The organism is Streptomyces amritsarensis (genome assembly GCF_001953875.1).
In the GTDB taxonomy this organism is placed as follows: domain Bacteria; phylum Actinomycetota; class Actinomycetes; order Streptomycetales; family Streptomycetaceae; genus Streptomyces; species Streptomyces amritsarensis.
The window spans coordinates 56,111-111,092 of record NZ_MQUR01000011.1 but is presented as its reverse complement, the minus strand read 5'-3'; the positions used below and the strand labels follow the sequence as shown (position 1 = coordinate 111,092).

At 73.3% G+C, this 54,982-nt stretch carries 54 protein-coding genes and 3 tRNA genes (2 of these 57 cut by a window edge); 25 read left to right on the top strand and 32 right to left on the bottom strand.

The features are described from left to right. Positions 1-1,858 carry the 3' portion of a molybdopterin oxidoreductase family protein gene (locus AVW11_RS07850; RefSeq protein ID WP_076043596.1) on the top strand. Its footprint begins 236 nt before the window's first position, so only the last 1,858 of its 2,094 coding nucleotides appear in the window; its start codon lies off the left edge, out of view; the stop codon is at positions 1,856-1,858. A 51-nt stretch (positions 1,859-1,909) separates the two neighbouring features. On the opposite strand, the gene AVW11_RS07845 is transcribed toward AVW11_RS07850, so the two are convergent. Genes AVW11_RS07845 through AVW11_RS07835 form a run of 3 tightly spaced genes read right to left on the bottom strand, consistent with a single transcriptional unit; the run spans position 1,910 to position 4,182 of the window. Further along, positions 1,910-2,374: a hypothetical protein gene (locus tag AVW11_RS07845; RefSeq protein ID WP_240528145.1), complete on the bottom strand. Its 465-nt coding sequence runs from the start codon at positions 2,372-2,374 to the stop codon at positions 1,910-1,912. Positions 2,375-2,377: 3 nt separating this feature from the next. After that, the gene (locus tag AVW11_RS07840; protein ID WP_076043595.1) at positions 2,378-3,739 is read right to left on the bottom strand and encodes a hypothetical protein; all 1,362 of its coding nucleotides are present in this window, start codon (positions 3,737-3,739) and stop codon (positions 2,378-2,380) included. After that, a complete protein-coding gene (locus AVW11_RS07835; RefSeq protein ID WP_076043594.1) occupies positions 3,739-4,182 on the bottom strand; it encodes a hypothetical protein in 444 nt (147 codons plus the stop codon). Before AVW11_RS07835 ends, AVW11_RS07840 begins: the two co-directional genes overlap by 1 nt. Positions 4,183-4,432: 250 nt before the next feature. On the opposite strand from AVW11_RS07835, the gene AVW11_RS07830 reads away from it, so the two are divergent. After that, positions 4,433-5,485 (top strand): RNA polymerase sigma factor, encoded by a 1,053-nt coding sequence (locus AVW11_RS07830; RefSeq protein ID WP_030841083.1) that lies wholly within the window; start codon positions 4,433-4,435, stop codon positions 5,483-5,485. Between the two features lie 66 nt (positions 5,486-5,551). Here the strand turns inward: AVW11_RS07830 and AVW11_RS07825 are convergent, their stop codons facing one another. The 4 genes from AVW11_RS07825 to AVW11_RS07810 all read right to left on the bottom strand — a co-directional run bounded on the left by AVW11_RS07825 (position 5,552) and on the right by AVW11_RS07810 (position 11,190). Further along, the gene (locus AVW11_RS07825) at positions 5,552-7,474 is read right to left on the bottom strand and encodes an ABC transporter ATP-binding protein (protein WP_076043593.1); all 1,923 of its coding nucleotides are present in this window, start codon (positions 7,472-7,474) and stop codon (positions 5,552-5,554) included. Then, positions 7,471-9,204, bottom strand: a complete 1,734-nt coding sequence (locus tag AVW11_RS07820) for an ABC transporter ATP-binding protein (RefSeq protein WP_060178090.1) — start codon at positions 9,202-9,204, stop codon at positions 7,471-7,473. Before AVW11_RS07820 ends, AVW11_RS07825 begins: the two co-directional genes overlap by 4 nt. A 137-nt stretch (positions 9,205-9,341) precedes the next feature. Further along, on the bottom strand, positions 9,342-10,790 hold the full coding sequence (locus tag AVW11_RS07815) for an FGGY family carbohydrate kinase (RefSeq protein ID WP_060178091.1): 1,449 nt from the start codon (positions 10,788-10,790) through the stop codon (positions 9,342-9,344). Positions 10,791-10,884: 94 nt separating this feature from the next. Next, positions 10,885-11,190: a hypothetical protein gene (locus tag AVW11_RS07810; protein ID WP_030841096.1), complete on the bottom strand. Its 306-nt coding sequence runs from the start codon at positions 11,188-11,190 to the stop codon at positions 10,885-10,887. 145 nt (positions 11,191-11,335) lie between these two features. Between AVW11_RS07810 and AVW11_RS07805 the strand changes: the two genes are divergently transcribed. The 3 genes from AVW11_RS07805 to AVW11_RS07795 all read left to right on the top strand — a co-directional run bounded on the left by AVW11_RS07805 (position 11,336) and on the right by AVW11_RS07795 (position 11,748). Continuing rightward, positions 11,336-11,408 (top strand) — tRNA-Asn (locus AVW11_RS07805). Positions 11,409-11,413: 5 nt separating this feature from the next. Further along, a tRNA-Asn gene (locus tag AVW11_RS07800) sits at positions 11,414-11,486 on the top strand. Positions 11,487-11,674: 188 nt separating this feature from the next. Then, a tRNA-Ile gene (locus tag AVW11_RS07795) sits at positions 11,675-11,748 on the top strand. Between the two features lie 376 nt (positions 11,749-12,124). Here AVW11_RS07795 and AVW11_RS07790 read toward each other — a convergent pair. Beyond that, complete coding sequence (locus tag AVW11_RS07790) at positions 12,125-13,282, bottom strand: carboxylate-amine ligase (RefSeq protein WP_158076120.1); 1,158 nt, start codon at positions 13,280-13,282, stop codon at positions 12,125-12,127. 216 nt (positions 13,283-13,498) lie between these two features. On the opposite strand from AVW11_RS07790, the gene AVW11_RS07785 reads away from it, so the two are divergent. Continuing rightward, a complete protein-coding gene (locus tag AVW11_RS07785) occupies positions 13,499-14,758 on the top strand; it encodes an MFS transporter (protein WP_240528144.1) in 1,260 nt (419 codons plus the stop codon). A gap of 200 nt (positions 14,759-14,958) precedes the next feature. On the opposite strand, the gene AVW11_RS07780 is transcribed toward AVW11_RS07785, so the two are convergent. After that, a complete protein-coding gene (locus tag AVW11_RS07780; protein ID WP_076043592.1) occupies positions 14,959-15,321 on the bottom strand; it encodes a cupin domain-containing protein in 363 nt (120 codons plus the stop codon). Positions 15,322-15,369: 48 nt separating this feature from the next. Between AVW11_RS07780 and AVW11_RS07775 the strand changes: the two genes are divergently transcribed. Then, on the top strand, positions 15,370-16,224 hold the full coding sequence (locus tag AVW11_RS07775; protein WP_076043591.1) for an AraC family transcriptional regulator: 855 nt from the start codon (positions 15,370-15,372) through the stop codon (positions 16,222-16,224). 235 nt (positions 16,225-16,459) lie between these two features. On the opposite strand, the gene AVW11_RS07770 is transcribed toward AVW11_RS07775, so the two are convergent. From AVW11_RS07770 to AVW11_RS07760, 3 genes are all read right to left on the bottom strand, one after another. After that, positions 16,460-17,806 carry a carboxyl transferase domain-containing protein gene (locus tag AVW11_RS07770; RefSeq protein WP_076043590.1) on the bottom strand — a complete coding sequence of 449 codons (1,347 nt, stop codon included), beginning with the start codon at positions 17,804-17,806 and terminating at the stop codon, positions 16,460-16,462. A gap of 80 nt (positions 17,807-17,886) precedes the next feature. Further along, positions 17,887-18,669, bottom strand: a complete 783-nt coding sequence (locus AVW11_RS07765; RefSeq protein WP_060178096.1) for a sulfite exporter TauE/SafE family protein — start codon at positions 18,667-18,669, stop codon at positions 17,887-17,889. A 118-nt stretch (positions 18,670-18,787) separates the two neighbouring features. Beyond that, entirely contained in the window at positions 18,788-19,471 is a 684-nt protein-coding gene (locus tag AVW11_RS07760; protein ID WP_060178097.1) for a LysE family transporter, read from the bottom strand. Between the two features lie 70 nt (positions 19,472-19,541). On the opposite strand from AVW11_RS07760, the gene AVW11_RS07755 reads away from it, so the two are divergent. Further along, positions 19,542-19,982: an Lrp/AsnC family transcriptional regulator gene (locus AVW11_RS07755; protein WP_030841137.1), complete on the top strand. Its 441-nt coding sequence runs from the start codon at positions 19,542-19,544 to the stop codon at positions 19,980-19,982. A 60-nt stretch (positions 19,983-20,042) separates the two neighbouring features. On the opposite strand, the gene AVW11_RS07750 is transcribed toward AVW11_RS07755, so the two are convergent. Both AVW11_RS07750 and AVW11_RS07745 read right to left on the bottom strand, forming a co-directional pair. Next, positions 20,043-21,623: a sensor histidine kinase gene (locus AVW11_RS07750; protein ID WP_076043589.1), complete on the bottom strand. Its 1,581-nt coding sequence runs from the start codon at positions 21,621-21,623 to the stop codon at positions 20,043-20,045. Beyond that, the gene (locus AVW11_RS07745; RefSeq protein ID WP_030841144.1) at positions 21,620-22,657 is read right to left on the bottom strand and encodes a rod shape-determining protein; all 1,038 of its coding nucleotides are present in this window, start codon (positions 22,655-22,657) and stop codon (positions 21,620-21,622) included. Before AVW11_RS07745 ends, AVW11_RS07750 begins: the two co-directional genes overlap by 4 nt. 211 nt (positions 22,658-22,868) lie before the next feature. Here AVW11_RS07745 and AVW11_RS07740 point away from each other — a divergent pair, with 211 nt between their 5' ends. Further along, positions 22,869-23,582, top strand: a complete 714-nt coding sequence (locus AVW11_RS07740) for an esterase/lipase family protein (RefSeq protein ID WP_030841146.1) — start codon at positions 22,869-22,871, stop codon at positions 23,580-23,582. A 100-nt stretch (positions 23,583-23,682) separates the two neighbouring features. Beyond that, the gene (locus AVW11_RS07735; protein ID WP_076043588.1) at positions 23,683-24,114 is read left to right on the top strand and encodes a hypothetical protein; all 432 of its coding nucleotides are present in this window, start codon (positions 23,683-23,685) and stop codon (positions 24,112-24,114) included. Here the strand turns inward: AVW11_RS07735 and AVW11_RS07730 are convergent. Then, a complete protein-coding gene (locus AVW11_RS07730; protein ID WP_076043587.1) occupies positions 24,099-24,701 on the bottom strand; it encodes an RNA-binding protein in 603 nt (200 codons plus the stop codon). The genes AVW11_RS07735 and AVW11_RS07730 overlap by 16 nt on opposite strands. A 78-nt stretch (positions 24,702-24,779) precedes the next feature. On the opposite strand from AVW11_RS07730, the gene AVW11_RS07725 reads away from it, so the two are divergent. After that, a complete protein-coding gene (locus tag AVW11_RS07725; RefSeq protein ID WP_037832511.1) occupies positions 24,780-25,502 on the top strand; it encodes an SCO2400 family protein in 723 nt (240 codons plus the stop codon). A gap of 9 nt (positions 25,503-25,511) precedes the next feature. Here the strand turns inward: AVW11_RS07725 and AVW11_RS07720 are convergent, their stop codons facing one another. After that, complete coding sequence (locus AVW11_RS07720) at positions 25,512-25,934, bottom strand: MarR family winged helix-turn-helix transcriptional regulator (RefSeq protein ID WP_030841158.1); 423 nt, start codon at positions 25,932-25,934, stop codon at positions 25,512-25,514. A gap of 96 nt (positions 25,935-26,030) precedes the next feature. On the opposite strand from AVW11_RS07720, the gene AVW11_RS07715 reads away from it, so the two are divergent. The 3 genes from AVW11_RS07715 (at position 26,031) to AVW11_RS07705 (ending at position 28,407) form a co-directional block, all read left to right on the top strand. After that, entirely contained in the window at positions 26,031-27,053 is a 1,023-nt protein-coding gene (locus AVW11_RS07715; protein ID WP_076043586.1) for an NADP-dependent oxidoreductase, read from the top strand. A 65-nt stretch (positions 27,054-27,118) separates the two neighbouring features. Then, on the top strand, positions 27,119-27,541 hold the full coding sequence (locus tag AVW11_RS07710; RefSeq protein ID WP_076043585.1) for an organic hydroperoxide resistance protein: 423 nt from the start codon (positions 27,119-27,121) through the stop codon (positions 27,539-27,541). A gap of 65 nt (positions 27,542-27,606) precedes the next feature. After that, positions 27,607-28,407 (top strand): EI24 domain-containing protein, encoded by an 801-nt coding sequence (locus AVW11_RS07705; protein WP_030841168.1) that lies wholly within the window; start codon positions 27,607-27,609, stop codon positions 28,405-28,407. 27 nt (positions 28,408-28,434) lie between these two features. Here AVW11_RS07705 and AVW11_RS07700 read toward each other — a convergent pair whose 3' ends face one another. Beyond that, positions 28,435-29,325 carry an NAD(P)-dependent oxidoreductase gene (locus AVW11_RS07700; protein ID WP_076043584.1) on the bottom strand — a complete coding sequence of 297 codons (891 nt, stop codon included), beginning with the start codon at positions 29,323-29,325 and terminating at the stop codon, positions 28,435-28,437. 96 nt (positions 29,326-29,421) lie between these two features. Between AVW11_RS07700 and AVW11_RS07695 the strand changes: the two genes are divergently transcribed. The 3 genes from AVW11_RS07695 to AVW11_RS07685 all read left to right on the top strand — a co-directional run bounded on the left by AVW11_RS07695 (position 29,422) and on the right by AVW11_RS07685 (position 33,252). Further along, a complete protein-coding gene (locus AVW11_RS07695; RefSeq protein WP_030841174.1) occupies positions 29,422-29,757 on the top strand; it encodes a winged helix-turn-helix transcriptional regulator in 336 nt (111 codons plus the stop codon). Positions 29,758-29,959: 202 nt separating this feature from the next. Further along, entirely contained in the window at positions 29,960-31,654 is a 1,695-nt protein-coding gene (locus AVW11_RS07690; RefSeq protein WP_143568818.1) for a hypothetical protein, read from the top strand. Between the two features lie 14 nt (positions 31,655-31,668). Further along, positions 31,669-33,252 (top strand): DUF2142 domain-containing protein, encoded by a 1,584-nt coding sequence (locus tag AVW11_RS07685; protein WP_158076119.1) that lies wholly within the window; start codon positions 31,669-31,671, stop codon positions 33,250-33,252. A 46-nt stretch (positions 33,253-33,298) separates the two neighbouring features. On the opposite strand, the gene AVW11_RS07680 is transcribed toward AVW11_RS07685, so the two are convergent. Both AVW11_RS07680 and AVW11_RS07675 read right to left on the bottom strand, forming a co-directional pair. Continuing rightward, a complete protein-coding gene (locus AVW11_RS07680) occupies positions 33,299-34,015 on the bottom strand; it encodes a carbon-nitrogen hydrolase family protein (protein WP_076043581.1) in 717 nt (238 codons plus the stop codon). 4 nt (positions 34,016-34,019) lie between these two features. Continuing rightward, a complete protein-coding gene (locus AVW11_RS07675; protein ID WP_420713458.1) occupies positions 34,020-34,928 on the bottom strand; it encodes a LysR family transcriptional regulator in 909 nt (302 codons plus the stop codon). A gap of 49 nt (positions 34,929-34,977) precedes the next feature. Between AVW11_RS07675 and AVW11_RS07670 the strand changes: the two genes are divergently transcribed. Continuing rightward, a complete protein-coding gene (locus AVW11_RS07670; RefSeq protein ID WP_206281886.1) occupies positions 34,978-35,778 on the top strand; it encodes an NAD(P)-dependent oxidoreductase in 801 nt (266 codons plus the stop codon). 63 nt (positions 35,779-35,841) lie between these two features. After that, a complete protein-coding gene (locus AVW11_RS07665; RefSeq protein ID WP_060178107.1) occupies positions 35,842-36,165 on the top strand; it encodes a putative quinol monooxygenase in 324 nt (107 codons plus the stop codon). Here the strand turns inward: AVW11_RS07665 and AVW11_RS07660 are convergent, their stop codons facing one another. Beyond that, positions 36,166-36,744 carry a TetR/AcrR family transcriptional regulator gene (locus AVW11_RS07660; protein WP_030841195.1) on the bottom strand — a complete coding sequence of 193 codons (579 nt, stop codon included), beginning with the start codon at positions 36,742-36,744 and terminating at the stop codon, positions 36,166-36,168. A 242-nt stretch (positions 36,745-36,986) separates the two neighbouring features. On the opposite strand from AVW11_RS07660, the gene AVW11_RS07655 reads away from it, so the two are divergent. After that, positions 36,987-39,464, top strand: coding sequence for a beta-glucosidase family protein (locus AVW11_RS07655; protein ID WP_076043580.1), 2,478 nt, complete (start codon positions 36,987-36,989; stop codon positions 39,462-39,464). Positions 39,465-39,550: 86 nt separating this feature from the next. On the opposite strand, the gene AVW11_RS07650 is transcribed toward AVW11_RS07655, so the two are convergent. After that, positions 39,551-40,447 (bottom strand): SGNH/GDSL hydrolase family protein, encoded by an 897-nt coding sequence (locus AVW11_RS07650; protein ID WP_076043579.1) that lies wholly within the window; start codon positions 40,445-40,447, stop codon positions 39,551-39,553. A 249-nt stretch (positions 40,448-40,696) separates the two neighbouring features. Here AVW11_RS07650 and AVW11_RS07645 point away from each other — a divergent pair, with 249 nt between their 5' ends. After that, positions 40,697-41,191, top strand: a complete 495-nt coding sequence (locus AVW11_RS07645) for a DUF3145 domain-containing protein (RefSeq protein ID WP_030841205.1) — start codon at positions 40,697-40,699, stop codon at positions 41,189-41,191. A 78-nt stretch (positions 41,192-41,269) separates the two neighbouring features. Here the strand turns inward: AVW11_RS07645 and fabF are convergent, their stop codons facing one another. The 5 genes from fabF to AVW11_RS07620 form a co-directional block, all read right to left on the bottom strand. Next, positions 41,270-42,535, bottom strand: a complete 1,266-nt coding sequence (fabF, locus tag AVW11_RS07640; RefSeq protein WP_076043578.1) for a beta-ketoacyl-ACP synthase II — start codon at positions 42,533-42,535, stop codon at positions 41,270-41,272. Positions 42,536-42,614: 79 nt separating this feature from the next. Continuing rightward, complete coding sequence (locus AVW11_RS07635) at positions 42,615-42,863, bottom strand: acyl carrier protein (protein WP_030841212.1); 249 nt, start codon at positions 42,861-42,863, stop codon at positions 42,615-42,617. A 55-nt stretch (positions 42,864-42,918) separates the two neighbouring features. Next, on the bottom strand, positions 42,919-43,923 hold the full coding sequence (locus tag AVW11_RS07630; RefSeq protein ID WP_030841215.1) for a ketoacyl-ACP synthase III: 1,005 nt from the start codon (positions 43,921-43,923) through the stop codon (positions 42,919-42,921). Positions 43,924-43,942: 19 nt separating this feature from the next. Beyond that, a complete protein-coding gene (locus AVW11_RS07625; protein WP_060178110.1) occupies positions 43,943-44,860 on the bottom strand; it encodes an ACP S-malonyltransferase in 918 nt (305 codons plus the stop codon). A gap of 89 nt (positions 44,861-44,949) precedes the next feature. After that, positions 44,950-46,167, bottom strand: coding sequence for a PucR family transcriptional regulator (locus AVW11_RS07620; RefSeq protein ID WP_060178111.1), 1,218 nt, complete (start codon positions 46,165-46,167; stop codon positions 44,950-44,952). Positions 46,168-46,259: 92 nt separating this feature from the next. Between AVW11_RS07620 and AVW11_RS07615 the strand changes: the two genes are divergently transcribed. After that, on the top strand, positions 46,260-46,916 hold the full coding sequence (locus AVW11_RS07615; RefSeq protein ID WP_107423249.1) for a pirin family protein: 657 nt from the start codon (positions 46,260-46,262) through the stop codon (positions 46,914-46,916). Between the two features lie 98 nt (positions 46,917-47,014). On the opposite strand, the gene AVW11_RS07610 is transcribed toward AVW11_RS07615, so the two are convergent. Continuing rightward, positions 47,015-47,833, bottom strand: a complete 819-nt coding sequence (locus AVW11_RS07610; protein WP_076043608.1) for a serine hydrolase domain-containing protein — start codon at positions 47,831-47,833, stop codon at positions 47,015-47,017. Between the two features lie 78 nt (positions 47,834-47,911). Between AVW11_RS07610 and AVW11_RS07605 the strand changes: the two genes are divergently transcribed. Both AVW11_RS07605 and AVW11_RS07600 read left to right on the top strand, forming a co-directional pair. Beyond that, positions 47,912-48,334, top strand: a complete 423-nt coding sequence (locus AVW11_RS07605; RefSeq protein WP_030841230.1) for a MerR family transcriptional regulator — start codon at positions 47,912-47,914, stop codon at positions 48,332-48,334. After that, positions 48,331-49,353 (top strand): aldo/keto reductase, encoded by a 1,023-nt coding sequence (locus AVW11_RS07600; protein WP_076043577.1) that lies wholly within the window; start codon positions 48,331-48,333, stop codon positions 49,351-49,353. Before AVW11_RS07605 ends, AVW11_RS07600 begins: the two co-directional genes overlap by 4 nt. 22 nt (positions 49,354-49,375) lie before the next feature. Here the strand turns inward: AVW11_RS07600 and AVW11_RS07595 are convergent, their stop codons facing one another. From AVW11_RS07595 to AVW11_RS07585, 3 genes are all read right to left on the bottom strand, one after another. Then, the gene (locus AVW11_RS07595; RefSeq protein WP_051699577.1) at positions 49,376-50,227 is read right to left on the bottom strand and encodes a DUF4429 domain-containing protein; all 852 of its coding nucleotides are present in this window, start codon (positions 50,225-50,227) and stop codon (positions 49,376-49,378) included. Between the two features lie 66 nt (positions 50,228-50,293). Continuing rightward, a complete protein-coding gene (locus AVW11_RS07590; RefSeq protein ID WP_076043607.1) occupies positions 50,294-51,433 on the bottom strand; it encodes an alpha/beta hydrolase in 1,140 nt (379 codons plus the stop codon). 238 nt (positions 51,434-51,671) lie between these two features. Then, a complete protein-coding gene (locus AVW11_RS07585; protein WP_225884733.1) occupies positions 51,672-52,328 on the bottom strand; it encodes a TetR/AcrR family transcriptional regulator in 657 nt (218 codons plus the stop codon). A 393-nt stretch (positions 52,329-52,721) separates the two neighbouring features. Here AVW11_RS07585 and AVW11_RS07580 point away from each other — a divergent pair, with 393 nt between their 5' ends. Further along, complete coding sequence (locus AVW11_RS07580) at positions 52,722-53,117, top strand: peptidase inhibitor family I36 protein (protein ID WP_076043576.1); 396 nt, start codon at positions 52,722-52,724, stop codon at positions 53,115-53,117. On the opposite strand, the gene AVW11_RS07575 is transcribed toward AVW11_RS07580, so the two are convergent. Both AVW11_RS07575 and aceE read right to left on the bottom strand, forming a co-directional pair. Further along, entirely contained in the window at positions 53,098-53,901 is an 804-nt protein-coding gene (locus tag AVW11_RS07575; RefSeq protein ID WP_076043606.1) for a potassium channel family protein, read from the bottom strand. The genes AVW11_RS07580 and AVW11_RS07575 overlap by 20 nt on opposite strands. Before the next feature lie 75 nt (positions 53,902-53,976). Then, positions 53,977-54,982, bottom strand: partial view of a pyruvate dehydrogenase (acetyl-transferring), homodimeric type gene (aceE, locus tag AVW11_RS07570; protein WP_030841246.1) — the 3' end only. It continues 1,727 nt past the right edge of the window; the window shows 1,006 of its 2,733 coding nt (coding positions 1,728-2,733); the start codon falls outside the window, past its right edge; the stop codon is at positions 53,977-53,979.

Sequence of the window (54,982 nt, the reverse complement as noted above, 5' to 3'; positions counted from 1 at the left end):
ACCCGCCACCTGGGAGGAGGCCCTCGACACCGTCGCCGCGGGCCTCGCCCGCACGTCCCGCGCGCACGGACCGGACGCCGTCGGCGTCTTCGGCGGCGGCGGGCTCACCAACGAGAAGGCGTACGCGCTCGGCAAGTTCGCCCGCGTCGCCCTGCGCACCTCGCAGATCGACTACAACGGACGCTTCTGCATGTCCTCGGCCGCCGCCGCGCACCAGAAGGCCTTCGGGCTCGACCGGGGCCTGCCCTTCCCCCTGGAGGACATCCCCCGCACCGGCTGCGTGATCCTCGTCGGCTCGAACCTGGCCGAGACCATGCCGCCCGCCCTGCGCTTCCTCACCGAGCTCAAGGCCAACGGCGGCACCCTCATCGTCATCGACCCGCGCCGCACGCGCACCGCCGAACAGGCCGACCTGCACCTGGCGCCGCGCCCCGGCACCGACCTCGCCCTCGCCCTCGGCCTCCTGCACCTCGTGGTCGCCGACGGCCGCACCGACGAGGAGTTCATCGCCGCCCGCACCACCGGTTGGGAAGAGGCGCGGGCCGCCGCCATGGCCCACTGGCCCGAGCTGGTGGAACGCATCACCGGCGTCCCCGTCCCCGCCCTGCGCGCGGCGGTCGGCCTCTTCTGCGCCCCGGAATCCGCGATGGTGCTGACCGCCCGCGGCCCGGAGCAGCAGTCCAAGGGCACCGACACCGTCGGCGCCTGGATCAACCTGTGCCTGGCCACCGGCCGGGCCGGCCGCCCCCTCTCCGGCTACGGCTGCCTCACCGGCCAGGGCAACGGCCAGGGCGGCCGCGAGCACGGCCAGAAGGCCGACCAGCTTCCCGGCTACCGCAAGCTCACCGACCCGGCCGCGCGGGCCCACGTCGCCGGGGTCTGGGGCGTCGACCCCGACAGCCTCCCCGGACCCGGCCGCAGCGCCTACGAACTCCTCGACGCTCTCGGCGGCGACGTGAAGTCCCTCCTCCTGATGGGTTCCAACCCGGTCGTCTCGGCCCCCCGCGCCGCCCACATCGAGGACCGCATCCGCTCACTGGACTTCCTCGCCGTCGCCGACGTCGTGCTCTCCGAGACGGCCGCCCTCGCCGACGTCGTCCTTCCCGTCACCCAGTGGGCGGAGGAGACCGGCACCACCACCAACCTGGAGGGCCGTGTCCTGCTGCGGCGCCGCGCCCTGACCCCGCCCCCGGGCGTCCGCAGCGACCTGGACGTCCTGCACGGGCTCGCCGCCCGCCTCGGCGTCGAGAAGGGCTTCCCCACCGCCCCCGAGGAGGTCTTCGACGAACTGCGCCGCGCCTCCGCCGGCGGCCCGGCGGACTACTCGGGCATCACCTACGACCGCATCGAGGCCGAACAGGGCGTCTTCTGGCCCTGCCCCGAGGGCTCCACGGGCACCGAACGCCTCTTCCTGGACCGCTTCGCCACCGACGACGGCCGGGCCCGCTTCGTCCCCGTCGCCCACCGCGACGCCGCCGAGGTCCCCGACGCGGACTACCCGCTCCTGCTCACCACCGGCCGTGTGGTCGCCCAGTACCAGTCCGGCGCCCAGACCCGCCGGGTGGACGAGCTCAACGAGGCCGCCCCCGGCCCGTTCGTGGAACTCCACCCCCGCCTCGCCGCCCGTCTCGGCGCGGTCGACGGCAGCCCCCTGGTCGTCACCTCCCGCCGCGGCCGCGCCGTGGCCCCGGCCCGCATCACGGACGCCATCCGCGCGGACACGGTCTTCATGCCCTTCCACTGGCCGGGCGAGGGCCGCGCCAACACCCTGACCAACCCTGCCCTCGACCCCACCTCCCGCATGCCGGAGTTCAAGGTCTGCGCGGTCCGCGTCGAACCGGCCCAGGGTCCGGTCTGACCGGCGGGACGGGCCCGGGGGCGCCGCGGAGCAGCCCCCGGGACCGCCCGCCTACTTCGCCGGGAGCGGTTCCAGGACCACGCTGCCGGGCAGTGCCGCGGCCATGTCGTAGGCGTAGACCCCGGGCCGGACCCAGATGAACCAGTTGCCGGCGGCGACGATGGTGTGCCCGTACGCCCGGCGCCCCGCCTCGATGCTGTCGCCGATCTCGTCCCTGCTGTAACGGGCCGTGCTCAGCACGGAGACATGGTTGTAGACCGTGGTCCCGCGGTGCTGCACCTCGCAGACGGCGTCCGAGCCGAACTTGTTCTCGTTCCGCAGGGTCACCTTGCAGTCGAAGCCGCCCTTCCCCAGGGCGGTGACCACGTCGTCGACCGAGGCGTACTCGGGGCCGGTCGGCACGTTGCTCGGCATCGGCGTCAGCGGAGGGCGTCCTCGGTCCCGGTCGACGAGACCGCACGCGCTCAGGGTCAGCAGCATCCCCAGCAGCAGGGGGACGCACTTCGGTGTGCGCATGGGTCAGTTGCTCCTCGGCGGTGTGGGCGCCGGGCCCGGACTGGGGGAAGGGGTGCCGGGTTCGGCGGGGCCGGTGCCCGTTCCGGTGTGCGGCCCGCCGCCCTCATGGTAGATCGGGTCGACGGAGACGTGGTGTCCGGCCGGGGTCTGCGACTCCAGCTGCCGTACGGCGGTGGCCCGCTGCTCCTCGGTGAGCGCGTGCCAGGCCATGGCGTCGTCCAGGTGCGGCTCCAGCCTGTCCCAGTTCTCGCCCCGGGTCTTGATGTCGAAGGCCCGGTTGCCCGACTCGTCGCCGTACTGCTCGTTCAGCTCCCGCACCTCGGGGGTGTCCGCCGCATACAGGGTGAAGAGCTGCTTGTCGGTCCTCGCCCCGTAGGGCTCTTCCTGCATGCGTTGCAGATGGTAGGCGCTCATGCGGATGTTCTCGTCAGGGTTCTCCTCGATGTACTTGGTCAGCTGGGCGTCGTCGAGGTCCCCGAGGAAGGTGCCGTCCGGGAGCGTGAACGCCCTCCGGTTGTCCCCCATCACAGCGCGCGCGGTGTCCGGCTTCATGTGCGTGATGCCGAGGGACTTGTCCGGCTTGAGGGTCTGCTGCAGCGTCCAGTTGAAGATCCGTCCCGCCTGGGCCAGCGGACCGGTCAGGCCGGGGCTGAAGTTCTGGTACCACTGCTGTTCCTGCCACAGGATCGCCAGGAGCAGCTTGCGGCTGATGCCGGTCTCGGCCGCGGCCCGGTTCACCGCGGCGAACTGGGCCGGAGAGACGTTGATCGGGTGCAGTCCGTCCGTACCGCCCGCCAGGGCCAGGGCGACCGCCAGCGGGGACCCGGGCGTCAGGGCCTCCTTGGCCAGCTTCGGGTCGGAGACGGCGGTCAGCCCCTCGATCGTGCGCAGGGCGCGCGCCGTGTCCACGTCGGCCTGGCCGGCCTTGCGCAGGGCTTCGGTGATGACGCCCTGCGCGTGGTTGACCGGTTCGAGGTGCTCGGTACTGCCCTGCGGCACCATGACGGGCTTCGACAGCTGGACCCGGCCGCTGTCGTCGACCTTCAGCTCACGGGCGCGGGCGTAGTCCAGGGCGCTGTTCAGGTCCCGCTGTGCCCCCGTGATCGCCTCGGCCAGGTCGTCGTAGACCTTGGCCATCGCCCGCAGGGCCAACGCGGACGTCTCGTAGTCGTCGGCGTGCTTCACGAACCGTTCCGTGGCGGCGCGTCCGGCCTCGCCGACCCAGCACCGGTCGACCGTCCGGGCGACGTCCTGGCGCGCGTACGAGGCGAGGCCGTCGCACTGCTTCGCCACGGCCACCGCGTCGTCGGCTGCGCTGCGCCACTTCTGCGGATCGGCCTGCTTCAGCTCGGATACGGACACCATCAGGCGTCCTCCAGCACGCCGCCGGCCGCGCGCAGCCGGTCGGCTATCGCCTGGTCCTCGGCATTGACGGCGTTCGTGCCCGCGGTCAGGGCATCGGCCGCGTCGTCGACCAGGTCGGCGAGCTCCCGGAGCCGGCGCTGCCAGGCGGCCACGCAGTCGTTGCTGGCCGTCCCGGCCGCCCACCCGGCGTGGCTGCGGCCCACCGCTTCGGCGTCGTCGAGCGTGGCCTTGCCCCGGGCCTCGGCGTTCGCCGTACGGATCCCGGACGCCTTGGAGCGCACGGGGCCGTGGACGAGGGCGAGGTCGGGGTCCCCCGCGGCAGGAGCCGGGGTCGCGGAGGGGCTGGCTGAGGGAGTCGGTGACGGCGACGGCCCGGCGGAGGCCAGACGCAGGGCGGCGTCCCCCTTCGCCCGTGTCCATTCCGCTTCGAAATCGAACGTCATGTCCCCACCCTCGCACACCCCGATTCACTCTGAGGTGGCTGTTTTTGACAGGACATCAGCCGTATGCGCAGCAGTCCGGCAGCCGACCGGCTCGGACATGCGTCCGATCCGCATCGGGGTTCCCGGCCGGGGGTAACCATCGGTCACGCGCCGGACTCAGAAAGTGCTCGCACGCCCCTCGTGGCAGCGATGTGTCTTACCCCACACTGAATGCGGTGCCCCCGTCCTCGGAGCCCTGGAGGTCGCCCCCGTGCAGACCCGGACCCTGACCGTGAACGCGAGCGAGTCCTCGGAGGCCAAAGCCGTGGACGAAGAGCCCGAGGTACTGGAGCTGATCGAGCCGGTGCCTGTGCAGCGCAGCCGGGACAGCGACGGGAGCGGCGCCGGAGCGGGGCCCTCCGCCGACCTGTTCCGGCAGTACCTGCGCGAGATAGGCAGGATCCCGCTGCTCACCGCCGCCGAGGAGGTGGACCTGGCGCGGCGCGTCGAAGCCGGCCTGTTCGCCGAGGAGAAGCTCGGCACCACCCCCGACCTCGACTCCCAGCTCGCCGTCGACCTCGACCGGCTCGTCGTCATGGGACGCATGGCCAAACGCCGCCTCATCGAGTCGAATCTGCGGCTGGTCGTCTCCGTCGCGAAGCGGTACGTCGGCCGCGGGCTCACCATGCTCGACCTGGTCCAGGAGGGGAACCTCGGGCTGATCCGGGCCGTCGAGAAGTTCGACTACGCCCGCGGGTACAAGTTCTCCACCTACGCCACCTGGTGGATCCGGCAGGCGATGTCCCGGGCCCTCGCCGACCAGGCCCGGACCATCCGGGTGCCCGTCCACGTCGTCGAGCTCATCAACCGCGTCGTCCGCGTCCAGCGCCGCATGCTCCAGGAACGCGGCTACGAGCCCACCGCCGAAGAGGTCGCCGTCCACCTGGAGCTCACCCCCGAGCGGGTCCTGGAAGTGCTGCGCCTCGCCCAGGAGCCGGTCTCCCTGCACGCCCCCGTCGGCGAGGAGGACGACGTCGCGCTCGGCGACCTCATCGAGGACGGCGACGCCGCCTCCCCCGTGGAATCAGCCGCCTTCTTCCTGCTGCGCGAGCACCTCGAAGCGGTCCTGTCGACCCTCGGCGAACGCGAGCGCAAGGTCGTGCAGTTGCGGTACGGGCTCGCCGACGGACGGCCGCGCACCCTGGAGGAGATCGGCCGGATCTTCGGCGTGACGCGCGAGCGGATCCGCCAGATCGAGTCCAAGACCCTCAACAAGCTGCGCGACCACGCCTTCGCCGACCAGCTGCGCGGCTACCTCGACTGAAGCGGGAACCCGGCCGGAACGGGAAGGGGCGCCCCGAAGGACGCCCCCGCCCGCTCGCACCGCGCCTCAGTCGACCTCCGCGACCGCCTGGGCGAACTGCGCCGCGTACAGGCGGGCGTAGGCGCCGCCCGACGCCAGCAGCTCCTCGTGCGTGCCCTGCTCCACGATCGAGCCGCTCTCCATCACCAGGATCAGGTCGGCGTCGCGGATCGTGGAGAGCCGGTGCGCGATCACGAAGGACGTACGGCCGTGCGCGAGCCGCGCCATCGCCTTCTGGATCAGCACCTCGGTACGGGTGTCCACCGAGCTCGTCGCCTCGTCGAGGACCAGGATCACCGGATCCGACAGGAACGCCCGGGCGATGGTGATCAGCTGCTTCTCGCCCGCGCTGACGCCCGATCCCTCGTCGTCCAGCACGGTGTCGTAGCCGTCCGGCAGCGTCCGGATGAACCGGTCCGCGTGCGCGGCCCGCGCCGCCTCCTCGATCTCGGCCCGCGTGACGGGGCGCGAAGCGCCGTAGGCGATGTTCTCCGCGATGGTCCCGCCGAACAGCCAGGTGTCCTGGAGCACCATGCCGATGCCGCCGCGCAGCTCCTCGCGGGTCATCTTGGCGATGTCCACCCCGTCCAGGGCGATCTCCCCGCCCGTCACCTCGTAGAACCGCATCAGCAGGTTCACCAGGGTCGTCTTGCCGGCGCCCGTCGGGCCGACGATCGCGACCGTGTGGCCCGGGTCGACCGAGAGCGAGAGGTTCTCGATCAGCGGCCGGTCCGGCTCGTAGCGGAAGGCCACCTTGTCGAAGGTGACCTGGCCGCGCAGCTCCTGCGGGCGCTCCGGCACGTCGGCGTCACGCTCCTGCTCCGGGGCGTCCAGCAGCTCGTAGACCCGCTCCGCCGAGGCGACACCGGACTGCACGAGGTTGGCCATCGACGCGACCTGCGTCAGCGGCATCGAGAACTGCCGCGAGTACTGGATGAAGGCCTGCACGTCACCGATCGACAGGGTGCCGGACGCGACGCGCAGCCCGCCCACCACCGCGATCAGCACGTAGTTGATGTTCGAGATGAAGAACATCACCGGCTGCATGATGCCGCTGACCAGCTGCGCCTTGAACGAGGCCCGGTACAGCGCCTCGTTCTGCTCGGCGAAGAGCGCCGCGGACTCCTTCTGCCGGCCGAAGACCTTGACCAGGTTGTGCCCCGAGTACATCTCCTCGATGTGGGCGTTGAGCGCTCCGGTCGTCTTCCACTGCTCCACGAACTGCGGCTGCGACTTCTTGCCGATCTTCGCGGCGACGTAGACGGAGACCGGTACGGTCCCCACCGCGACCAGCGCCAGCAGCGGCGAGATCCAGAACATCATCGCGAGCACGCCGACGATGGTCAGCAGCGAATTCAGCAGCTGACCCATCGTCTGCTGGAGCGTCTGGCCGATGTTGTCGATGTCGTTGGTGGCCCGGCTCAGCACCTCGCCGCGCTTCTGCTGGTCGAAGTACGCCAGCGGCAGCCGCGACAGCTTCGCCTGGAGCTCCTCGCGCATCCGGTAGAGGGTGCCGTTCATGACGTGGTTCGACAGCCGGGTCGCGACCAGCATCAGCAGGCCCGCCAGGGTGAAGACCACCAGCGCCCAGATCGCCACGGCCCCGACCGCGCCGAAGTCGATGCCCCGGCCCGGGGTGAAGTCGGTGCCGGACAGCATGTCCGCCATGCCGTCCTCGCCGCGGGCGCGCATCCCGTCCAGCGCCTGCTGCTTGGTCACACCGGCCGGCATCTCCCGGCCGACGATCCCCGCGAAGACCAGGTCGGTCGCCTCGCCGAGGATCTTCGGTCCGACGACCGCGCAGGCGACGCTGCCGACGACGGCCAGGACCATGCCCCACAGCTTGGCCCGGTCCTGCGCGATCTGGGCCAGCAGCCGCCTGCCCGATCCCTTGAAGTCCAGGGACCGCTGGGCCGGCCCCATCATCATCCGTCCTCCGGGCCCGCTCATGCGGCCTCCGCCTCCGTCAGCTGGGAGAGCACGATCTCCCGGTAGGTCTCGTTGCCGGCCATCAGCTCGTGGTGGCGGCCCTCACCCACGACCTGCCCCTCGTCCAGGACGATGATCCGGTCGGCGTCGCGGATGGTCGCGACCCGCTGGGCGACGATGACCACGGTCGCGTCCTCGGTCTCGCGGGCGAGCGCCGCGCGCAGCGCCGCGTCCGTCGCGTAGTCCAGGGCCGAGAAGGAGTCGTCGAAGAGGTAGATCTCCGGGCGCTGCACGAGCGTGCGGGCGATGGCCAGGCGCTGGCGCTGGCCGCCGGAGACGTTCGTGCCGCCCTGCGTGACGGGCGCCTGAAGGCCGCCCTCCAGCGCCGAGACGAACTCCTTGGCCTGGGCCACCTCCAGGGCCTGCCACAGCTCTTCGTCGCTGGCGTCCGGGCGCCCGTAGCGCAGGTTCGAGGCGATGGTGCCGGAGAACAGGTAGGGCTTCTGCGGGACCATGCCGACCGTCTTCGCCAGCAGTTCGGGGTCGAGCCGGCGTACGTCCTCGCCGTCCACGAGCACCTCGCCGCCGGTCGCGTCGAACAGCCGGGGGACCAGGCCGAGCAGCGTGGACTTGCCGCTTCCGGTGGAGCCGATCACCGCCGTGGTCTCGCCGGGGCGGGCCACCAGGTCCACGCCGCGCAGGACCGGGGCCTCGGCGCCCGGGTAGCGGAAGTCGGCGCCGCGCAGCTCCAGGAGTCCGCTGCGGGCGAGTTCGCGCACCGGGTCGGCGGGCGGGACCACGCTGGACTCGGTGTCCAGCACCTCCTGGATGCGTTCGGCGCAGACCTCGGCGCGCGGCACCATCATGAACATGAAGGTGGCCATCATCACGGACATGACGATCTGCATGAGGTAGGCCAGGAACGCCGTCAGCTGGCCGATCTCCATGCCGCCGCTGTCGACCCGCATCGCGCCGAACCAGATGACGGCGACGCTGGAGATGTTCACGACGACGATCACGGTCGGGAACATGAGGGCCAGCAGCTTGCCCGCGGCCAGCGAGACGCCGGTGAGGTCCGCGTTGGCCTCGCGGAAGCGGTCCTTCTCGTAGTCATCGCGGACGAAGGCGCGGATCACGCGGTTGCCGGTGATCTGCTCGCGCAGCACCCGGTTCACGGTGTCCAGGCGCTCCTGCATCTGGCGGAACAGCGGCCGCGTCCTGAAGACGACGGCGCCGACCGAGATCCCGAGGACGGGGACCACGGCCAGCAGGACGCCCGACAGCTGCACGTCCAGCGAGAGCGCCATGGCGATGCCGCCGACGCACATGATCGGCGCCGACACCATCAGGGTGAAGGTCATCAGCACCAGCATCTGGACCTGCTGGACGTCGTTCGTCGTACGGGTGATCAGGGACGGGGCGCCGAACTGGCCGAGCTCCCGCGCGGAGAAGCTCTGGACCCGGTCGAAGACGGCGGCGCGGACGTCGCGACCCACGGCCGCGGCCGTGCGGGCACCGTAGTAGACGGCCCCGACGTTGCAGATGAGCTGGATGAGTGAGACGCCGAGCATCAGCGCGCCGAAGCGCAGGATGTATCCGGTGTCGCCGTTGACGACACCGTTGTCGATGATGTCGGCGTTGAGGGTGGGCAGGTAGAGGCTGGCGCTCGTCTGCAGCAGTTGCAGCAGGACCAGCGCCGCGACGGGTTTCCGGTACGGACCCAGGTGGGTCCGCAGAAGTCGTATGAGCACGCGCAGGCTCCGGTCGGCAATCGAGGGGGTTCGACCCATCTTCGGCCAATCGGCCCACGGATCCCCACCGGATTTCGCAAAGGCCGGTCAAAAGGACCAGCCCCGGCCGCGGGGGTCCTACGACCCCCGCCGCCTGCTCAGAACGCCCCAGGGTGGATCTGCTCCCGCGTCGCGATGTACTGCTGGCGCACGCCCTGCCACGCCGGGAAGTCCTCGCCCGGCTCGAAGACCAGCGCCGCGGGGGCCGGCCAGACCGGCGGGGTGTGCGGGGCCAGCGTGCCCTGCGCCGCACCGAGGGCCCAGGCCGCCTGGCGGGCCGCGCCCAGCGCCGCGTAGTCCGCCGGCGCCGGCACGACGATCTGCGTCCCGAACAGCCCGGGCGCCGCGGCCTGCACGGCGGGCAGCTCCGCGGCCGCGCCCAGCAGGAACACCCGGCGGATCTCGACCCCGCGCGAGCGCAGCACGTCCAGGGCGTCCACCAGGCCGCACAGCATGCCCTCGAACGCCGCCCGGGCCAGGTGCTCCGGCTTCATCGAGTCCCGGCGCAGCCCCGTGAGGGTGCCGGCGGAGTGCGGCAGGTTCGGCGTCCGCTCACCCTCCAGGTACGGCAGGAGTACCAGGCCGTGCGCGCCCGGCGTCGACTTCAGCGCCAGCTCGGACAGCCCCTCCAGATCGGTGCCGAGCAGCTCGGCGGTGCCGCGCAGGGCCCGTACGGCGTTCGAGGTGTTCACCACCGGCAGGTGCATGCCGGTGGCGTCGGCCAGGGAGGTGATCAGCCCGCCCGGCTCCGACAGCGCCTCGTGGTGCACCGCCATCACCGAACCGGAGGCGCCCAGCGACACCACCGCGTCGCCGGGGCCCAGCCCCAGGCCCAGGGCCGCGGCCATCGTCTCGCCCGTACCGGCCGAGATCAGCAGCCCCTCGGGCGTGGTCCCGGCCGCGTCGGCCGGGCCGAGTACCTCAGGCAGCAGCGCCCGGTGCCCGAGCGCCAGCTCGACCAGGTCGGGCCGCCAGGCTCCGGAGGCCGCCGACCAGTAGCCGGTTCCGGAGGCGCCGCCGCGGTCGGTGGTGCGGCGGGCCGGGCGGCCCAGCAGCTGCCAGACCAGCCAGTCGTGCGGGGACATCAGCACGGCCACCCGCCGGGCCGCCTCGGGCTCGGTGCGGGCCAGCCAGGCCAGCTTCGCCACGGGCTGCGCGGAGTGCGGGACCGAGCCCACCGCCTCGGCCCAGGCCTGCCGCCCGCCCAGGGCCTCCGTGAGGTCGGCGGCCGCGACCTGGCCGCGCTTGTCGTTGCCGACGAGCGCCGGGCGCACCAGCGCGCCCTGCGGGTCCAACGGCAGCAGGCCGTGCTGCTGCGCGGAGACGCCGATGGCCTGGACCCCCTCCAGGATCCCGCCGCCGGCGGCCTCGCCGAGGGACAGCAGCCAGGCCTGCGGATCGGTCTCGTGGGGGTTGGCGCCGTCGGGTTCGCCCACGGGCTGCGGATGGGGCGCGTACCCCTGGCGCAGCACGGCGCCGGTCTCGGCGTCACAGACGACGATGCGTGTGAAGGCGGAAGAGCTGTCCAGCCCGGCGACTATCCCCATGCGGAGAATTCTGCCGCACGCGGGGCCGGTAATGACCGTCCGGAGCCCCTGAAACCACACGGGTCCCAGGGGCTCCGGGTACGGCCGGTGCGCGTCAGGTGTTGCTGGTGCCCCACTCGTCGTCGCCGGCCTGGCCCCCGGTACGGCCGCGCAGTCCCCGCACCCGTTCCGCGAGCGAGTCGGGCACGGCGTCGCCGACCTTCTCGCTCACCGCGGCGAAGGCCTTCCCGGCGTACTCGCGCCCGGTGTGGCCCGCGGTCTCGGCGGCGTTGCGCACCGCCGGGTTCTGCGCGATCTGGCGGGCGGATTTCTTCAGCTGTTCGTAGCGCTCGCGCCCGGCCCGCGTTCCGAGCACGTACCCGAGGGCCAGTCCGACCACGAACGTGACCTTGTACCGCATGCCTGTCACCCTTCGTCGTGTGGTGCCCGGCCCGCTGTCGATACCGATTGGCGGAGCACCCCCCTGCTTGCGCTAATCTATGTCTCGCAACGGGCGCTCGCCCCCCGGCAAGGCCGGAGGTGGGCTGTTCGATGCACCGCAGCAATCCCCTGTAGCTCAATTGGCAGAGCAGCCGGCTGTTAACCGGCAGGTTACTGGTTCGAGTCCAGTCGGGGGAGCGCAGTCCCCTGTAGCTCAATTGGCAGAGCATTCGGCTGTTAACCGGAGGGTTGCTGGTTCGAGTCCAGCCGGGGGAGCACGGAAGAGGAGAGGGTCCTACGGGGCCCTCTTCTTTCTTTGTCGGCCTCCTCGGGAACCGGGCAGCCCTCGGCGCGGTCTCTCTGAACAGGCGAAGCCGATCATGCGAGGCATCCGAAGCAGGAGATCGTATGAGCGGCTATGCTGCGGCAGACGGCGCGCACAGATGTACGCGCCACGCCGAGAAGGGGCGGTAGCTCAGCCGGTTAGAGCAGCGGACTCATAATCCGTCGGCCGTGGGTTCGAGTCCCACCCGCCCCACCGCAAGCCGCAGGTGCAGAAACGATTGCACCTGCGGCTTCGGCGTTTCCGGGGCGGGCGCGCGGCCTCAGGCCCGGCCGGGCGGGGCGGCGGGGACCCGGCCGGGGCCCGCGCGGGATGGGGTCCCGCCCGGTGGGCGTCGGGTCCGCTCGGCCATGGACGAGGCGACGTCCCAGCCGCCCCCGCGCGGTCGGGGGCGTGGCCGGCGGCCGAGAAGGTGTTGGCGAGCAGCGGCGGCACGTCGGTGGCCACCGTGAGGAGATCCGCCGCTGCCGGAGTTCCGGCCCCTCCGCCGTTACGCCATGGAGCGGTCCGGATCCGCGTGCGGGGCGGATCCGGTTTCGGCGCGCCGGGGGCGCCGGGCCGCTGGACGCCGCTAGAAGTCCTCCGTTTCGTCCACGAGGTGGCGCAGTACGTCCGTCAGGTCCTGGCGGCGGGCGTAGGCCGCGCGCTGGCGGTGGGCGCCCGAGCCGTCGCGCAGGAGGCGGGCGAGGGTCTTGGCCGCGTGGTCCAGGTCGCCGGCTGCGGCCAGTTCCGGGGCGACCAGGTCCAGCAGGGCTTCCGCGAGGTCCGCCGCCGGGAGTTCGGTGCCCGTGTAGGGGTCGAGGCCGAAGCCCTCCAGGCCGTCGTGGGCCGCCCTCCAGCGCGCGAGGCGCAGTACGTCGTCCCGTAAGGCCGGCTCCGGGCGCCGCTCGTCGATCTCGCGCAGCGCCGTGGCCACCAGCGCGCGGGCCAGCTCGGCCTGGAGGACGGCCGAGTCGACGTCCGGGGACATGTCCGGCGCACGCAACTCCAGCGTCGGCCAGTGCCCGGACGGCCGGAGGTCCCAGTAGACCATCTTGGTGTCCAGGGCCGCCCCGGAGCCGAGCAGGGTCTGCACGGAGCGCCGGAAATGGGCCGTGGACGTGAAGTGCGGAGGCGGGCCCGCCGAGGGCCAGCCGGACCAGGCCATCGCCCGCCAGCTGCAGTGACCGGTGTCACGGCCGCCCCAGAACGGCGAGTTGGCGGCCAGCGCGATCAGCGTGGGCAGCCATGGTCTGATCCGGTTGGACACCGCCACCGCCGTGTCCACGTCGAGCGTGCCGACGTGGATGTGGCGGCCGCAGCTGACCAGGGTGTCGGTGAGCGCCCCGAAGCGGCGGTGCTGCTCGCGCTGGCGCGGCTCGTCATCCGTCAGGTGCAGCGGCCCCTCCACCGCGACGACCGGCGAGGGCGCGGCCAGCAGTCGGCAGCCGTGGGCGCGGGCCGCCCGACCGAGGGTGCGCCGCAGCTCGGCGAGCTCGGCGCGCAGCGAGGCCGCCGAGGCGGCGATCGGGGTGGATATCTCCACCTGGTAGCGGGTGCCCTCGGGGTGCATCTCGCCCGGCAGCCCGCCGGCCGTCGCGAGGACCAGCGGGGCGGCGGGGACCACCCGCAGAGTGCGGGCGTCGACGAGCAGGAACTCCTCCTCGACGCCGATGGTGAGGGGCACGGTGGGGCGCACCGTGTTCTGCGTCGTGCTGGTGCTCGTGGTGCTGTTGCCAGGTTCGATCACTACGCCTCCCTGGACATACAAGTCTTTTCATCATGAGCTGAACGAGAGGTGGGAAGCGCACGTCGATTCAGTCAAATGTCCGGTGATAGTGGCGAGTTAGCGGCAATAAGGCGCCTGCTCCGGGAGCGCGGAGCAGGATGGGGCGACTGTTGCCGGTGTGTGAAGAAGCCGGGCGGCGTCCTGGGGGCGCCGACGGACCGATGCTTATCATCCGATGTGACTCGTACGACTTCGCCAACCCGCCCCCGGCGGATATTCGCCGACCTCACACCGCTGCGCACGTCCCTGGACTACCAGCGGCTGTGGATCGGCGGGACCGTCTCCTGGGTCGGCCAGTCGATGACCGCCCTCGCCATCTCGCTCCAGGTGTACGACATCACCGGCTCCAGCTTCTCGGTCGGCCTCGTCGGGCTCTTCTCCCTCGTCCCCCTGATCGCCTTCGGCCTCTACGGCGGGGCCATCGCCGACACCGTGGACCGGCGCAAGCTCGGCCTCTACAGCTCCCTCGGCGCCGCCGGGCTGTCGATCGCGCTCGCCGCGGCCGCGCTCCTCGGCTTCCACCGCGTCTGGTTCCTGTACGCCGTCGTCGCGCTCCAGGCGGTGTGCGGGGCCCTCACCGGGCCGGCCCGGTCCGCGATGATCCCCAGGCTGCTGCCGGCCGAGCAACTGCCCGCCGCCAACGCCCTGAACTCCGTGACGATGACCTTCGGGACGATGGTCGGCCCCGCGCTGGGCGGACTGATCGTCAGCCTCGGCGGATACCAGGCGGCCTACCTGGTCGACGCCGTGACGTTCACCGCCGCGCTCTACGCGATGTGGCGGCTGCCGTCCATGAAGCCCGACCGGGCCGAGGGGGCGCGGGGGAGGGCCTCGGTCGTCGACGGGCTGCGGTTCCTCGGCACCCGGCCCAACATCCGCATGACCTTCTTCTCCGACATGGCCGCCATGGTGCTGGCGCACCCGCGGGCGCTGTTCCCGGCCGTCGCCGGGCTGTGGTTCGGCGGGGGCGCCGGCACGGTCGGCCTGCTGGTGGCGGCCACGGCGGCGGGGGCGCTGCTCGGCGGGTTGTTCTCCGGCTGGCAGGGGCGCGTCCAGCGGCACGGGCTGGCGATCCTGCTTGCTGTCGCCGCCTGGGGCCTGGCCATCGCCGTCTTCGGGCTCACGCGCAACCTCTGGCTCGGCATGTTCTTCCTGGCCCTCGCCGGAGCCGCGGACACCACCTCGATGGTGTTCCGCACCACCATGCTCCAGGCCGCCACCCCCGACGACATGCGCGGACGCCTCCAGGGCGTCTTCATCGTCGTCGTCGCGGGCGGGCCCCGGCTCGGGGACTTCCTCGCCGGAACCGCCGCCGACCTGACCTCCCCGGCCGTCGCCGTCACGGGCGGCGGGCTCGCCTGCGTCCTGGTGGTGGGCCTGCTCGCCCTGCGCTGGCGCGGCTTCGCCCGCTACGACGCCCGCAACCCCCAGGCGTAGTAGCCGCTGCGACCGCCGGGCCCGGCCGGGCGTTCCTCCGACCTGCGGTGCGGGTCCCGGCCGGCCCCGGGGGATGCGGTCGGCCGGCGCGTCCTGCTGGGGCGGTGGCCGTGCCCGGCCGTGCGGGCGCGGCGGTGTCCCGCGGTCCGGGTCCGGGTGAGCGGCCGGCACGTCCGCGGGCCCGGCGCGACCGGTACCGGTCAGGCGTCCACCGGTTCTCGGGTGCGGTCGCCGCCCGCGGTGCCGGTGTTGACGGTGCCGGACGGTTCGAACAGCAGGATGTGGGCCTCCTCGTCCGCCGCCGGGCAGTGTTCCGTCCCGCGCGGGACGACGTACATCTCGCCGGGGCCCAGGACCACGTCCCCGTCCCGCAGGCGGATCGTCAGGGTGCCGGCGACGACGAGGAAGAGCTCGTCGGTGTCCTCGTGCGTGTGCCACACGAACTCGCCCCGGACCTTGGCGGCCTTGACCTCGTAGTCGTTGACGCGGGCGATGCGGCGCGGCGCCCACAGCTCGGTGAAACCGGCCAGCTTCCCGGCGATGTCGATCTTCTGTGTCGTCATGCGGACAGCCTGGCGGCCGCCGCGCGGGCGGTCTTGTACGTTCCTGACATGGCCGCGATACGTCCGCGCAGCAACGCCGGCAACGCCGGCAACGCCGGCAAAGTCAGCACCGTCAGTGCCTGGCAGCCGCCGGTGCCGGGCATCGCCGAGGTCTTCCACGCCCGGTTCACCGAGCACGCCTACCCGGCCCACGTGCACGACACCTGGGCGCTGATGATCGTGGACGGCGGGCGGGTGGACTTCGCCCTCGACCGGGAACGGCACGGCGCCGGGGTCTCGGACGCGGTGGTCCTGCTGCCGCCCGGGGTGGTCCACGACGGGCGGACCGTGGCCGAGGCGGGCTTGCGCAAGCGCGTCCTGTACCTGGACACCTCGGTGCTGCCACAACGGCTCGCCGGGGCTGCCGTGGACGCGCCGCTGCTGGTCGATCCGGCGCTGCGTGAGCGCGTGCACGCGCTGCACCTCGCGCTCGGGGAGCGGGATCCGCTGGAGGCTCAGTCGCGGCTGGCCTTCGTACGGGAGCGGCTGCGCGGGCGGCTGGCCGGCCGGGGGCAGCCGCCGACGGGCGGGACGGCGCCGGGCGCGCGGCTGGCCGTACGGCTGCGCGAGCTGCTGGACGCGCGGGTGGTGGAGGGGATCACGCTGGAGGAGGCGGCGGCGCGGCTCGGCCACGCCCATCCCACCCACCTGATCCGGAGCTTCCGGAAGGCCTACGGGCTGCCGCCGCACGCGTACCTGACGGGGCGGAGGGTGGCGCTCGCGCGGGGGCTGCTGCTCGCCGGGGCGCGGCCGGCGCAGGCGGCGGCGGAGTCCGGCTTCTACGACCAGGCCCACCTGGCGCGGCACTTCGCCCGCCATGTCGGGACGAGTCCGGCCAGGTTCGCCCGATCCGGCGGGGCATGACAGGGGGTTGGCCGGTCCGTCGCCTTCGTGTCGCGAGACCTTCCCCTGTGGTGCGCACAGCCCTGTGGCAGTCCGGCTACCGCCCCGCGCCGCAGATTTCCGCCGCCGAGGGCCTGGCCCTCACCGGCGGGGACGGCCGCGGCCGGGTGCGGCTGCTGCTGATCGGCGCCGACCGCCGGCCGGCCCGGCAGGTGACGAGGCTCCACCGGATGGACGTACGGCTGCCGGCCCGCCGTCACCGGTTCGCGGGGCCGACGATGCCGCGGGCGACGCCCAGGGCCACCAGGTCCTGCGGGCGGATGCGGAGCTGGTCCGCCGTGGCGGGGGCGGCCGACTCGGGGCGCTTGAGGATGGCCGCGGCCAGCTCCGGGGCGATGACGGAGAAGTAGCTGTCCGGGGTGACCCAGGTGTTCCCCGGCGCCGCCAGCGCGAGGGCGCCGCCCGAACCGCCCTCGCCGATCAGCAGGGTGGTGACGGGGACGGTGGCCGCCGCCAGCGCCGCGAAGGTGTCGGCGATGGCCGCGCCCGCGCCGGCGTGCTCGGCGGCGGCGTCGTTGGCCGCACCCGGGGTGTCCACCAGGGTGAGGACGGGGATGCCGAGCCGGTCCGCGAGCCGGACCACGCGGGCCGCCGTGCGGTATCCCGCCGGGCGGGTGGCCGTCCCGCACTGGGCGGCGTAGGCCACGGCCCGGCCCTCCCGCAGCCCGAACCCGCACAGCATCCCCGGGTCGGTGCCGCCCGCCCGGTCCCCGGAGAGGTGCAGACGCAGCTCGAAGTACGCGTCCAGGTACGCCTCGGCGCGCGGCCGGCCGGGATCGCGGGCCTGCCGCACCGCGTCCCAGCCGGTGGCGGGCGGCCGTACGTCGGCCAGCGCGGCCGGAGGCTCGACCGGTTCGCCGGAGCGGGGCGCGGCCAGGACCCGGAGCCAGTTCGCGAGGGTGCCCGGCAGGTGGGCGGCGGGCACCACGGCGTCCACGTGACCGGCGGCGTACTGCCCCTCGGCGCAGTACGCCGCAGGGTCGGCGTCCGCCGGGCGCACCCGGGACCCGGCGAAGCCGACCTGGGCGCCGGGCAGTGCGAGGACCACGTCGGCGCCCGCGCCGAGGGTGGCCCAGCCGCCGCCGGTGGTCGGATCGCGCAGGACGGCGAGCTGGGCCAGCCCGGCGGCCCGGGTCAGGACGCTCTGCCGGGCCACGCGCTGCAGCTGCGTCAGCGCGAGCATGCCCTCCTGCATGCGGGAGCCGCCCGTCGCGATCAGCGAGACCAGGGGGAGGCGGTGCGCGCGGGCGTGCGCGTACGCGGCTTCGAGCCGGTCGCCGGTGCGCTGCCCCAGGGAGCCGCCCAGGAAGCCGAACTCGAAGGAGACCAGGACGGCTTCATGCCCGCCGAGGCGGGCGGTGCCGGTGACGACGGACTCCTGCTCGCCGGTGCGCTCGGCCGCGCGGGCGCGCGAGGCGTCGTAGCCGGCCCAGGCCAGCGGGCCGTCGGCCGGGGACTCGCGTCGGGGGGCGGGCAGTTCGGCGAAGCTGCCGGCGTCGGTCACGGAGGCGATGGCCGCACGGGCCGAGAGGCGGGTCGTCACCCCTTCACCCTAGGGGGGCGCGGTCGAATTCCCGTCCGGGCGACAGGACTTCGGCAGCGGTTCCGGGCCCCGGCGGCGCGTCACAGCAGGAACTGGACGGCGTACAGAGCGCCGACGGCCGTGGCCAGGGAGGCCAGCAGCACCCGGAGGGCGGTCTCGGGGAGGCGGGGCTGGAGCCGTGCGCCGAGGTGGCCGCCGAGCAGGCCGCCGGCCCCGCAGGACAGCCCGAGGAACCAGTCCGGTGCGACGTCGCCGGTGGCGGTCAAGGAGAGCAGTGCGTACGTGAACGCGCCGACGGCCGAGGTGACGAAGGTGGCGGCCAGGGCGGCGGGCGCGACGACGGCGACCGGCGCCCCGCGGCCGACCAGGACGGGGCCCAGGAGGGAGCCGCCGCCGATGCCGTAGACGCCCCCGGCCACGCCGACCGCCAGGGCCAGGGCCGTCGTGCCGCGGGCCGAGGGCGGGCGGGACGGCCGGGCCGGCGCCGGGCGCAGTGTCCGCAGCAGCAGCCACAGTCCGAGGGGCAGCAGCAGGGCGGCGACGAGCAGGCGGAAGACGCGCGGCCCGGGGACGGCGAACACGCGGATCACCGCGCCGAGGACGACGCCGGGCACGGTCCCGGCGATGAGCAGCCGGGTGAGCGGCCCCCTCAGGCGCCCCGTCCTGTGGTGGCGCAGCAGGGCCCCGGGGCCGGCCACGACGTTGTAGAGGAGGTTGGTCGGTGTCACCGCCGGGCTCGGCACACCCAGGACGCTGACCTGCACGGGCAGCAGGAAGACCGCACCGGAGACCCCCACGGGCGCGGTGACCACCGATATCAGCAGCCCCGCGGCGAACCCGAGCAGCCCGCTCCACCACGTCATGCCGGCACTCGCAAGATGTCACTGTTCACCGGTCCACCATCGCGCGTCCCGCGGACCTGGTGTGTGGCGATCTCATGAACAGGGTCGGGGCGTCAGCCCGTTCCGGGCCGGGCGCCCGTCAGGGGAGCGGTAGGGCGATCTTCACCGCGTAGGCGGCGACCAGGCCGTAGCCCAGGCGGAAGGTCCAGACGCGGGCGGTGGCGGAGATGCGGGCGCCCGCGAGGGAGCCGAGGGCGACGAGGGCCTGCTGCCAGAGGAGGGAGGCCGCGCCGACGCCGACGAGGAAGGCCGCCCCGGCGGGGCCGGTGCGCAGACTCGCGCCCTGGGCGGTGGTGAGGGCCGCGAAGTAGAGGGCGGTGGTGGGGTTGATCGCGGTGAGGGCGACGTAGCGGGCGAAGGCCTTGGCCGGCCTCAGGTCGGTGGCGGTCCGCGTCGCGCCTGCGGAGGCGGAGGCGGATGCGGATGAGGGGGCCGGGTCCGGGGGGTCCGCTACGGGTGGGGCCGCCGCCTTCGGCCGGGCCCCCGCGAGGCCGTGGGCCGCGATGGCCAGCAGGATCGCCGCCGAGGCAAGCCGGACCCACGCCTCGACGGCGAAGACGTGGGAGGCGACCCAGGGGCCGACGGCGGTGGCGAGGGCCGCGTAGCCCAGGTCGACCACCGCGATGCCCGTGGCCGCGGCCACCGCCGTCCGCCGGTGCCGCATCGCCTCCTGGAGCAGCAGCACACTCATCGCACCCATCGGCATCGCCACACCCAGACCGGCGGCGGCACCCGCCAGGGCCGGTGTCATCAGTTCGCTCATACGGGCGAGGGTCGGCCCTCGCTCCCGAGGTACGAGCGCGAATACCGGGCCGGACTGCGAGAATCGCGGCATGGACCGCCTCGACAGGGAAATCCTCGGCATCCTGCAGGAGGATGCGCGGATCTCGTACCGGGACCTCGGCGTCCGTGTCGGCCTCAGCGCCAACGCCACCGCCGACCGGGTGCGGCGGATGCGCCGGGACGGCGTGATTCGCGCGTTCACCGTCGTGGTGGATCCGGCCGCCGACACCGCCGGCGGTCTCGTCGTCTTCATCGATGTCACCCTGCGCCAGGACACCACCAACGAGGAGTTCGAGCGCCGGGTCGCCAGGCTCCCCGGGATCACCGAGGTCGTCCACGTGACCGGTGCGCACGACTACCTCGTACGGGCCCGGGCCGCCGACCCCGCCGCCCTCGACGCGCTGCTGCGCCGGCTGAAGCGGGAGGCGGGGGTGGCCCAGTCCAACACCCGGATCGCCCTGCGGGCCGCCGAACGCCCCGGCCGCCCCTGACGCCCCTGACGAGCCGGGCCGCCCGGCCCGGCCCGGCAAGGTCCGTACCGGCCGTCGCCGTCAGAGGGCCGACTCCCACGTCACCGTCGTGCCCCGCGTACCGCGTTCGCCACGGCCGTCGTCCGTCACGGTCAGGCGGACCCGCTCCGGGGACGCGTCCACCACCACCTCGATCGACGTGACCTGGCTGCGCCGGTGCGCGGCGGCCAGTGCGCCGCGCAGGGCCGTGAGCAGGTCGCCGGCCACGGCCGCCGGGAGCAGGGCGTCCACCGCGCCGGCGAAGTGCACCGACGGCTGGAAGCCGAGCAGGACCGCCGCGCCGCCCGTCTCGCGCAGGACCCGCCCGCGGAAGGTGGTCGGGGCGTCGGTCGGCGGCTGCTGGAGGGCGAAGATGGCGGTGCGGACCTCCTGGATGGTGGAGTCCAGTTCGTCGACGGCGCGGGTGAGTTCGTCGCCGACCGTGTCCCCGGAGGGGGCGTTCGCGGCGCGCCGCCGGGTGCTCTCCAGCATCATCTCGGTGGCGAAGAGCCGCTGGACCACCAGGTCGTGCAGGTCCCGTGCGATCCGGTCGCGGTCCTCGTACACCGCGAGCTGCTCCCGGTCGTGCTGGGCGTCCGCCAGTACGAGGGCCAGCGCGGCCTGGGAGGCGAACTGCGAGGCGAGGAGCCTGTCCACCGCGTCGTACGCCGGGCCGCCCCGGGCGCGCGGCAGGGCCAGGGTGCCGATCAGCCGGCCTCCGCTCTGCAGCGGGAGCATCATGCTCGGCCCGAACCGCATCCGGACGCGCGTGGTCATCCGGGGATCGGTGGCGGAGTCGTCGATGAAGACGGGTTCGCCGCCGAGGAGTTGTTCCAGGACGGGTGAGCCGGGGGCGATCGCCGTCCCGACCAGGTCGCCGGGGTCGCCCTGGGTGGAGGCGGCCACGATCTCCATGCCGCCCTGGGGGGTCGGCTGGAGCACCACCCCGGCCGCGGCGTCGGCGAGCAGCCGGGCCCGTTCGGCCACGCACCTGAGGGCGTCCGCCGCCGGCTCCCCCGCCAGCAGGGTCGTCGTCACGGCGGAGGCCCCTTCGATCCAGCGCTCCCGGCGGCGCGCGGTCTCGTACAGCCTGGCGTTGCCGATCGCTATGCCCGCCTGTGCGGCCAGGACGCGCACGAGGGCGACGTCCTCCTCGGTGAAGGGGCCGCCGCCGTGCTTCTCGGTGAGGTAGAGGTTGCCGAAGACCTCGTTGTGGACCCGGATCGGGACGCCGAGGAAGCTGCGCATGGGCGGGTGGCCGGGCGGGAAGCCGGCGGCCCGGGGATCCCGGGTGAGGTCGTCCAGGAGCAGCGGCCGCGGGTCCCGGGCGAGGACGCCGAGCAGGCCGGAGCGGCCGTCGGGCAGGTGGGGGACGGCCGCCCGCTGCTCCTCGGTCAGCCCGGTCGTGAACAGCGCGGTCACCAGGACGCGCTCGGGGTCGAGGATCCCCAGCGCGCCGTACCGGGCCGAGCACAGCTCGGCCGCCGAGTCCACGATGTGCTGGAGGGTGGCGCGCAGCTCCAGCTCGGAGCCGACGCTCAGTACGGCCTCCAGCAGCACGGGGAGGCTCGCCGCGTCCTCGTCGGACTGTCCGGCGGGCCTCCCGTGCCCTTCGTCCGTCATCCGGCCAGCGGGTTGAGGACCATCGGGGCGATCTTCCCTTCGAGCATCGCGCCGAGACCCATCACCGCGCACACGTCCGGCCGTTCGGCGATGGCGACGGGCATGCCGGTGGCGTCCCGCAGCATCTGGTCCAGGCCCGGCAGCAGGGCGCTGCCGCCCACCATCATGATTCCCCGGTCCGTCAGGTCGGCCACCAGGTCGGGCGGGCAGTCCCGCAGCACCTTGCCGATTCCGTCCAGGACCGCGGTCAGCGGGGTGTGGATGGCGTCCCGCACGGCCGCGGTGTCCACGTGGACGGAACGGGCCAGGCCGGTGGCCACGTCACGGCCGTGGATGAGGGTGGAGGCGGGCCCCTCCGAGGTGAGGCCGTTTCCGTGCAGGGCCAGTTGCAGAGGCCGGACCGCCTGGCTGGGCAGCATCAGCTCGTGCGCGTGGCGCAGGTGCTGCACGACGGCGTGGTCGATGGCCTCGCCGCCGACGGGGATCCGCTGGGCGGTGACGATCGAACCGAGGGAGAGGACGGCGACCTGGGTGGCCGCGGCTCCGCACACCATGATCATCGTCGCGGTCGGCTGCTCCACGGGCAGTCCGCAGCCGACGGCCGCCGCGATCAGGGTGTCGACCAGTTCGACGCGCCGCGCCCCGAGCCCGACCAGGGTCTCCACGGCCGCCCGCTGGGCGAGCGGGTCCGCGTCGTGCGGGGTGCAGGCGGCGGCCCGCAGCCGCGGCTTGCGCCGCAGGGCGCGCCGCAGCTTCTCGCCGAGGAGGTGGCGCAGCATCCGCTGGGCCATCTCGATGTCGACGACGGTGCCGCCGGAGACGGGGCGCACGACCCTGATGTAGTCGGGGGTGCGGCCGGTCATCCGCTCGGCGAAGGTTCCGACGGCGATGAGTGCGCCGGTGCGCGTGTTGACCGCGGCGACGCTGGGCTCGTCGACCACGAGGCCGGCGCCCTTGACGTACACGCGGGTCCTGGCCGCCCCCAGGTCGACGGCGACGTGGCAGCGGCGCAACTGCTCAAGACTGACGGTCACGGCGGAACCTCCCGAGAGCGCTGACGCAAAGGGACCGGCGGAAGTGCCGGTCGCTTTACATATCATCTCGGGCATTTGGGGCTGTCCGCCCGTTGGAATGCTCCGGCCGTGGGTGTGTCGCGGCTGCATGGGGGTGGATTTCTGTACCGACAGGCAGCACCATGCCCGCACCGCACGCGCTACTCGCGCGTAACAAGGTAAAGGGGACCCGATGCTGACGGCCCGGCAGGCACTGGTCGCGCTCCTGACGCTCTGCCTGGCGTCGCTCACGGCGCCCGCCGCGGCCCGTGCCCCCGACCGGGGTCCGGCCCCCGTCGCTGACCGGGCATCACCGCGCAGCCCGGTGGTCTTCGTCCACGGGTACAACGCCGACCCGGGCGTCTGGGGCGGCCTCCGCGCCGACCTGCGCGCCGACGGGTACACCGACGCGGAGCTCTTCTCCTTCGGCTACGACACCCACCAGTCGGTCAACGAGGTCCTCGCCGGGCGGCTCGGCGCCTACGTCGAACAGGTCCGCCGCGAGACCGGCGCCGCCAAGGTCGACGTCGTGGCGCACTCCTTCGGCTCGCTGGTGAGCCGCTGGTACGTCAAGTTCGGCGGGGGCACGGCCACCGTCGACCACTGGGTCTCACTCGCCGGCCCCAACCGCGGCACCTCCACCGCGTGGGCCTGCGCGCTGTGGGACCAGGCGTGCCGGGACATGACCCCCGGGTCGTACGTGGTGAAGAACCTGGGCGGCGGGGACCCGACCCCGGGCGCGGTGAAGTACGCGACCTTCTGGTCGGGCTGCGACGAGGTGGTCAACCCCGACGACAGCGTCCCGCTCGCGGGCGCCGTCAACACGCCGGTCGGCTGCCTCCGGCACAACGACCTGCTCGGCGACGACGGCACCTCGGCCGGGGTGCGGGCCTTCCTCACCTCGTAGGCGCGCGTCCCGCGACGGGACGGCGACCGGTGCTGACGCTCTGTTTAGGGGCCGCGCGCGACAATCGGGGAGGCCGTTGCGTCCTGAGGGGGAAGTGCCGATGCCGTACCGGGCCCGAGCCCGGGCCGCCGACGAGCGGCGGCTCGCGCCGCCGCGGCGTTCCGTCACCCGCCTGCGCCTCACCTGCCTCTACGCCGGGGTGTTCATGCTGGCCGGGACGGCGTTCGTCACCGTTGTCCTGTTGCTGGCCGAACAGGCCGTGAGCAGGGGCAGCGGGCCGCTCCTGGGGTCGGGCTCCGAAAGCAGGGTCGTCCTCGCGCCCGCCGACTGCCCGGGCGCGGCGGTCGGCGGACCGTCCTGCCCGCCTCTCGGGCAGGAGCGCCCCCACGACCCGCTGTTCCTGTCGGCCGTGCCGCTGCTGGCCGTGCTCGGGCCCCTGTCGGTGGGCGCGGGGTACGTGACGGCGGGGTACGCCCTGTCACGGGTCCGCCGGATCAGCCGCACCGCCCGGGGCGCCTACCGCGACGCCTGAGGACCGGCTGAGGTCCGGCTCAGGTCCGGCTCGGGGCCGGCCGCGGCCACCCGCTGGAGCAGGCCGTAGGTGAACTCCGCCACGCACGGACGGCCCTGTGCGGTGAAGGCGAGGCGCCAGCGCGTCGGGGCGGTGCCCTCCATCGGCCGTACCGGCGCGAAGGCCCGCGCCACCTCGTCCACCGTCGCCGACCAGGGCAGCAGGTCGTCCGCAGACTCCAGTACGGGCCCGCGCACGCCCGGGGCCCGTACGAGCCATTCGTTCCACACCGCCCCGTCCGGAGCCGCCAGCACCTCGAAGCGCAGGTCCGGCCAGAGCGGCAGCGGCCACCGCAGGGCCTCGCACTCCAGGTCGCCGATCGTGCGGTGCTCGACCGACTCCGGTGCCCCGAGCACCGAGCGGTACCGGGCCAGCGCCCCGCGGGCGCGCGGCGAGCGCACCATCGCCTGCCAGCGCTTGTTCGCCTCCCGCTGGTCCGCGAGCGAGGCGCCCAGGCGGCGGCGGGCCTCGTCGGCGAGGTCCGGCTGGAAGTCGGCCATCCGCCGCAGCAGCACCAACTGGAACCCGACCGGACCGAAAGATGTCATGGAGGGAACGATTCCACACAGGATCCTTACGTTCTCGGGATCCGGAAGTTGCCGCCCACCACGTAGCCTGCGGGCGCCATGAACTATTGCCACGCCTGCCGGAGGCACCTCAACGGCGCGCTGGCGTGCGCCGGCTGCGGAACGCCCGCCGAGTACCTGATACCCGCCGCGCCCGCCGCCGGGCCGCCGCAGCCGCCCAGGGTGGAGGGGCCCGCCGCGGACCCGCCGACCGCACCGGTCGACGTCCACGCGGACTCCCTCGTGGTGCTCTCCGCCCCGAACGAGCGCAGGGCCGGCGCCCGCCGCCGGGTCGCGCACCGGCGCCGCCGCCGCACCGTGCTGAGCCTCTCGCTCGGGGTGCTGCTCGCGACCGCGGGCTCCCTGATGGTGGCGGGCCTGGCCGCCGACGGGGAACGCACCGACCGCGCCTCCGACGTCGTCCTGATCGACGACGCGCCCAAGGATCCCGCGCCGCTGTCGGGCGCGCCGACGGCCGCCGCCCCCGCGGGCACCGGGAAGGCCACCGTGAAGGCACCGGTCGCGGCCACGGGGAAATCCGGGACCGGGGCGCCGACCGGGGACGCCGGCCGACCCGGACCCACGGAGCCGGTCCCCGCCCCGACCCTGTCGGGCTCGGCGTCGGTCACCCCCGGGCGCGGGCCGTCCGTACAGGCCTCCGGCTCCGGTACGCCCTCGCAGGGCGCCACCGGCAGCACCCAGGCGCCGCCCCCCGTTCCGCCGACGCAGTCGCCCACGCCCACGCCGACCAAGAGCTGTGTGCTCTGGATCTTCTGCTCGTGACCGGTGGGGTCAGGCCAGCATCCGCTTGAGCAGGTCCCGCAGCACGGCCCGCTCCGCCGGGGAGAGCCCGGCCAGGGGCTCGCGCGCGAAGTCCAGCGACTCGCGCAGCCGCTCCGCCGTCCGCAGCCCCTCCTCGGTGGGGGCGGCCAGCTTGACCCGCCGGTCGGAGGGGTCCGGACGGCGCTCCACCAGGCCGCGGCTCTCCAGCCGGTCGATGATGCCCGTCACGTTCGAGGGCTCGCACCGCAGCTTCTGCGCGATACGGCGCATGGGCGTCGGCTCCAGCGAGAGCAGGTTCAGCACCCTGGCCTGGGCGCCGGTCAGCTGATGGCTGGCGGCCGCGTGCTCGTATTCCATGTGGTACCGGCTCACGACGTCACCGATGAGTTCGACGACCTCGACGGTCACTGGGTCTACACGACGACTGGGCATGGATCCAGCGTACCCGTTTACTTGACAACATGAAATATCCAGGCGCATGGTTGTTTCACCTAGTGAAGCAATTCGTTCTTACCAGGAGCGCCGCACATGTCTGAGATCCCCGCCGTGAGCCGCGAGTGGCACCTCGTCCGTCGTCCGCAGGGCTGGCCCGTCCCCGAGGACTTCGCCCTGCGTGAGGCACCCGTCGACGCCGAGCCCGCCGCCGGCCGGATCCTCGTGCGCAACCTCCACATGTCCGTGGACCCGTACATGCGCGGCCGTATGAACGATGTGAAGTCCTACGTCCCGCCCTTCCAGCTCGACCGCCCCATGGACGGTGGCGCGGTCGGCGAGGTCGTCGCCTCCAACGCCGAGGGCTTCGCCGTCGGCGACCACGTCCTGCACGGCCTGGGCTGGCGCGAGTACGCCGAGCTCGACGCGAAGCACGCCACCAAGGTCGACGCCTCCCTCGCCCCGCTCTCCACCTACCTCGGCGTCCTCGGCATGCCGGGCCTGACCGCCTACGCCGGGCTCTTCGAGGTCGCCTCCTTCAAGGAGGGCGACTCCGTCTTCGTCTCCGGCGCCGCGGGAGCGGTCGGCGGCCTCGTCGGCCAGTTCGCCAGGATCAAGGGCGCGTCCCGGGTGATCGGCTCCGCCGGCTCCGACGAGAAGGTGACGCTCCTCACGGAGAAGTACGGCTTCGACGCCGCCTTCAACTACAAGAACGGCCCCGTCGCCGAGCAGCTGCGCGCCGCCGCCCCCGAGGGCGTCGACGTCTACTTCGACAACGTCGGCGGCGACCACCTCGAGGCCGCCATCTCCTCCATGAACGTGGGCGGCCGCGCCACCCTCTGCGGCGCGATCGCCCACTACAACGACACCGAGGCCGCCCCCGGCCCGCGCAACCTGATGCAGGTCATCGGCAAGCGGCTGCGGCTCCAGGGCATCCTCGTCAACGACCACGCCGGGCTGCAGCAGCAGTTCGTCCAGGACGTGGCCGGATGGCTGCGCTCCGGTGAGCTGCGCTACGACGAGACGGTCGTCGAGGGCGTCGAGAACGCCACCTCCGCCTTCCTCGGCATGCTCCGAGGAGAGAACACCGGAAAGATGATCGTTTCCTTCACCGGTTAGGCTCACCCCACAACCGTCGTGACCGTGGGCGCGAGTCGCGGCGATTACCAGGAGGAACATTCTTCATGTCCATCCAGCAGTCCGACGTCGCGTACACCGCCGTGGCCACCGCCGAGAACGGCCGCGACGGCCGCGTCGCCACCAACGACGGCCGGCTCGACGTCGTCGTGAACCCGCCCAAGGAGCTCGGTGGCTCCGGCGCCGGCACCAACCCGGAGCAGCTCTTCGCCGCCGGCTACAGCGCCTGCTTCCAGGGCGCCCTGGGCGTCGTCGCCAGGAACGTGAACGCCGACATCTCCGGCTCCACGGTCACCGCCGAGGTCGGCATCGGCAAGAACGACGACGGCTTCGGCCTGATCGTCAAGATCTCCGCCGTGATCCCGAACGTGGACGCCGCCACCGCCAAGGAGCTCATCGAGAAGGCCCACGAGGTCTGCCCCTACTCCAAGGCCACCCGCGGCAACATCACCGTCGAGCTCGCCGTCTGATCCGGCAGCCGCAGGGCGAAGGCCGCACCCCGATCGGGGTGCGGCCTTCGCCGTACACTGACGCCATGCACGATCTTGCGGGGGGCTTCCGGTACCTGCTGGCCGGACAGCGATGGGTGTTGCGTCACGGCCGGTGGCTGGGCTTCGGGCTGCTGCCCGGGCTCCTGTCGTTCGCCCTGTACGTCGGCGCCCTCGTCGGGCTCGGCTACGGCGCCGACGACCTGACCGCCTGGGCGACCCCCTTCGCCGACGACTGGTCCGCCCCGTGGCTCGGCCTCTTCCGCGGCTTCCTCACCGCCCTGTTCTTCGGCTTCGGACTCTTCCTCGCGGTGATCACCTTCACCGCCGTCACCCTGCTGATCGGCCAGCCCTTCTACGAGTCCCTCTCGGAGCAGGTCGACCGCAGCGAGGGCGGCGACGTCCCGCAGTCCGGCCTGCCGCTCTGGCGCGAGCTGTGGATCTCGGCCCGGGACAGCGTGAAGGTGCTCGGGCGGGTGGTGCTGTACGGCATCGTGCTCTTCGCCCTCGGCTTCGTCCCGGTGGTCGGCCAGACGGTCGTCCCGGTGCTCGGGTTCTGCGTCTCCGGCTACTTCCTGACCCAGGAACTCACCTCCGTGGCCCTCCAGCGCCGCAAGATGGAGCTGCCCGAGCGGCTGGTGCTGCTGCGGTCCCGGCGGCTGCTGGTGCTGGGCTTCGGAGTGCCGCTGGTGCTGGCGTTCCTGGTGCCCCTCGTCGCGGTGCTCCTGATGCCCGGCGCGGTGGCGGGGGCCACGCTGATGGCACGCGACCTGGTCCGCACCGAGGAGGCCCCGGCCGCCGAGGCCGCACCCGCCGGCTTCGGACCGCCGCCGCCCGCCTTCCCGTGAGCGGCCCGGCCCGCCGACGCTCCTTCTTCAGCCCTTCTTCAGCAGCAGCAGGGCCCCCGCCGTGTCCTCCCCGCCGTGCGCGGCCGGGTCCGCCGTCAGCCGGCGGCGCATCAGGTCCAGGTACGGGGCGATCAGCTCGGCACTGACCCCCTGGTCCTCGGCGGTCCTCAGCAGCGTCCCGCTCGCCGCGACCTGCATGGCCAGGTTGGACACGACCCCGGTGGTGAAGTCCCGCGAAGTGAGCCGCTCGGCGGCGTTGCCCACGAAGAAGCCCATCGCGCCCAGCCACTCGGACAGCAGCGGAGCCAGGTCCTTCGGGGCGATGTCCTCGCCCTCGGTCAGCGCGTAGGCGTGCGAGATACCCGCGAACAGCCCGTACATCGCGCTGAGCAGCGCCACGTCGTGCAGGGCGGCGTACCCGGGGTCCTCCCCGACGAAGCGGGCCCCGGCCGGGACCTCCAGCGTCGCGCGGTGCGTGTCGAAGAGGGCGCGCGAGCCGCTGTAGAAGACGTATCCGCCGGCCTCCGGTACGCCGATCATGTCGGGCGTGGCCATGATCCCGCCGTCCGCGTACCGGGCGCCGCGGGCCTCGGCCCAGGCGGCCCGGGCGCGGGCCTCCTCGGGGGTGCCGGTGGTGAGGTCGACGAGATCCTTGCCGGTCAGGTCGATGCCGTCCAGGGTGGAGCGGACGCTGGCGTCGTCCAGCAGGCAGGTCACGACCAGCCCGTTCGCGGCGACCGCCGCGGCCGCGGTCGGGGCGGCGACGGCGCCCTCGGCGGCGAGCGGCCCGGCCTTGGCGGAGGTGCGGTTCCAGACGGTCAGGCGATGCCCGGCGGCGAGCCAGGTGCGGGCGAGGGCGGTGCCCATGTCGCCGAGTCCGAGCAGGGTGAGCGATGTCTGCGGTGTGGTGTCGGTCATGGCGTTTAGCCTGGTTGCAGGCAGTGCGGGGCTCAAGTACGCACTTCGGAGTGGGTGGTTACCCCGAGGTGAGCGAGCAGATGGGGAGGGTACGCGATGGCGGTGACACGAAGGCCCGGTGCGCATGAGTGCGGGATCGCCGCGGCGATGTCGGTGATCGACGGCAAATGGAAGGTGTCGCTCCTGTGGACGCTGGAGCAGCGCCCGCGCCGCTTCGGCGAGCTGCGCCGGCTCGTCCCCGGCGTCTCCGAGAAGGTGCTCGCCGCGCAGCTGCGCGAGCTGGAGACCGACGGCATCGTGCACCGTGAGGTGTTCGACGAGGTCCCGCCGCGCGTCGAGTACTCCCTGACCGCGCTGGGCCAGGACCTGAACGCGGCCCTGGAACCGCTCGGGGACTGGGGCGCGAAGCACCTGCTCCCGGATTCGGCCTAGCCGCCCGGAGATCGGTCACCGGGCCCCCGCCTTCCCATGGGGGGCCCGTAGTATGCATGGCAGCAAGTGCCAAGGCTGTCTCTCACTGCCCTTGAGTTCGCCCTGGCCCGGAGCTTCGGCGGGGGGCCGGAGTCGCACAGCGGCTTGCCGCGCCACGACCGGCCACCGGGCCGAGAACCGACCAGCAGTAGGGACACCAGCAGTGACAGTCAGTACCGAGGGCATGGCGACCGTGCTGCCCCCGGGCGGACCGGCCGCGCCCGCCCGCCCGATACCGGCCGCCGGGCGCGGGATCGGCTCACGCGGCACGCTCCTGCTCCTCGAAGCCGTCGTCGCGTTCGCCGCGGCCCTCGTGCTCCCGCTGCTCGCCCGCGGCTTCAAGCTCAACCCGCTGGACCGGATCGCGCAGGTCAGCGGCCTCGCCGCGATCCAGCTGCGGTTCGCGCTCATAGGCCTGCTCTTCATCGGCGTGGTCGCGCTGGCGGTGCGGCTGCGCAAGGGCCGGCACTTCGACCTGGCCGCCCGGTTCGCCTCCGCCGCCCTCGCCGGCCTGGCCAGCGGCTTCGTCGCCGCCGGTGCCGTCGTCGCCCTCCACGGGACGCCCTGGCCGATGTTCGGCCTCAACGGCGACAGCGGCCGCATCGTCGAGTGGGCCCAGGCGGTGGCCAACGGCCGCCCCTCCGGCTCGCCGGTCTACCCGCCGGCCCCCCTCTACACCCTCGGCTACTACGCCGAGTGGTTCCGCGGCGGCAACACCGCGTACGCCTTCAAGGACCTCCAGATCCTCGGCGCCGCGGCGTTCGGGCCGCTCGTCTACCTCTGCTGGCGCATGCTGCTCGGCCCGGTCCGGGCCCTCGCCTTCGGTGTGGCCCCCGCCTTCGCGCTGATCGACGCCTACAAGCCGTACAGCCAGACCGTCCTCGTCGTGCTGGTTCCGGTGCTGGTCGCGATGGTGGTCGCGCTGGGCCGCAGCGGCAGGCAGGGCTGGCGGCCGCTCCTGCTCAAGGGCGCGGGGTTCGGCGGGCTCCTCGGCGTCATGTTCCTCACCTACTCGGGCTGGTTCCTGTGGAGCGCGGCGGGTGTGCTGTTCGCCGCACTGCTGTACTTCCCGTGGCGGGACGGCCGCCTCGGCCGGCTCAAGGGCGCGGCCTTCCTCGGCGCCTCCCTGGCGGCGTTCCTCGTGGTCGCCGGGCGCTACCTGATGGTCATGCTCACCGAGGGGCAGACCACCAAGGACTACAACTTCCGGTTCGACAACTTCACCGACCCGGCGTACTACCTCATGTGGCGCACGGACATGCCCGGCAAGGTCGGCGAGTGGCCGCTGCCCGGCGAGTACGGCGGGGTCGGACTGTTCGCCCTGGTCACCTTTGTCGGCCTGGGCGCCGCGATCTGGCTGGGCATGCGCAAGCCGATGGTGATCACCATCGCCGCGATGTTCATCAGCGCGTGGGTGATGCGCATGTACATCGCCTCGCACATGTACGAGACGCAGACCGTCCAGCTCTACACCCGCACCAACAACCAGCTGCTCTACTGCGGGCTGCTGCTGTGCGCGCTGGTCGTGCACCTGGTCTCGCTGCGGATCGCCTCCCGCCGGCCGCAGCCCGACGCCGCGACCGGGGCGGACGGCGAGGCCGCGGACGGCAGGGCCGGCACCGGCCTCCCCGGCCGCGAGGGCGCGGTGATCGGCACCCTGTGCGCCCTGCTGCTGCTCCTCGGCACCGTCTCCTCCTCCATGGCCGACCGCTACATGCCGGCCAAGGAGAACACGTACCGGATCCTGCCCTGGGTCTCGCACACCATCACGGAGCGGGACGGAAGCTGCCCGAAGTACGCGCCCGGCGGCACGTGCTCCAAGGACGGCGACCAGAGCTGGCTCGGCTTCATCCGATGACCTCCGGGGGACCGATGACTTCCGCACTGACGCGGCTGGCCGACTGGTCGGCCAGGACGCCCAAACGGCTCTGGCTGATCTCCTTCGCGCTGTTCCTCACCCTCACGGGCTCGTGGGCGGCCGCCAGCCCCCTCGGCAGCTCCCCCGACGAGCACGCGCACTTCATCCGCGCCGCCGCCGTCGCCAGGGGCCAGATCGGTGGGCCCGAGGTGATGGTCCCGCACACGGTGGCGGGCATCGAGGGTCACTTCGCCGAGACCGGCGTGCAGCTCCCGGAGTGGTACCGCAACCTGCCCACGGTGCACGAGTGCTACTCGTGGCGCGAGGCGCAGCCCGCGTCCTGTGCCCCCTCGCTCGGCAACTCCGAGAAGACCGCGCAGGCCACCACGGCGGCCGGCCGCTACCACCCGGGCTACTACCTGGTGACGGGCTGGCCGAGCCTGCTGGCCGACGGCCCCAAGGGGCTGTACCTCATGCGCCTGATGTCGGCGCTGCTCTGCTCGGCGCTGCTGGCCAGTGCGGTGGTCACGGCCGCCGAATGGCGGCGGCGAGGTCCGGTGATGCTCGGCGTGTTCGCCGCGGCCACCCCGATGACGCTCTACATGTCCGGCATGGTCAACCCCAGCGGCGGCGAGATCGCCGCCGGGATCCTGGTGTGGACGGCCCTGCTGTCGGTCGTCCTGTCGCCCGACCCGGTGCTGCTCAACCGCAGACTGGCCCGGCTGGGCATCGGCGGCCTGGTGCTGATCAACATCCGGCCGCTCGGCCTGATCTGGTTCGGCGGTGCGGTCGTCTTCAGCCTGCTGCTGACGCAGCGGCGCGGACTGCTGGGACAGGTGCTGCGCCGCAAGGCCCTGTGGCTGTGGACGGTACTGCTGGGCCTGGCGACGGCCGGCGCGCTGCTCTGGGCGGCGCGGCACCCGGACAACTCCAAGATCGACATTCCGGACTCGCTGACCACGGGCGTCGCCGCGAAGAGGACCCTCGGCAACACCGAGGTCTACATCAAGCAGATGCTCGGCTTCTTCGGCTGGCTGGACACTCCCGCGCCGGCCCTCATGTACCTGGTGTGGACGGCGGTGCTCGCCACCGTCGTCGTGCTGGCGCTCGTGTACGGCCGCGCGCGCGAGGTGGTGGCCGTGCTCGGCATGCTGGTGGCCGTCGTGATGGTGCCGGTGGCCGCGCAGGCCTCGCAGGCGGAGCGCATCGGCATGGTGTGGCAGGGCCGCTACCTGCTTCCCTTCGCCGTCGGACTGCCGCTGATGGCGCTGGCCGTCTGCGCCACGCGCGCCCCGGAGTACGGCTTGCCCTGGCGGCGGCTGGTGGGCCTGTCCGTCGTGGGCCTCGCGCTGGCGAACCTGTCGGCCTTCTACTGGACGCTGCGCCGGTTCGCCGTCGGCACCAAGGGTTCGTGGGTGGCGACCTCGGCGCACTGGGCCCCGCCCGGCGGCTGGGCCCTGTGGACGTGCGTGTACGCGGTGGCGGCCGTCGTCGTCGTGCTGCCCGCCCTGCTGCCCGACCGCCGGGACACCGCCCGGCTCCCGGACCTCGACGCCCCGCGTGCGGGGCGCCGCCGACCGGTGCCCGAGCCCGCCTGACGCACCCCGCCCGACGCACCCGGGGCGATCGGCCCCGACTGCCCCGTCAGACGGCGGGGCCGATCGCGGCGGTCACCACCGAAGGGGTGCGGTCGTCCGCCTCGGCGAGCAGCGCGCCGCCGGGGGCCCACACGGCCGAGCGGCCGCAGCCGGTCCACGGGCCCGCCGGGCCGACGTGGTTGGCGAGGACCACGTACAGGCCGCTGCGCCGCGCGATCCCCGGGTACACGGTGGCGCGCTCGCGGATCCCGTCGCCGGTCCCGTACAGGGAACTCGCCAGGTGGACCCGGCAGCCGTCGGCCGCGGCCCGGCCCGGCAGTCCGGGGAAGTGGTTGTCGTAGCAGACCCCGAGTGAGAAGCGGACCCCGAGGAGTTCGAAGCGCCCGTCGGCCGTGCCGGCCTCGAAAAGGCCCTGCTCGTGCCGGAAGAGGTGCTGCTTGCGGTACGTCGCCACGTGCCCGCCGTCCGCGTCGTGGACCACCGTCGCGATGGCGGGCCGCGGGCCCTCCCCGGGCAGGGCCACGTTGACGGCGGTGGCGATCCCGGCTGCGCGCAGCGGGTCCAGCCGGGGGTCGTCGGCGGCGGTCCACAGGCCGGGGTCGGCGGCGAGGGCGGCCGGCTCGTAGCCGGTGAGCGTGAACTCCGGGAACACCACCAGGGCGGCGCCCTGCTCACGGGCCGTCACGGCGAGGGCGGCGGCCTGCGCGGCGTTCGCTCGGACATCGGCGGGGACACACGTCATCTGTGCTGCGGCGATCTTCACCGGCTCAGGATGCCAACCCGGCCGCGGCCTCCTTCAGCAGGGCCAGCAGGGCCGCGGCGGCCGGTGTGGGGGCCAGCCCGCGCGGGGTGGCCGCGTAGACCCCGCGGCGCGGGGTGTCGTCCGGGTGCAGCGGGACCAGCACGAGGTCGGGCCGTACGGAGGAGGCCGCGAGCTCCGGGACGAGGGTGACGCCGAGCCCGGCCGCGACGAAGCCCTGCTTGGCGATCCAGTCGGCGGCGACGAAGCCCGTACGCGGGCGGAAGCCGCTCGCCAGCGCGGAGTGCATGAGGGTCTCCTCGGGGCGGGTGCCGGCGGCGATCCACTCCTCGTCGGCCAGTTCGGCCAGCCGCAGCCCGGTCCGTCCGGCGAGCCGGTGCCCGCCCGGCAGGGCCACGTACATCCGCTCGTCGAGCAGGTGGTGCGGGGTGCAGTCCCGGGGCGGCCGCCCGGAGGTGTCGGCCACGACGGCGAGGTCGAGCTCCCCGGCCGCGAGGAGGGCGAGGTGCTTGGCGGACGGACCCTCGGTACGGGTGAGCGAGACGGCGGGATGGCGGGCCCGGAAGGCGGCCAGCGCGCGCGGCAGCAGCGCGGCGTCCGCGGTGGAGAAGGAGCCGATCCGCAGCCGCCCGGCGCCCAGGGTGCGCAGCGCGTCGAGCTCGGCGCGGGCGCTGCGCAGCCGTTCGCCGACGGCTTCGGCGTGCGGGAGCAGGACGCGGCCGGCCTCGGTGAGGCGGACGCCGCGCGGGAGGCGGTCGAAGAGGGGGGCGCCCCACTCGTCCTCCAGGGTCTGGATCTGCCGGGAGACGGCGGACTGGGTGTAGCCGAGGGAGCGGGCGGCGGCGGTGAAGGAGGCCAGGCGGGCCACGCGCAGGAAGACCTCGTACAGGCTGTGCGGAGTCGGCATGGCAGCCATGCTAGACATTCGCTTGTCGCATGAACGGCCCGAGCCTAGCGTCGTGGGCATGGACACAGTGCAGAAGATCGCATTCCTCGGCCTCGGCCGCATGGGCGCCCCGATGGCCCGTCACCTGCTCTCGCGCGGCCACCGCCTGACGGTGTGGAACCGGACGCCTAAGAAGGCGCGGCCGCTCGCGCAGGCCGGGGCCACGGTCGCCGCCTCGCCCGCGGAGGCCGTCCGTGACGCGGACCTCGTCGTCACCATGCTGGCCGATCCGGCCGCCCTGCGGGCCGTCGCGCAGGACGTGCTGCCCGCCCTGCGCCCCGGAGTCCACTGGATCGACACCTCGACGGTCGGGCCGGAGGCGGTACGGGAGCTGGCCGGGCGGCTGCCGGCGGGGGTGACGCTGACCGACGCGCCCGTGATGGGCAGCGTCGACCGGGCGGCGGCGGGGGAGTTGTGGGTGCTGGCGGGCGGTGACCCGCTGCCCGGACCGGTCCGGCGGGTCCTCGACGCCCTCGGCGAGGTCACCGTGTGCGGTCCGTTCGGTACCGGGGCGGCGCTGAAGCTGGTGCTGATCAACACGGCGGTGGGCGGGGTGGCGCTGGTGGCCGAGGCGCTGAGGCTGGGCGGGGCCTTGGGCCTGCCGGAGGAGCTGGTCCGTGCGCAGCTGGCCCGCGGGCCGCTGGCGGGCGCGGTGGCGCGGGCGTACGCGGACGCCTCGCACTTCCCGGTCGCCCTGGCCGCGAAGGACGTGGCGCTGGCCGCGGTCCACGCGCCGCTGCCGATCCTGGAGGCGGTCCACGCCGCGCTGGCGTCGCGCCCGGACCTCGCGGATCGGGACCTCTCCGCCCTGCGCCCCTGACCCGGCCGGGGCCGCGGTCCGGAGCAGGCCCGTGGCGGGGATCAGCCTGCATAAAATGCCGGTGTGATCTTCATTGTGGTGAAATTCCCCGTCAAGCCCGAATACGTCGACGCGTGGCCCGACAAGGTCGCGCCCTTCACCCGCGCCACCCGCGCCGAACCCGGGAACCTGTGGTTCGAGTGGTCGCGCAGTCTTGAGGAGCCGAACACCTACGTGCTGGTCGAGGCCTTCCAGGACGGCGCCGCCGAAGCGCACGTCACCTCCGAGCACTTCGGCGCCGCGCTGGAGACCATGCGGCCGATGGTGACCCGTACGCCCGAGATCGTCAGCACGACCATCGAGGGCGCGACCGGTTGGAGCCGGATGGGCGAGCTCCAGATCGACTAGTCATCCCTCTCCCGGGCCTCGCAGCAGGGTCAGGAAGGCGCGGAAGGCGGCGGGCATGTCCACGGACTCCGGGGCCAGCAGCCATTGGTACTGGAGGCCGTCCATGACCGCCGTCAGCAGCGGTGCCGCCTGCTCCGGGGTGAGGCCCGAGGGCAGGCGGTCGCCGAACTCGGCCCGCAGTACCGCCGCCATCTCGCCCCGGACCTGGGCATAGCGCTCGGTGAAGAACTCCCGGGCCGGGTGCCCGTCGGTGACGCTCTCGCCCAGCAGCGCCGAGAAGGTCTGCACGATGCCCGGACGCATCGCGTTGTAGTCCACCAGCGAGGCCAGCAGGTCCAGCCGCCAGGTGTCCGCCGCGGCGCGCGAGCCGCCGCCCGTGTCCCACCGGTCGCGTTCCTCCAGCACCGCGACGAGCAGTGCCTCCTTGGTCGGGAAGTAGTGCAGCAGCCCCTGCTGGGTCAGGCCCACGCGCTCCGCGACCGTGCCCAGGGACGCCCCCCGGTAGCCGCGCTCCGCGATCACCTCGACGGCCGCGCGGACGATCTCCCCGCGACGCTCCTCGCTCCTCGCCCTGGCCATCGCCATGGCACCCCTTCCTCCACTCCCGTCGGCAGGACCGTAGGAGGACCGTACGACATTCGAATATCTCGAAGGGATAACAAACCCTACCGATCGCCAGGCGACGGGTCCACGATGGGGGCGCCGCACCGCACAACGCCGCACGGCGCCGCACAACGCCGCACGGCGCCGCACAGCGCCGCACGGCGCCGCACAGCGCCGCACCCACGCCACCGCACCGCTCTCGACGAGGAGACACGGCCGTGACCGATGCCGATCAGGTCCGCGATCAGATCCGGGACGACGCCGTGGAGGCGGCGCTCGACAAGCTCGACCTCGACACCAAGACCCTTCTGCTGGCCGGCCAGGACATGTGGTCCCTGCCCGCGATCCCCGCCATCGGGCTGAGGTCCCTGGTCATGTCCGACGGGCCCATCGGGGTGCGCGGCGTGCGCTGGACCGCCGACGACCCGTCCGTCGCCCTGCCCTCCCCGACCTCGCTCGCCGCCGCCTGGGACCCGGAACTCGCCCGCCGCGCCGGCCGTCTCCTCGCCCAGGAGGCCCGCCGCAAGGGCGTCCACGTCCTGCTCGCGCCCACCGTCAACCTGCACCGCTCCCCGCTCGGCGGCCGGCACTTCGAGTGCTACTCCGAGGACCCGTACCTCACCGGCGCCATCGGCAGCGGCTACGTGAGCGGCGTCCAGGACGGCGGGGTCGCCACCACGGTCAAGCACTTCGTCGGCAACGACGCCGAGACCGACCGGTTCACCGTCGACAGCGCCATCGCCCCCCGCCCGCTGCGCGAGCTGTACCTGGCCCCCTTCGAGGCCATCGTCGCCCGTGCCCGCCCATGGGGCGTCATGACCGCCTACAACCAGGTCAACGGCACGACCATGACCGAACACCGGTACCTGGTGAACGAGGTCCTGCGCGGCGAGTGGGGCTTCGACGGCTGCAACGTCTCCGACTGGATGGCCGCCCGCTCCACCGCCGGGGCCCTCCTGGGCGGCATGGACGTCGCCATGCCCGGCCCGACCACCGTCTACGGGCCCGCCCTCGCCGAGGCCGTCCGCGCCGGAGAGGTCCCCGAAGCGGCCGTCGACGACGCCGTGCGCCACGTCCTGCGCCTCGCCGCCCGCGTCGGGGCCCTGGAGGGCGCCCCCGCCGCCGTCGAGACCCCGCCGGCCCCGGTCGACGGCCGTGCGCTGGCCCGCGAGCTCGCCGCCCGCGGCTTCGTCCTCGTGCGCAACGAGGCCGGCCTCCTGCCGCTCGACGCCTCCGCCGGGCGCACCATCGCCCTCCTCGGGGCCGCCGCGCGCGACGCCCGGGTACTGGGCGGCGGCAGCGCCACCGTCTTCCCCGAACGGATCGTCTCCCCGCTCGACGGCCTCGCCGCGGCCCTCCCCGAGGGGGCCCTGACCTACGCCGTCGGGGCCGACCCCTGCGAGGAGCCCACCCCCGCCGACAAGGGGTTCGAGCTCGTCGCCGTGTGCCGCGACGCCTCGGGGGCCGTCCTCGGCGAGGGCCGCCTGCCTACCGGGCAGGTCCAGTGGATCGGCGACGACCTGCCCGCGGGCGCCACGTACGAGACGATGGCGAGCATCGAGGTCCGCGGCACGTTCGTGCCGCGCGAGAGCGGTGAGCACACCTTCGGCACCCGCGGACTCGGCGCCTTCTCCCTCACGGTCGGCGGACGGCGCCTGTGGAGCGGCGTCCAGGGGATGGGCGACGAGACCGACCCCTTCGAGGCCTTCTTCGGGGCGCCCAGCGAGCGTGCCCGTGTCACCCTCGCCGAGGGCGAGCCCGTCGAGGTGTCGCTGACCTACCAGGTCCCCGACATGAGCGGGCTCCCGCTGCGGGCCGTCATGTTCTCGCTGCTCCACCTCGGTCCGCGGCGCGACCCCGACGACCTGATCGCCGAGGCGGTGCAGGCCGCCCGGGCCGCCGACACCGCCGTCGTGGTCGTCGCCACGACCGAACGCGTCGAGTCCGAGGGCTTCGACCGCGCCGACCTCGCCCTCCCGGGCCGCCAGGACGACCTGGTGCGGGCCGTCGCCGCGGTCAACCCGAACACCGTGGTCGTCGTCAACGCGGGCTCCCCGGTGGAGCTCCCCTGGCGCGAGGACGTCGCCGCCGTCCTGCTGACCTGGTTCCCCGGGCAGGAAGGCGGGGCCGCGCTGGCCGACGTACTGTTCGGCCGGGCGGAGCCGGGCGGCCGGCTGCCCACCACCTGGCCGGCCCGGCTCGCGGACGCGCCCGTCACCGAGGTCGTCCCCACCGACGGGCGGCTGGAGTACGGCGAAGGCCTCTTCATCGGCTACCGCGCCTACGAGCGGCAGGGCGTCGTCCCCGCCTACCCCTTCGGGCACGGCCTGGGCTACACCGACTGGGCGTACGAGTCACTGGAGGCCACCCCGGACGCCGTACGGGTCCGCGTCACCAACACCGGCGCCCGGGCCGGCCGCGAGGTCGTCCAGGTCTACCTGGCGCCCGCGGCCACCGCGTCCGAGGGGGCGCGGAGCACGACCGCGGAGCGTCCGGCGAGCTGGCTCGCCGGCTTCGCGAACGTCGCCGCGGGCCCCGGCGAGAGCGTGGAGACCGAGATCGCGCTCCCTGCCCGCGCCTTCGAGATCTGGGACGAGGAGGCCCGGGGCTGGCGCCGGATCGGCGGCGTCTACGAGGTCCGCGTGAGCCACGCGCACGGCGACACCCGGCTGACCGCGACGCTCGACATCGCCTGACACGCCGTATGGCCGGAAATCACCCCTGAATGCCGGTCCGGGGGCGGGAGCTGACGCCCGCTCCCGGACCCTGCGCGCACACGGCGTCAACGCGGCGGCTCGGCCGCCGTCACCTGGCGGTGCGCCAGTTCCGCCAGCCGCGCCTGCCCGTCCTTGCCCGGGTGGAACCAGTCCCAGCGGCTCAACTGCTCCGCCGCGAAGGGGTACCGGAACACCGCGCCGCCGTCGTAGCGGCACAGCGCGTCCTTAGCGCAGACCTCGCGCAGCACCTCGTTGTACTCCACCACCCGCGCCCGCACCTGCTCGCGCCGGGCCGTGGCCCCCGTGGCCAGCGACAGCGGATCGGCGAGCATCGACTGGCAGATACCCAGCTTCCAGACCTGGCGCACCATCGGCAGGTCCTTGCCCTGCTCCCACAGCCGTTGCAGGTCGGGCACGCTGGAGACGTACACCTGGGAGGCCGGGGAGGCGGCCCGCAGCTGCGCGAGGGCCTGCTCGAAACCGGAGCGGAACTCCGCCACCGGGGTCATCGCCGAAGCGGTGGGCCGGCAGGCGTCGTTCGACCCCACCATCACCGTGACCAGGTCGGGCTTGTGCGCGGCGGCGGCCGTCAGCTGGCCCGGCAGGTCCGCCATCCGCGAGCCGGTCACCGCGTAGTTCCAACTGCGCCCCGGCACCGCGGCGTCCCCGAGCAGCCGGGCCGCGAGGGAGCGGACGGCGGGGTCGCTGCCGGTGGCCCAGGAGACCTCGGGGCAGTCGGCGAGGACCGAACAGGCGTCGAAACCACGTGTGATGGAGTCGCCGGCGGCCGCGATCGAGGTGGGCGCCGTGTTCCACCGGGGAGCCGACTGCGCCCCGCGCTCGCCCGGGTCGGCCGACCCGCCCGACTGGCACCCCGTCAGGGTCCCGGCCAGCAGCGCGACCGCCGCGCCCGCCCCCGCGAGAGCACGGCGCGCGCGGCGGCGGGGAGCGGTGGTGCGCATGGGAAGGACCCCTCCTTGTGGCCCCCACGTCGTTCGGGGGGTCCTGCTGAGTGAAAGCTCTGTGTTTACCGGCCTCGGAGCGACCGTACGTCACACCAGGACCCCTGGCGCACGGTAGCTTTTTCCCGTGGCGTTTCGGCCGCAGGTCCCGTTGCGCAATGTCAAATAATTTCCGTTACATTACATCACGTCACAAACTGTCCGTTTTCTGGAGTTTATTCCCGACCTCGTCCACCACTGGAGGTCCCGGTGACGACACGTGGAGTTCTGTACGTGCATTCCGCACCGCGCGCGCTCTGCCCGCACGTGGAATGGGCCGTAGCGGGCGTGCTCGGGGTGCGGGTGAACCTCGACTGGATCCGGCAGCCCGCCTCCCCCGGCACCTGGAGAGCCGAGTTCTCCTGGCAGGCCGAAGCGGGCACCGCCTCGAAGCTCGCCTCCGCGCTGCGCGGCTGGCACCTGCTGCGCTTCGAGGTGACCGCGGAGCCCTGTCCGACCGCCGAGGGCGAGCGCTACAGCTCCACACCGGAGCTCGGCATCTTCCACGCCGTCACCGGCCTGCACGGCGACATCCTGATCCCGGAGGACCGGCTGCGCGCCGCGCTGGCCCGGTCCTCGCGCGGCGAGACCGACCTTGAGGCGGAGATCGCCAAACTGCTCGGCAAGCCCTGGGACGACGAACTGGAGCCGTTCCGCTACGCCGGCGAGGGCGCCCCGGTCCGCTGGCTCCACCAGGTGGTCTGACCGGCGGCACGGCCCGATGGAACGCGAAGGGCCCCGCACGGCGACTGCCGTGCGGGGCCCTTCACGTGCAGGCGGATGTCAGACGCTTCGGAAGGCGAGCGTCACGTTGTGGCCGCCGAAGCCGAAGGAGTTGTTGATCGCGGAGATCGGGCCGTCGGCCGGCAGCTTGCGCGGCTCGTCCCGCACGATGTCCGCGTCGATGTCGTCGTCGAGCGCGTCGACGTTGATCGTCGGCGGGGCCAGGCGGTGGTACAGCGCCAGCACCGTCGCGACGGTCTCGATACCGCCCGCGCCGCCCAGCAGGTGACCGGTCATCGACTTGGTCGCGGAGATCGCGATGTGGTCGAGGTCGTCGCCCAGGACCTTGCGCAGGGCCTTGATCTCGGCCGTGTCACCCTGCGGGGTGGACGTGGCGTGCGCGTTGACGTGGACCAGCTCGGCCGGGTCGAGACCCGTGTTGTCGAGCAGGTTCTGCACCGCGGCCGCGACACCGCGGCCGGTCGGCTCGGGCTGCGCGATGTGGTGGCTGTCCGCGGACAGGCCCTGGCCCAGCACCTCGCAGTACACCCGGGCACCGCGCTTGGCCGCGTGCTCGGCGGACTCCAGGATGACGACGCCCGCGCCCTCGCCCAGGACGAAGCCGTCACGGGCCTTGTCGTACGGACGGGAGGCCGTCTCGGGGCTCTCGTTGTTCTTCGACATCGCCATCATGTTGGCGAAGGCGGCGATCGGCAGCGGGTGGATCGCGGCCTCGGTGCCGCCCGCGACGACCACGTCGGCGCGGCCGGTGCGGATCATCTCGACGGCGTAGCCGATGGCCTCGGCGCCGGACGCGCAGGCGCTGACCGGAGTGTGCACGCCCGCCTGGGCGTTGACCTCCAGGCCGACGTTGGCCGACGGGCCGTTCGGCATGAGCATGGGGACGGTGTGCGGGGAGACCCGGCGCACACCCTTTTCCTTCAGTACGTCGTACTGGTCGAGCAGAGTGGTGACACCGCCGATACCGGAGGCGATCACGGTGCCCAGGCGGTCGGGCGCGACGGACTCGTCCTCGCCCGCCGGAGCGGTGTAGCCGGCGTCGGCCCACGCCTCGCGGGCCGCGATGACGGCGAACTGCGCCGAGCGGTCCAGCTTGCGGGCCAGCGGCCGGGGCAGGACCTCACTCGGGTCCACGGCGACCGGGGCGGCGATGCGTACCGGGAGTTCGGCGAAGCGCTCGCCCTCCAGGGGCTTGACGCCGGAGCGGCCGGCGAGCAGACCTTCCCAGGTCGAAGCGCTGTCGCCACCCAGCGGAGTGGTTGCGCCGATACCGGTGACGACCACGGTGCGATTGGTCGGGCTCACAGGAATTCTTTCTCCACGTCTCAGAGGGTGCTGAATTGTCACGGCGCCACCGCCGGGTGGCGACAAACGCTCGTCAGGCTCAGGCCTGGTGCTTCAGGATGTATTCCGCGGCGTCGCCGACCGTCTTGAGGTTCTTGACGTCCTCGTCCGGGATCTTGACGTCGAAGCGCTCTTCGGCGGCGACGACGACCTCGACCATGGACAGGGAGTCGACGTCCAGGTCGTCGGTGAAGGACTTGCCGATCTCGACGTCCTCGACCGGGATGCCCGCGATCTCGTTGACGATCTCGGCGAGGCCCTCGACGATCTCTTCCTGCGTGGCGGCCATGTGGCGCTCCTTCTCTGGGTAACTGGGTAGAAAGACCGGGATGTGGATCCCGGCCCTAGGGGAGGGTAACGACCGTCGCGGCGTAGACGAGCCCCGCCCCGAAGCCGATGACGAGCGCGGTGTCGCCGCTCTTCGCCGCTCCGGTCGCCAGGAGCCGCTCCATGGCGAGCGGGATCGAGGCGGCCGACGTGTTGCCGGTCGTCTCCACGTCACGGGCGACCGTGACGTGCTCCGGCAGCTTCAGAGTCTTCACCATCGAGTCGATGATCCGCATGTTCGCCTGGTGCGGGATGAAGACGTCCAGGTCGTCCGCGGTGATCCCGGCGGCGTCGAGCGCCTGCTGGGCCACCTTGGCCATCTCGAAGACGGCCCAGCGGAAGACCGCCTGACCCTCCTGCGTGATGGCCGGGAACTTCTCTCCGGCGTCCTTGCCGAGGTACTCGTCCCACGGCACGGTCTGCTTGATCGTGTCGGACTTGTCGCCCTCCGAACCCCACACGGTGGGGCCGATGGCCGGCTCGTCCGAGGGGCCGACGACGACGGCGCCGGCACCGTCGCCGAACAGGAAGGCCGTCGCGCGGTCCTCCAGGTCGGTGAGGTCCGAGAGCCGCTCCACGCCGATGACGAGGACGTACTGGGCGGACCCCTCCACCACCATGCCCTTGGCGAGGGTCAGGCCGTAGCCGAAACCGGCACAGCCCGCGGAGATGTCGAAGGCGGCGGGCTTGACCGCGCCGACCCGGTGCGCGATCTCGGTCGCGACGGCCGGGGTCTGCTTGAAGTGCGAGACCGTGGAGACGATCACCGCACCGATCTGCTCGGGGGCGACACCGGCGTCGGCCAGCGCCTTGCCCGAGGCCTCCACCGACATCGCGGCGACGGTCTCCTGGGGCGAGGCCCAGTGCCGGGTGGCGATGCCGGACCGGGAGCGGATCCACTCGTCGGAGGAGTCGATGGTCTCGAGGATGACCTCGTTGGGCACCACACGGGTCGGGCGGTAGCCGCCGACGCCGAGGATGCGGGCGTAGGGGGAGCCCTTGGCCGGCTTGATCTTGGACATGCTGTGTGGGCTCCTTCTCTCAGGCCGTCAGTTCGGCGACCAGCGCCGCGGCCTTCTCGAGATCGTCCGGGGTCTTCAGCGCGACGCTCGGTACGCCCTTCAGCGCGCGCTTGGCCAGACCCGTCAGGGTGCCGCCGGGGGACAGCTCGATGATCCCCGTGACGCCCAGCTCGGCGAACGTCTCCATGCACAGGTCCCAGCGGACCGGGTTCGCGACCTGGCCGACCAGGCGGGCGACGACGTCGGCGCCCGTGGCGACGACGAGGCCGTCCTTGTTCGAGACGTACTTCACCGCCGGGTCGGCCGGGGTGAGGGCCTCGGCGGCCTTCTCCAGCTCGGCGACCGCGGGGGCCATGTGGTGCGTGTGGAAGGCGCCCGCGACCTTGAGGGGAACGACCTTCATGGAACCCTCGGGCTTGTCGGCCTGGAGGGCTTCGATCTGCTCCATCGTGCCGGCGGCCACGATCTGGCCCGCGCCGTTGATGTTGGCCGGGGTCAGGCCGAGCTTCTCGAGGTGTGCGACGACGACGGAGGGTTCCCCGCCGAGCACCGCGGCCATGCCCGTCTCGGTGACGGCGGCGGCCTCCGCCATGCCCAGCCCGCGGGTCCGGACGAACGACAGCGCGTCCTTCTCGGGCAGCACGCCGGCGATGGCCGCGGCCGTGATCTCGCCGACGCTGTGGCCGGCGACGGCGCCGAAGGCCGAGGTGGAACCCAGCGCGGAGGCGGACAGCAGACCGGCGGCGACCAGCAGGGGCTGGGCGACCGCGGTGTCGCGGATCTCCTCGGCGTCGGCCGTCGTGCCGTAGCGGGCAAGGTCCAGCTTGATGGCGTCGGACCACTCGGCGACGCGGTCAGCGGCGCCGGGGAGGTCGAGCCAGGGAGTCAAGAAGCCGGGCGTCTGAGCGCCTTGGCCGGGAGCGACGAGTACGAGCACCCTCACACTCTCTCTTGTGGATGGTCCCTGCCGCCCGTGGGGACAGGGACCAAGAACCGTCGGGGTAATTGTTGATGTCCCACAAAAGTCTAGGACTGGCTGTCACCGTCGGCCAGACGCCCCAGAATCAGGGCGATCCGCAGCGTGAACGCCGATCGGACATCGGACGGCGACCAACCGGTGACGTCGGTCACACGTCGCAGCCGGTAGCGCACCGTATTGGGGTGCACGAACAGCATCCGAGCTGCCCCTTCGAGGCTGCTCGCCTGCTCCAGGTAGACACTCAACGTCTCCAGCAGTGCCGAACCCGCCTCCTCAAGCGGTCTGTAGATCTCCTCCACCAGCTGTTCCCTGGCAGCCGGATCGGAGGCGATCGCGCGTTCCGGCAGGAGATCATCCGCCAGGACCGGGCGCGGAGCGTCCTGCCACGCCGTACAGGCCTTGAGTCCGGCCGCCGCGGCCTGCGCCGACTTCGTGGCGTTCAGCAGGTCGGCGACCACCGGTCCGGCCACCACCGGACCCGCGGCGAACGGCCCGATCAGGGACTTCGCCACCTGCATCGGGTTGTCGCTGCCGCCCGCGATGACGACCAGACGGTCTCCGAGCACACCCGTCAGGACCTGGAGCTTGTGATGGCGGGCCGCCCTCCGGATGGCCTCGACGGTGAGCTCGCTGTCGCCCTCCGGCGCCGTGCCGAGCACCACGCACACGTGCTCCGGGGAGTTCCAGCCCAGCGCCGCCGCCCGCGACAGCGCGCCCTCGTCGGCCTCCCCGGACAGCACCGCGTTGACGACCAGGGACTCCAGCCGGGCGTCCCACGCCCCGCGCGCCTCGGCGGCCTGCGCGTACACCTGCGCGGTCGCGAAGGCGATCTCCCGCGCGTACACCAGCAGCGCCTCACGCAGGATCGACTCGTCGCCGGGGGCCGCCACCTCCTCGATCGCGGTCTCCATGACCTCGATCGTGGTCCGCACCATCTCGACGGTCTGCCGCAGGGTGATCGCCCGGGTCAGCTCGCGCGGAGCCGTGCCGAAGACGTCCGTGGAGATCGCCTGCGGAGTCTCCGGATGCCGGAACCACTCGGTGAACGCGGCGATACCGGCCTGCGCGACCAGCCCGATCCACGAGCGGTTCTCGGGTGGCATCGCCCGGTACCACGGCAGGGTCTCGTCCATGCGCGCGATCGCGTTGGCCGCCAGGCGGCCGGAGGACTTCTCCAGGCGGCGCAGCGTCGCGGTGTGCGGATGCGCGGGAGCGGGATGCGCGGAGTGTGTGGCGGGCGACTGCTCACGTTCGGGTTGAGGCACGGGACAAGACTGCCTTATCGGGAAGGCTGCGCCGAGTCCGGTCCCGTGTCCGGGCCCGCCACCGGCCCGCGGCTGGGGCTACCGTGGCCCTCATGATTGATGTACGCCGCGGCGCCGACCGGTACGAGGGAGGGGACCCGGCAGCCGGGATCACCACCCGGCACGCCTTCTCCTTCGGGTCCTTCTACGACCCGGACAACCTGCGCTTCGGCCCCGTCCTGGCCTGCAACGAGGAGACCCTCGCGGCCGGCGCGGGCTTCGACGAGCACCCGCACAGCCACACCGAGATCGTGACCTGGGTGATCGACGGCGAGCTCACCCACCAGGACAGCACCGGCGAGAAGAGCCTCGTCGGGCCCGGGGACGTGCAGCGGCTCAGCGCCGGATCAGGGGCGCGCCACGTGGAGCGCAACGACGGCGACCGGCCGCTGCGCTTCGTGCAGATGTGGCTCTCGCCGCTCGCCACGGGCGGCGATCCCTCGTACGAGGTGCTGCGGGGCGTCCCCGACGGCACGCCCTACGAGGTCCCCGCGGCCGGCGCCGCCCTGCACGTACGGCGTCCCGGCGCGGGCGAGCGGGTCGCCGTACCGGCCGCCGAGCGGGTGTACCTGCACGTCGTACGCGGGGACCTGCGCCTGGACGGGGCGGAACTGGGCCCCGGGGACTCGGCGCGGATCACCGCCGAGGAGGGACTGGAGGTCGTCGCCGGGTCCCCCGGAGAGCTGCTGATCTGGGAGCTGCCGGCCTAGTGCTGTGACCGGCAGGGTTCACCGGGTCGCGACGCCCGGCAAACCTTTCCGGCCACAGCACTGGCCGGGAGCTGCCCGACCCGATCCGGCGGACACCCCTAGCGGGTGCGGAGTTCGGCCAGGACCGCGTCGGTGAACGGGGTCCACGCCTCGACCGCCCAGGGGCCGAAGGGCCGGTCGGTCAGCGCCACGCACGCGGCGCGCGCGTCCGGGTCCACCCACAGGAACGTGCCGGCCTGGCCGAAGTGGCCGAAGGTGCGCGGGGAGGACGTCAGGCCCGTCCAGTGCGGGGACTTGCCGTCGCGGATCTCCATGCCCAGGCCCCAGTCGTTGGGGGACTGGCTCCCGTAACCCGGCAGGACGCCCTTGAGCCCGGGGTGGACGACCGAGGTGGCCTCGGCGACCGTGCGGACGTCGAGCAGCCGGGGGGCCTGCAGTTCGGCGGCGAAGCGCAGCAGGTCGGAGACGGTGGAGACGCCGTCCTTGGCGGGCGAGCCGTCCAGGGTGGTCGACGTCATGCCCAGCGGCTCGAAGACCGCCTGGTGCACGTACTCCGCGAAGGGGATCCCGGTGGCCTTGGCGATGTGGTCGCCGAGCACCTCGAAGCCGGCGTTCGAGTACAGCCGGCGCGTACCGGGCGCGGCCATCGCACGGTGCTCGTCGAAGGCCAGGCCGCTGGTGTGCGCGAGGAGGTGACGGACCGTCGACCCCTCGGGCCCGGCCGGCTCGTCCAGCTCGACCGCCCCTTCCTCGTGGGCCACGAGGGCGGCGTACGCGGCGAGCGGCTTGGTGACCGACGCCAGCGCGAAGCGGTGGTCGACGGGCCCGTGCGAGCCGGCGAGGCTCCCGTCGGCGCGTACGACGGCCGCCGCGGCGGTGTCCACGGGCCAGGTCTCGATGATCCGCAGGGTTTCCATGCCGCTCGCGGCCTCCTTGCTGTCCATGCGGCCGAGCCTACTTGCTTGGAGTGCGCTCAAGGGTTCTAGCGTGGGGCCATGAGCCGGAGCCACAGCCTGAGCCACAGCCCGGGCCTGACGCAGACGCGGTACACGATCAGCGAGGTGGAGGCCCGGACCGGTCTGAGCCAGCACACCCTGCGCTGGTACGAGCGGATCGGCCTGTTGCCGCAGGTGGACCGCTCGCACTCGGGCCAGCGCCGCTTCACCGACAAGGACCTCGACTGGCTGGGCTTCGTGGGCAAGCTGCGCGCCACGGGGATGTCGGTGGCCGACATGGTCCGCTACGCCGAGCTGGTCCGCGAGGGCGAGCACACCGTCGAGGAACGCCGCGGGCTGCTGGAACGGACACGCAGCGAGGTGCGGGCGCGGATGGCGGAGCTGACGGACGCGCTGGCCGTACTGGATTACAAGATCGACACGTACGCGATGAAGACGGTCTCGGGGAAGGGACGGCAATGACGGAGTACGCGGACATTCCGCAGCGGGTCGAGCTCGGCAGGGGCGGCCCCGTGGTCGGCGTCCAGGGCCTGGGCTGCATGGGCATGAGCGAGTTCTACGGGGAGACCGACGAGGCGGCCGCCCGGGAGACCCTGGAGGCGGCGCTGGCCGCCGGGGTCACCCTCTTCGACACGGCGGACGTCTACGGCCGCGGCCGCAACGAGGAGTTCCTCGCCCCGTTCGTGGCCGCGCACCGGGGCGACATCACCCTGGCGACGAAGTTCGCCATAGAGCGCAACGACGACCCGGCCTTCCGGGGCGTCCGCAACGACCGCGCGTACATCCGCGCCGCCGTCGAGGGCAGCCTGCGCCGGCTCGGTGTGGACGTCGTCGACCTCTACTACATGCACCGGCGCGACCCGGCCGTGCCGCTCGCCGAGTCGGTGGGCGCCATGGCGGAGCTGGTGCGCGAGGGCAAGGTGCGCCATCTCGGGCTGAGCGAGGTCACCGGCGCGGAGCTGCGCGAGGCGCACGCCGTGCACCCGATCGCGGCGCTGCAGTCGGAGTGGTCGCTGTTCAGCCGGGACGTGGAGCGCAGCGCGGTGCCCGCGGCGGCCGAGCTGGGCGTGGCCTTCGTGCCGTACTCCCCGCTCGGCCGGGGCTTCCTGACCGGGGCCTTCGCGGACGCGTCCGCGGAGCTGTCGCAGAGCGACTTCCGGCGCCACCAGCCGCGGTTCACCGGCGACAACGCGAAGAGGAACGCGGCGCTGCTGGAGCCGGTCCGGGAGATCGCGGCGGCACGGGGCGCGAGCCCCGCGCAGATCGCCCTGGCCTGGGTGCAGCAGCGCGCGGCGGTGCACGGCCTGACCGTGGTCCCGATCCCGGGGACCCGCCGGGCGGAGCGGCTGCGCGAGAACGTCGCGGCGACCCGGATCACTCTGGCGCCGGCGGAGCTGGCCCTGCTGGAGCCGATCGCCGCGCAGGTCGCCGGGGACCGCTACCCGGACATGACCTTCACCTCGGCGGCCCGGGAGGCCTAGAGGGCGTCCGCGCCGCTGCTGGTCACCGGGGCTCGGTGGTGAAGCGGTCCCGGAGGGTGGCGTATTCGCCGTCGGTCAGGAGGCCGGCCGAGTAGAGCTCGCCCAGGTGCCGCAGCCGTTCGTCGCCGGAGCGGCCGCGGGCGGCGGCGACCGGGGTACGGCTGCGCGTGGCGGCGAGGACGGCCGCGGCGAACGGCAGCGACTCGTGGACCGCCCCGTAGCCCACGCCGAAGACGGCCGAAGCGAGGTCGTGGTCCGGCCGGGGGTCGGCCGGGGTCTGGCGGGGCTCGCGCAGGACCAGCCGCAGATGCCCGCCGGTGCCGCCCGGGGAGCGCCACTCGACGCCGGTGAGGTCGGCCAGCGGGTACTGCTGGTCGCCCGCCTTCCACTTCGTGCCGGTGGCGCCGGTGCGCGACCAGTGGAAGGCGACGGAGGAGCCGTCGAAGCCCACCCGGGCGTCGTACGCCTTCAGCTGGAGCGGCGGCTGCGGTACGTCGACCAGGAAGCGCGGGGCCGGCTCGGCGGCGTCGGGCCCGAGCTGCGAGCGCACGGCGGCGGCGAACGCCGCCGCCGATGTCGCCCGGTCGCCCGGCAGCACCATCCGGTAGGGGTCGCACGCCTCCTTCAGCTGTCCGGCGGCGGCCTCCATCAGCGGATCCGCGCCGGGGCGCGGGACGGCACGCAGAACCACCGTGTCCCGCCGTCCGGCGGTCACGGTCACGGCGGACACCGCTTCCAGGGGGATCCGGCGCGAACCCAGCGCTTGCCACAGTCTTGGCGTTCGCATCCCCCGTGCGAAGCGGATGAGCACCGAGTCCGAGTCGAACTCCCAGACGGCATGGTTTCCGGCCAGTACGTCACCCATGCGCCACATGGTAAAGGGCGCCACCCCCGTGCGTCCCCCTCGATGCGGTGGCCGATTTCCGTGCCTCTACGCGCGTCAGTCCTGCTCTGTCCCGGAAATTCCGCGCCGGCACGCGTCGTCGCCGGTAGCGCACACAACGGAACCGAACGCGCCGGTTCCGATCTTGGCGAAGTTCGCCATCGAATCCGTACCTGGCGTGAAATAGCCGGTGTGGCTCCTGGCCCTGGCCGAGGACAGCAGCCGCGCGCCGAACTCCGGGGACACCGGATCGGCGCCGTGGCCCACACCGCCGACCTCCAGGTGGGGCACGTCCGCGATCCAGTCGCCCTCGTCGCGCGTCGCCCAGACCCGCGCCGAGGTGCGCAGACCCGCGACGTTCTCCGCCCGCATGCCGGGGCTGCCCGCCACCACCACGTCCGTCACCCGCCTGGGCAGCTCGTGCGCGGCGACCCCGCACACCACCGACCCGTAGCTGTGGCAGAACAGCGCCACGCTCGAGTTCCCGGGCAGGGACACGGTCAGGGTCTTCAGCCGGACGGCGCCGTCGAAGGCCATCCGGCCGGTGGCGGCGTCCATGCCCACCCCGGTGGGCGCGGTGTAGCCGGCCCAGGCGATGACCGCCGTCCGGCTCTTCGGCGCGGCCGCGCGCTCGGCCTCGTGCAGGGCCTCGGCCATGCCGACCGGGGAGGTCAGCCGGCGCTGGGTGCGCTCGAAGGTGAGGAGGTCGGTGTCCACGCCGGGAACGATCACCGAAACCCGCTCGGCGTCGTCGAGGTCGCCGAAGACCTCGGCGACCCGGCCGCCACCGGTGGGGTCGAATACGAGAATCTGCCGGCCGGGTTCGGCGAGCGAGGCGAAGCGGTGGGAGCGCCGGGTGGCCTCGGCGCGGTCGGCCGGAGTCAGCGCGACGTCGTGGCTGCGGGCCTCCTCGACCAGGCGGGCCTTCTCCAGGCCGCGTCGGTTGGCCCGGTAGCGGGTGGCGACGGGTGCCCCGTCGAGGTTGCCGACGACGAGCGGGTAGCCGTCGGCCAGGCGGGCCCGCTGGGCGCCGTCGAGGCCGGCGAAGAAGCGGGCCACCGTCCGCACGGGAGCGTCCGCCGGCGGCACCGGGCGGCCGTCCAACCGCGCCTTGGACCAGGCGTCGAGGGCGGCGGCGCGCAGCGGCGTGCCCCCCTCGGGGCGGTGCACGGCCGTCCAGCCGGTGGTCGCCAGCATGATGAAGACGACCGCCAGCGCGAGCAGGGTGCGCAGGCCGGCCGGGCGCGGGTCGGCGCCTGGAACGGTGGTGTGGGCGAGGCCGGGCAGATTCACTGGGACCAGCGTAGGAGACCGATTCCGGGCGTGGCGCGCCGGGTGACGGGGTTCACGCCCGACCGTGGGACACCGTGAGGGGCGGACCGCCGGCCGTCGAGACCCGGGCGAAAGATCCGAAATGTCGCCTCCTGGTGGCGGTTCAGTGCCAGCGCCCCGCCAGAGCTGGGCCGATGCCGTCGAGGTAACCGTCCGTCAGCCGGCGGATCGCCTCCACGCTCGTGTCGCCGCCCCGACCCCAGAGCCGCCCCGTGACCCTCATCACTCCGAAGAACGCAGCGACCGCCACCCGGGGCCGCGGGTCGGCCTCCACGTCCAGCCCCTCGCGGGCGGCGATCAGCCGCGAGATCCGCTCCTCCAGCTCCGCGGAGCGCCGCAGGTGCACCGCGAGCAGGGCCGGGGTGGACTCGATCAGCCGGTAGCTGCGCATGTAGAGGTCGACCGGGACCACCCCGCCGAGGGCGTCGTCGACCGTGTCCCACGCGGCGAGCACGGCGCTGCGCAGCGCCTCGAGCGGCCCCTCGGCCGCCGGCCGGGCGTGCAGCTCGGCGACGAAGTGCGACTCCACCAGGTCCTGGACGGCGAAGACGACCTCTTCCTTGTTGGCGAAGTAGCGGAAGAAGGTCCGCTGGGACACGGCCACCGCGGCGGTGATCTCGTCGACGGTGGTGCGCTCGTACCCCCGGGACACGAAAAGCACGAGCGCGGCGCGCAACAGCGCGCCGCGGGTGCGCCGCTTCTTGCGTTCACGCAGTCCGGCCACCGGCGCGGTCGGCGCCGTCCGCTCGTCGATCGCCACCGCCGGGCTCCTTTCTGACGCCGAGTGGGCGGTCAGAGTACCCGTGACCGACGGCCCGGCGGCCGATTGGCCGAGCCGTGCCGAGCCGTCGGCGAAGGGGCGCCGGACCGGTCCCGGACGACACGTTCGGGCCGCTCCGGGCGGGCCGCCCGGAGCACCACAGGAGCGGCACCGGGGCGGCGCCGGGGCGGGCGGGGCCCGCCGCGAAGGCTGCCGGACGGGTCAACTCCGCGTGGGTGAACGGCCCGCCGGACGGTTCCGCCGCGCCTGTCGCCTATCAGGGTGGACCCGCCCGGCGCCTCTTCCGCCCGACCGTCACCGCAGGTCAGCGTGGTGTCGGCGGAGCACCGGAAGCGGTCCGGGCGCCCGCTGTCCACAAGGAGTTGACCCGTCATGCGTACGTGTGGAACCCCGCGCCTCACCACCGTCCTCGCCGCGGCCGCCCTGGTCCTGGCCGCCCTCATCCCGACCACCACCGGCCCGGCACACGCCGCGGGCCCGCCGGGCCTGGGGGCCTGCGCGAGCGGACAGCTGTGCCTGTGGGCCAAACCGGACTTCAAGGGCACCCGGCAGACCCACGAGCTGAGCACCCTGGACATCAACAGCTGCACCGCCCTGCCCGCCGGCACCAGCGCCCAGTCCCTGGTCAACCGGACCGGGCGCCCGGTCACCACGTACCAGTCGGCGCAGTGCGCGGAGACCGGCGAGTTCCAGACGTACCCGGGCGACGGCGTCTGGCTGCCCCAGTCCCCCTACCAGGTACGGGCCTTCAAGGTGTGGGAGCGGTAGCCGGCCGCTGCGCCGGGGCGCCGGGCCCCGCGACGGCGGGCGGGGCGGCGGTCCCGTCCGCCGCCCCGCCCAGCCGGGCGACCTCCCCGCGCAGCGCCCGTACCTCCGCCTGGAGCTCGGCGATCGCCGCCAGCTGGAGCCGCTCCGCCTGGTCGTCGCGCTCGAAGCGGGAGATGAACCACGCGGCGATGTTGGCGGTCACCACACCGAGCAGGGCGATCCCCGACAGCATCAGCCCGACCGCCAGGAAACGGCCCAGGCCCGTGGTGGGGGAGTGGTCGCCGTACCCCACCGTCGTCATCGTGGTGAAGGACCACCACACGGCGTCGCCCAGGTTCTTGATGTTCCCGTCGGGCGCGTCCCGCTCCACGCTCAGCACGGCCAGCGAGCCGAACATCAGCAGCCCGACGACCGACCCGGCCACGTACGTCGTCAGCTGGATCTGCGGGGCCATCCGGGCCCGCCGGCCCACCAGCAGCAAGGTGGCCACGAGCCGCAGCAGCCGCAGCGGCTGCACGAGCGGCAGCACCACGGCCGCCAGGTCCAGCCAGTGGGTCCGCACGAACCGCCCGCGCTCCTCGGAGAGGGCCAGCCGCACCAGGTAGTCGGCGGCGAAGGCACCCCACACCATCCACTCCACCGAGGTGCAGGCACCGTGCACCCGCGCGCTGGCGTCCGGCACGACGATGGGCACGGCGTACGCCACGGCGAAGGCCACGGCGAGGACGAGCAGCGGGGTCTGGGTCCGCCGCTCCCACAGCAGCTGGCGGGAGGGTTCCTTCATGCGGAGCATCGTAGGCAACGCGTCAAAAGGCGCGGGTCCCGGCCGAAGCCGGGACCCGCGCCCATCACGCGGCGACTACGCGTCGCCGCCGGCCGCGCCCGGGTCCGCCGCCGCCACGTCGAGCAGCTGGTACTTGTCGACGGCCTGCTTCAGCACCGATCGGTCCACCTTTCCCGCCTTGGCCAGCTCGGTCAGCGTCGCCAGCACCACCGACTGGGCGTCGATGTGGAAGAAGCGGCGGGCCGCACCCCGCGTGTCCGCGAAGCCGAAGCCGTCGGCGCCCAGCGAGGTGTACGCGCCCGGCACCCACCGCGAGATCTGGTCCGGAACCGACCGCATCCAGTCCGACACCGCCACGAACGGCCCCTCGGCACCCGACAGCTTCCGCGTCACGTACGGGACGCGCTGCTCCTCCTCCGGGTGGAGCAGGTTGTACTCCTCCACCTCGACGGCCTCGCGCCGCAGCTCGTTCCAGGAGGTCGCCGACCAGACGTCCGCCCGGACGTTCCACTCCTCGGCCAGGATCCGCTGCGCCTCCAGCGCCCACGGCACGGCCACACCGGACGCCATCAGCTGGGCCGGGATGCTGCCCGCGCTGCCCTGCGCGACCCGGTGGATGCCCTTGAGGATGCCATCGACGTCGACGCCCGCCGGCTCCGCCGGGTGCTGGATCGGCTCGTTGTAGACCGTCAGGTAGTAGAAGACGTCCTCGGCCTCGGGGCCGTACATCCGGCGCAGGCCGTCCTGGACGATGTGCGCGATCTCGTACCCGTAGGCCGGGTCGTACGCCACGCAGCCCGGGTTCGTCGAGGCCAGCAGCTGGGAGTGACCGTCCGCGTGCTGCAGGCCCTCACCCGTCAGGGTGGTCCGTCCGGCGGTCGCACCCAGGACGAAACCGCGCGCGAGCTGGTCGGCCATCTGCCAGAACTGGTCACCCGTGCGCTGGAAACCGAACATCGAGTAGAAGACGTAGACCGGGATCAGCGGCTCGCCGTGCGTCGCGTACGCCGAACCCGCCGCGATCAGCGAGGCCGTGCAGCCCGCCTCCGAGATGCCGTCGTGCAGCATCTGGCCGGTCGGC

Coding starts and splice junctions, on each gene's coding strand:
- AVW11_RS07845 (WP_240528145.1), bottom strand. CDS start 2,374: ATGCGCACACCGAAGTGCGTCCCCCTGCTGCTGGGGATGCTGCTGACC.
- AVW11_RS07840 (WP_076043595.1), bottom strand. CDS start 3,739: ATGGTGTCCGTATCCGAGCTGAAGCAGGCCGATCCGCAGAAGTGGCGC.
- AVW11_RS07835 (WP_076043594.1), bottom strand. CDS start 4,182: ATGACGTTCGATTTCGAAGCGGAATGGACACGGGCGAAGGGGGACGCC.
- AVW11_RS07825 (WP_076043593.1), bottom strand. CDS start 7,474: ATGAGCGGGCCCGGAGGACGGATGATGATGGGGCCGGCCCAGCGGTCC.
- AVW11_RS07815 (WP_060178091.1), bottom strand. CDS start 10,790: ATGGGGATAGTCGCCGGGCTGGACAGCTCTTCCGCCTTCACACGCATC.
- AVW11_RS07810 (WP_030841096.1), bottom strand. CDS start 11,190: ATGCGGTACAAGGTCACGTTCGTGGTCGGACTGGCCCTCGGGTACGTG.
- AVW11_RS07780 (WP_076043592.1), bottom strand. CDS start 15,321: ATGACGACACAGAAGATCGACATCGCCGGGAAGCTGGCCGGTTTCACC.
- AVW11_RS07775 (WP_076043591.1), top strand. CDS start 15,370: ATGGCCGCGATACGTCCGCGCAGCAACGCCGGCAACGCCGGCAACGCC.
- AVW11_RS07765 (WP_060178096.1), bottom strand. CDS start 18,669: ATGACGTGGTGGAGCGGGCTGCTCGGGTTCGCCGCGGGGCTGCTGATA.
- AVW11_RS07760 (WP_060178097.1), bottom strand. CDS start 19,471: ATGAGCGAACTGATGACACCGGCCCTGGCGGGTGCCGCCGCCGGTCTG.
- AVW11_RS07755 (WP_030841137.1), top strand. CDS start 19,542: ATGGACCGCCTCGACAGGGAAATCCTCGGCATCCTGCAGGAGGATGCG.
- AVW11_RS07750 (WP_076043589.1), bottom strand. CDS start 21,623: ATGACGGACGAAGGGCACGGGAGGCCCGCCGGACAGTCCGACGAGGAC.
- AVW11_RS07740 (WP_030841146.1), top strand. CDS start 22,869: ATGCTGACGGCCCGGCAGGCACTGGTCGCGCTCCTGACGCTCTGCCTG.
- AVW11_RS07735 (WP_076043588.1), top strand. CDS start 23,683: ATGCCGTACCGGGCCCGAGCCCGGGCCGCCGACGAGCGGCGGCTCGCG.
- AVW11_RS07730 (WP_076043587.1), bottom strand. CDS start 24,701: ATGACATCTTTCGGTCCGGTCGGGTTCCAGTTGGTGCTGCTGCGGCGG.
- AVW11_RS07725 (WP_037832511.1), top strand. CDS start 24,780: ATGAACTATTGCCACGCCTGCCGGAGGCACCTCAACGGCGCGCTGGCG.
- AVW11_RS07720 (WP_030841158.1), bottom strand. CDS start 25,934: ATGCCCAGTCGTCGTGTAGACCCAGTGACCGTCGAGGTCGTCGAACTC.
- AVW11_RS07715 (WP_076043586.1), top strand. CDS start 26,031: ATGTCTGAGATCCCCGCCGTGAGCCGCGAGTGGCACCTCGTCCGTCGT.
- AVW11_RS07710 (WP_076043585.1), top strand. CDS start 27,119: ATGTCCATCCAGCAGTCCGACGTCGCGTACACCGCCGTGGCCACCGCC.
- AVW11_RS07705 (WP_030841168.1), top strand. CDS start 27,607: ATGCACGATCTTGCGGGGGGCTTCCGGTACCTGCTGGCCGGACAGCGA.
- AVW11_RS07700 (WP_076043584.1), bottom strand. CDS start 29,325: ATGACCGACACCACACCGCAGACATCGCTCACCCTGCTCGGACTCGGC.
- AVW11_RS07695 (WP_030841174.1), top strand. CDS start 29,422: ATGGCGGTGACACGAAGGCCCGGTGCGCATGAGTGCGGGATCGCCGCG.
- AVW11_RS07685 (WP_158076119.1), top strand. CDS start 31,669: ATGACTTCCGCACTGACGCGGCTGGCCGACTGGTCGGCCAGGACGCCC.
- AVW11_RS07675 (WP_420713458.1), bottom strand. CDS start 34,928: ATGGCTGCCATGCCGACTCCGCACAGCCTGTACGAGGTCTTCCTGCGC.
- AVW11_RS07670 (WP_206281886.1), top strand. CDS start 34,978: ATGGACACAGTGCAGAAGATCGCATTCCTCGGCCTCGGCCGCATGGGC.
- AVW11_RS07660 (WP_030841195.1), bottom strand. CDS start 36,744: ATGGCCAGGGCGAGGAGCGAGGAGCGTCGCGGGGAGATCGTCCGCGCG.
- AVW11_RS07650 (WP_076043579.1), bottom strand. CDS start 40,447: ATGCGCACCACCGCTCCCCGCCGCCGCGCGCGCCGTGCTCTCGCGGGG.
- AVW11_RS07635 (WP_030841212.1), bottom strand. CDS start 42,863: ATGGCCGCCACGCAGGAAGAGATCGTCGAGGGCCTCGCCGAGATCGTC.
- AVW11_RS07630 (WP_030841215.1), bottom strand. CDS start 43,923: ATGTCCAAGATCAAGCCGGCCAAGGGCTCCCCCTACGCCCGCATCCTC.
- AVW11_RS07615 (WP_107423249.1), top strand. CDS start 46,260: ATGATTGATGTACGCCGCGGCGCCGACCGGTACGAGGGAGGGGACCCG.
- AVW11_RS07610 (WP_076043608.1), bottom strand. CDS start 47,833: ATGGAAACCCTGCGGATCATCGAGACCTGGCCCGTGGACACCGCCGCG.
- AVW11_RS07605 (WP_030841230.1), top strand. CDS start 47,912: ATGAGCCGGAGCCACAGCCTGAGCCACAGCCCGGGCCTGACGCAGACG.
- AVW11_RS07600 (WP_076043577.1), top strand. CDS start 48,331: ATGACGGAGTACGCGGACATTCCGCAGCGGGTCGAGCTCGGCAGGGGC.
- AVW11_RS07595 (WP_051699577.1), bottom strand. CDS start 50,227: ATGTGGCGCATGGGTGACGTACTGGCCGGAAACCATGCCGTCTGGGAG.
- AVW11_RS07590 (WP_076043607.1), bottom strand. CDS start 51,433: ATGCTGGCGACCACCGGCTGGACGGCCGTGCACCGCCCCGAGGGGGGC.
- AVW11_RS07580 (WP_076043576.1), top strand. CDS start 52,722: ATGCGTACGTGTGGAACCCCGCGCCTCACCACCGTCCTCGCCGCGGCC.
- AVW11_RS07575 (WP_076043606.1), bottom strand. CDS start 53,901: ATGAAGGAACCCTCCCGCCAGCTGCTGTGGGAGCGGCGGACCCAGACC.